Origin of the sequence: Mycobacterium deserti, from assembly GCF_025345615.1 — a bacterium.
GTDB classification, from domain to species: Bacteria; Actinomycetota; Actinomycetes; order Mycobacteriales; family Mycobacteriaceae; genus Mycobacterium; species Mycobacterium deserti.
Map to the genome: position 1 here is coordinate 1,008,997 of NZ_JAODWD010000001.1, position 56,268 is coordinate 1,065,264.

The 56,268-nt window shown below is 65.0% G+C and carries 56 protein-coding genes and 1 pseudogene (2 of these 57 cut by a window edge); 23 read left to right on the top strand and 34 right to left on the bottom strand.

Translation table 11 applies throughout. The annotated features are described in order from the left end of the window. The 4 genes from N4S67_RS05105 to N4S67_RS05120 form a co-directional block, all read right to left on the bottom strand. A protein-coding gene (locus N4S67_RS05105) for a hypothetical protein (RefSeq protein WP_260991809.1) crosses the window boundary here: on the bottom strand, positions 1-171 show its beginning. It extends 1,122 nt beyond the left edge of the window; the window shows 171 of its 1,293 coding nt (coding positions 1-171); the start codon lies at positions 169-171; its stop codon lies off the left edge, out of view. A gap of 238 nt (positions 172-409) precedes the next feature. Next, positions 410-1,612, bottom strand: a complete 1,203-nt coding sequence (locus tag N4S67_RS05110) for a cytochrome P450 (protein WP_260991810.1) — start codon at positions 1,610-1,612, stop codon at positions 410-412. A gap of 3 nt (positions 1,613-1,615) precedes the next feature. Next, the gene (locus tag N4S67_RS05115) at positions 1,616-2,341 is read right to left on the bottom strand and encodes an acetoacetate decarboxylase family protein (protein ID WP_260991811.1); all 726 of its coding nucleotides are present in this window, start codon (positions 2,339-2,341) and stop codon (positions 1,616-1,618) included. A 52-nt stretch (positions 2,342-2,393) separates the two neighbouring features. Then, positions 2,394-3,425 carry an LLM class F420-dependent oxidoreductase gene (locus N4S67_RS05120; RefSeq protein WP_260991812.1) on the bottom strand — a complete coding sequence of 344 codons (1,032 nt, stop codon included), beginning with the start codon at positions 3,423-3,425 and terminating at the stop codon, positions 2,394-2,396. A gap of 58 nt (positions 3,426-3,483) precedes the next feature. Here N4S67_RS05120 and N4S67_RS05125 point away from each other — a divergent pair, with 58 nt between their 5' ends. Genes N4S67_RS05125 through N4S67_RS05145 form a run of 5 tightly spaced genes read left to right on the top strand, consistent with a single transcriptional unit; the run spans position 3,484 to position 8,002 of the window. Beyond that, complete coding sequence (locus N4S67_RS05125; RefSeq protein ID WP_260991813.1) at positions 3,484-4,488, top strand: Zn-ribbon domain-containing OB-fold protein; 1,005 nt, start codon at positions 3,484-3,486, stop codon at positions 4,486-4,488. Positions 4,489-4,498: 10 nt separating this feature from the next. Continuing rightward, positions 4,499-5,554, top strand: a complete 1,056-nt coding sequence (locus tag N4S67_RS05130) for a thiolase domain-containing protein (RefSeq protein ID WP_260991814.1) — start codon at positions 4,499-4,501, stop codon at positions 5,552-5,554. A gap of 2 nt (positions 5,555-5,556) precedes the next feature. Then, positions 5,557-6,726 (top strand): thiolase domain-containing protein, encoded by a 1,170-nt coding sequence (locus tag N4S67_RS05135; protein ID WP_260991815.1) that lies wholly within the window; start codon positions 5,557-5,559, stop codon positions 6,724-6,726. Continuing rightward, on the top strand, positions 6,723-7,601 hold the full coding sequence (locus N4S67_RS05140) for a TIGR03619 family F420-dependent LLM class oxidoreductase (RefSeq protein ID WP_260991816.1): 879 nt from the start codon (positions 6,723-6,725) through the stop codon (positions 7,599-7,601). Before N4S67_RS05135 ends, N4S67_RS05140 begins: the two co-directional genes overlap by 4 nt. After that, positions 7,598-8,002 carry a nuclear transport factor 2 family protein gene (locus N4S67_RS05145; protein ID WP_260991817.1) on the top strand — a complete coding sequence of 135 codons (405 nt, stop codon included), beginning with the start codon at positions 7,598-7,600 and terminating at the stop codon, positions 8,000-8,002. Before N4S67_RS05140 ends, N4S67_RS05145 begins: the two co-directional genes overlap by 4 nt. On the opposite strand, the gene N4S67_RS05150 is transcribed toward N4S67_RS05145, so the two are convergent. After that, complete coding sequence (locus N4S67_RS05150) at positions 7,999-8,991, bottom strand: MOSC domain-containing protein (RefSeq protein WP_260991818.1); 993 nt, start codon at positions 8,989-8,991, stop codon at positions 7,999-8,001. The genes N4S67_RS05145 and N4S67_RS05150 overlap by 4 nt on opposite strands. Positions 8,992-9,006: 15 nt before the next feature. Beyond that, complete coding sequence (locus tag N4S67_RS05155; protein WP_260991819.1) at positions 9,007-9,534, bottom strand: gamma carbonic anhydrase family protein; 528 nt, start codon at positions 9,532-9,534, stop codon at positions 9,007-9,009. 99 nt (positions 9,535-9,633) lie between these two features. Here N4S67_RS05155 and N4S67_RS05160 point away from each other — a divergent pair, with 99 nt between their 5' ends. Genes N4S67_RS05160 through N4S67_RS05170 form a run of 3 tightly spaced genes read left to right on the top strand, consistent with a single transcriptional unit; the run spans position 9,634 to position 11,883 of the window. Beyond that, the gene (locus tag N4S67_RS05160; RefSeq protein WP_260991820.1) at positions 9,634-10,788 is read left to right on the top strand and encodes a 3-ketosteroid-9-alpha-hydroxylase subunit A; all 1,155 of its coding nucleotides are present in this window, start codon (positions 9,634-9,636) and stop codon (positions 10,786-10,788) included. Continuing rightward, entirely contained in the window at positions 10,785-11,237 is a 453-nt protein-coding gene (locus N4S67_RS05165) for a hypothetical protein (RefSeq protein ID WP_260991821.1), read from the top strand. The genes N4S67_RS05160 and N4S67_RS05165 overlap by 4 nt, the downstream gene beginning before the upstream one ends. Before the next feature lie 10 nt (positions 11,238-11,247). Next, positions 11,248-11,883, top strand: a complete 636-nt coding sequence (locus tag N4S67_RS05170) for a sensor domain-containing protein (protein ID WP_260991822.1) — start codon at positions 11,248-11,250, stop codon at positions 11,881-11,883. 3 nt (positions 11,884-11,886) lie between these two features. Here the strand turns inward: N4S67_RS05170 and N4S67_RS05175 are convergent, their stop codons facing one another. Genes N4S67_RS05175 through N4S67_RS05185 form a run of 3 tightly spaced genes read right to left on the bottom strand, consistent with a single transcriptional unit; the run spans position 11,887 to position 14,944 of the window. Then, entirely contained in the window at positions 11,887-13,032 is a 1,146-nt protein-coding gene (locus N4S67_RS05175; protein WP_260991823.1) for a sulfotransferase family protein, read from the bottom strand. Then, a complete protein-coding gene (locus tag N4S67_RS05180; protein WP_260991824.1) occupies positions 13,032-13,814 on the bottom strand; it encodes an SDR family oxidoreductase in 783 nt (260 codons plus the stop codon). Before N4S67_RS05180 ends, N4S67_RS05175 begins: the two co-directional genes overlap by 1 nt. 2 nt (positions 13,815-13,816) lie before the next feature. Beyond that, complete coding sequence (locus N4S67_RS05185) at positions 13,817-14,944, bottom strand: hypothetical protein (protein WP_260991825.1); 1,128 nt, start codon at positions 14,942-14,944, stop codon at positions 13,817-13,819. Between the two features lie 84 nt (positions 14,945-15,028). Between N4S67_RS05185 and N4S67_RS05190 the strand changes: the two genes are divergently transcribed. Then, positions 15,029-15,931, top strand: a complete 903-nt coding sequence (locus N4S67_RS05190) for an IclR family transcriptional regulator (RefSeq protein WP_260991826.1) — start codon at positions 15,029-15,031, stop codon at positions 15,929-15,931. A gap of 127 nt (positions 15,932-16,058) precedes the next feature. On the opposite strand, the gene N4S67_RS05195 is transcribed toward N4S67_RS05190, so the two are convergent. The 5 genes from N4S67_RS05195 to N4S67_RS05215 form a co-directional block, all read right to left on the bottom strand. After that, positions 16,059-16,463 (bottom strand): heme-binding protein, encoded by a 405-nt coding sequence (locus N4S67_RS05195; protein WP_260991827.1) that lies wholly within the window; start codon positions 16,461-16,463, stop codon positions 16,059-16,061. A gap of 83 nt (positions 16,464-16,546) precedes the next feature. After that, positions 16,547-18,631 carry a RecQ family ATP-dependent DNA helicase gene (locus tag N4S67_RS05200; protein ID WP_260992064.1) on the bottom strand — a complete coding sequence of 695 codons (2,085 nt, stop codon included), beginning with the start codon at positions 18,629-18,631 and terminating at the stop codon, positions 16,547-16,549. A gap of 7 nt (positions 18,632-18,638) precedes the next feature. Continuing rightward, positions 18,639-19,697, bottom strand: a complete 1,059-nt coding sequence (gene dmpG / locus N4S67_RS05205; RefSeq protein ID WP_260991828.1) for a 4-hydroxy-2-oxovalerate aldolase — start codon at positions 19,695-19,697, stop codon at positions 18,639-18,641. Then, positions 19,694-20,647 carry an acetaldehyde dehydrogenase (acetylating) gene (locus tag N4S67_RS05210; RefSeq protein WP_260991829.1) on the bottom strand — a complete coding sequence of 318 codons (954 nt, stop codon included), beginning with the start codon at positions 20,645-20,647 and terminating at the stop codon, positions 19,694-19,696. Before N4S67_RS05210 ends, dmpG begins: the two co-directional genes overlap by 4 nt. 13 nt (positions 20,648-20,660) lie before the next feature. Continuing rightward, positions 20,661-21,446 (bottom strand): 2-keto-4-pentenoate hydratase, encoded by a 786-nt coding sequence (locus tag N4S67_RS05215; protein WP_260991830.1) that lies wholly within the window; start codon positions 21,444-21,446, stop codon positions 20,661-20,663. 83 nt (positions 21,447-21,529) lie between these two features. Here N4S67_RS05215 and kstD point away from each other — a divergent pair, with 83 nt between their 5' ends. Together kstD and N4S67_RS05225 are read left to right on the top strand one after the other, a co-directional pair. Then, positions 21,530-23,242 (top strand): 3-oxosteroid 1-dehydrogenase, encoded by a 1,713-nt coding sequence (gene kstD, locus N4S67_RS05220; RefSeq protein ID WP_260991831.1) that lies wholly within the window; start codon positions 21,530-21,532, stop codon positions 23,240-23,242. Continuing rightward, positions 23,242-24,102, top strand: coding sequence for a MaoC family dehydratase (locus tag N4S67_RS05225; protein WP_260991832.1), 861 nt, complete (start codon positions 23,242-23,244; stop codon positions 24,100-24,102). Before kstD ends, N4S67_RS05225 begins: the two co-directional genes overlap by 1 nt. Here N4S67_RS05225 and N4S67_RS05230 read toward each other — a convergent pair. After that, complete coding sequence (locus tag N4S67_RS05230) at positions 24,099-24,395, bottom strand: hypothetical protein (protein WP_260991833.1); 297 nt, start codon at positions 24,393-24,395, stop codon at positions 24,099-24,101. The two genes, N4S67_RS05225 and N4S67_RS05230, sit on opposite strands and share 4 nt — an antisense overlap. A gap of 769 nt (positions 24,396-25,164) precedes the next feature. Here N4S67_RS05230 and N4S67_RS05235 point away from each other — a divergent pair. From N4S67_RS05235 to N4S67_RS05245, 3 genes are all read left to right on the top strand, one after another. After that, positions 25,165-27,294: a sensor histidine kinase gene (locus N4S67_RS05235; RefSeq protein WP_260991834.1), complete on the top strand. Its 2,130-nt coding sequence runs from the start codon at positions 25,165-25,167 to the stop codon at positions 27,292-27,294. After that, complete coding sequence (locus N4S67_RS05240; RefSeq protein ID WP_313959927.1) at positions 27,254-27,919, top strand: DNA-binding response regulator; 666 nt, start codon at positions 27,254-27,256, stop codon at positions 27,917-27,919. Before N4S67_RS05235 ends, N4S67_RS05240 begins: the two co-directional genes overlap by 41 nt. Positions 27,920-28,094: 175 nt before the next feature. Further along, positions 28,095-28,976, top strand: a complete 882-nt coding sequence (locus tag N4S67_RS05245; RefSeq protein ID WP_260991836.1) for an MPT63 family protein — start codon at positions 28,095-28,097, stop codon at positions 28,974-28,976. A 22-nt stretch (positions 28,977-28,998) separates the two neighbouring features. Here N4S67_RS05245 and N4S67_RS05250 read toward each other — a convergent pair whose 3' ends face one another. The 3 genes from N4S67_RS05250 to N4S67_RS05260 form a co-directional block, all read right to left on the bottom strand. Continuing rightward, entirely contained in the window at positions 28,999-29,817 is an 819-nt protein-coding gene (locus N4S67_RS05250) for a hypothetical protein (RefSeq protein ID WP_260991837.1), read from the bottom strand. Between the two features lie 375 nt (positions 29,818-30,192). Next, complete coding sequence (locus N4S67_RS05255) at positions 30,193-30,603, bottom strand: hypothetical protein (RefSeq protein ID WP_260991838.1); 411 nt, start codon at positions 30,601-30,603, stop codon at positions 30,193-30,195. 897 nt (positions 30,604-31,500) lie between these two features. Then, positions 31,501-32,484: a hypothetical protein gene (locus N4S67_RS05260; protein ID WP_260991839.1), complete on the bottom strand. Its 984-nt coding sequence runs from the start codon at positions 32,482-32,484 to the stop codon at positions 31,501-31,503. A gap of 1,984 nt (positions 32,485-34,468) precedes the next feature. Between N4S67_RS05260 and N4S67_RS05265 the strand changes: the two genes are divergently transcribed. Then, positions 34,469-35,230 carry a DUF4389 domain-containing protein gene (locus N4S67_RS05265; protein WP_260992065.1) on the top strand — a complete coding sequence of 254 codons (762 nt, stop codon included), beginning with the start codon at positions 34,469-34,471 and terminating at the stop codon, positions 35,228-35,230. 66 nt (positions 35,231-35,296) lie between these two features. Here N4S67_RS05265 and N4S67_RS05270 read toward each other — a convergent pair whose 3' ends face one another. Genes N4S67_RS05270 through N4S67_RS05295 form a run of 6 tightly spaced genes read right to left on the bottom strand, consistent with a single transcriptional unit; the run spans position 35,297 to position 41,253 of the window. Further along, complete coding sequence (locus N4S67_RS05270; RefSeq protein WP_260991840.1) at positions 35,297-36,463, bottom strand: lipid-transfer protein; 1,167 nt, start codon at positions 36,461-36,463, stop codon at positions 35,297-35,299. Further along, positions 36,463-36,867, bottom strand: a complete 405-nt coding sequence (locus N4S67_RS05275) for a MaoC family dehydratase (protein ID WP_260991841.1) — start codon at positions 36,865-36,867, stop codon at positions 36,463-36,465. Before N4S67_RS05275 ends, N4S67_RS05270 begins: the two co-directional genes overlap by 1 nt. Next, the gene (locus tag N4S67_RS05280; protein ID WP_260991842.1) at positions 36,864-37,823 is read right to left on the bottom strand and encodes a bifunctional MaoC family dehydratase N-terminal/OB-fold nucleic acid binding domain-containing protein; all 960 of its coding nucleotides are present in this window, start codon (positions 37,821-37,823) and stop codon (positions 36,864-36,866) included. Before N4S67_RS05280 ends, N4S67_RS05275 begins: the two co-directional genes overlap by 4 nt. Continuing rightward, positions 37,820-38,983 (bottom strand): acyl-CoA dehydrogenase FadE29, encoded by a 1,164-nt coding sequence (fadE29, locus tag N4S67_RS05285; protein WP_260991843.1) that lies wholly within the window; start codon positions 38,981-38,983, stop codon positions 37,820-37,822. Before fadE29 ends, N4S67_RS05280 begins: the two co-directional genes overlap by 4 nt. Beyond that, positions 38,984-39,982 (bottom strand): acyl-CoA dehydrogenase family protein, encoded by a 999-nt coding sequence (locus N4S67_RS05290; protein ID WP_260991844.1) that lies wholly within the window; start codon positions 39,980-39,982, stop codon positions 38,984-38,986. Positions 39,983-40,002: 20 nt separating this feature from the next. Beyond that, complete coding sequence (locus tag N4S67_RS05295; RefSeq protein WP_260991845.1) at positions 40,003-41,253, bottom strand: cytochrome P450; 1,251 nt, start codon at positions 41,251-41,253, stop codon at positions 40,003-40,005. A gap of 120 nt (positions 41,254-41,373) precedes the next feature. On the opposite strand from N4S67_RS05295, the gene N4S67_RS05300 reads away from it, so the two are divergent. From N4S67_RS05300 to N4S67_RS05325, 6 genes are all read left to right on the top strand, one after another. Beyond that, a complete protein-coding gene (locus N4S67_RS05300) occupies positions 41,374-42,537 on the top strand; it encodes a steroid 3-ketoacyl-CoA thiolase (protein ID WP_260991846.1) in 1,164 nt (387 codons plus the stop codon). Further along, positions 42,537-42,911, top strand: coding sequence for a nuclear transport factor 2 family protein (locus N4S67_RS05305; protein WP_260991847.1), 375 nt, complete (start codon positions 42,537-42,539; stop codon positions 42,909-42,911). Before N4S67_RS05300 ends, N4S67_RS05305 begins: the two co-directional genes overlap by 1 nt. A gap of 9 nt (positions 42,912-42,920) precedes the next feature. Next, positions 42,921-43,376: a nitroreductase family deazaflavin-dependent oxidoreductase gene (locus N4S67_RS05310; protein ID WP_260991848.1), complete on the top strand. Its 456-nt coding sequence runs from the start codon at positions 42,921-42,923 to the stop codon at positions 43,374-43,376. Positions 43,377-43,420: 44 nt separating this feature from the next. Then, complete coding sequence (locus tag N4S67_RS05315) at positions 43,421-44,092, top strand: mycothiol-dependent nitroreductase Rv2466c family protein (RefSeq protein ID WP_260992066.1); 672 nt, start codon at positions 43,421-43,423, stop codon at positions 44,090-44,092. Positions 44,093-44,126: 34 nt separating this feature from the next. After that, positions 44,127-44,573, top strand: coding sequence for a nitroreductase family deazaflavin-dependent oxidoreductase (locus N4S67_RS05320; RefSeq protein WP_260991849.1), 447 nt, complete (start codon positions 44,127-44,129; stop codon positions 44,571-44,573). 64 nt (positions 44,574-44,637) lie between these two features. Beyond that, positions 44,638-45,468: a FadR/GntR family transcriptional regulator gene (locus N4S67_RS05325; protein WP_260991850.1), complete on the top strand. Its 831-nt coding sequence runs from the start codon at positions 44,638-44,640 to the stop codon at positions 45,466-45,468. Here N4S67_RS05325 and N4S67_RS05330 read toward each other — a convergent pair. From N4S67_RS05330 to N4S67_RS05360, 6 genes and pseudogenes are all read right to left on the bottom strand, one after another. Then, a complete protein-coding gene (locus N4S67_RS05330) occupies positions 45,454-46,452 on the bottom strand; it encodes an alpha-ketoacid dehydrogenase subunit beta (protein ID WP_260991851.1) in 999 nt (332 codons plus the stop codon). The genes N4S67_RS05325 and N4S67_RS05330 overlap by 15 nt on opposite strands. Next, positions 46,452-47,458, bottom strand: a pseudogene (locus N4S67_RS05340) (thiamine pyrophosphate-dependent dehydrogenase E1 component subunit alpha). The gene N4S67_RS05330 and the pseudogene N4S67_RS05340 overlap by 1 nt, the downstream one beginning before the upstream one ends. A gap of 3 nt (positions 47,459-47,461) precedes the next feature. Beyond that, on the bottom strand, positions 47,462-47,902 hold the full coding sequence (locus N4S67_RS05345; RefSeq protein ID WP_260991853.1) for a hypothetical protein: 441 nt from the start codon (positions 47,900-47,902) through the stop codon (positions 47,462-47,464). A gap of 9 nt (positions 47,903-47,911) precedes the next feature. Continuing rightward, positions 47,912-48,151, bottom strand: a complete 240-nt coding sequence (locus tag N4S67_RS05350; protein ID WP_260991854.1) for a biotin/lipoyl-containing protein — start codon at positions 48,149-48,151, stop codon at positions 47,912-47,914. Between the two features lie 16 nt (positions 48,152-48,167). Beyond that, positions 48,168-49,010 carry a fumarylacetoacetate hydrolase family protein gene (locus N4S67_RS05355; RefSeq protein WP_260991855.1) on the bottom strand — a complete coding sequence of 281 codons (843 nt, stop codon included), beginning with the start codon at positions 49,008-49,010 and terminating at the stop codon, positions 48,168-48,170. After that, positions 49,007-49,891 carry a BKACE family enzyme gene (locus tag N4S67_RS05360; RefSeq protein ID WP_260991856.1) on the bottom strand — a complete coding sequence of 295 codons (885 nt, stop codon included), beginning with the start codon at positions 49,889-49,891 and terminating at the stop codon, positions 49,007-49,009. Before N4S67_RS05360 ends, N4S67_RS05355 begins: the two co-directional genes overlap by 4 nt. Before the next feature lie 100 nt (positions 49,892-49,991). Between N4S67_RS05360 and N4S67_RS05365 the strand changes: the two genes are divergently transcribed. Both N4S67_RS05365 and N4S67_RS05370 read left to right on the top strand, forming a co-directional pair. Then, a complete protein-coding gene (locus N4S67_RS05365) occupies positions 49,992-51,266 on the top strand; it encodes an alpha/beta hydrolase family protein (protein ID WP_260991857.1) in 1,275 nt (424 codons plus the stop codon). A 1-nt stretch (position 51,267) separates the two neighbouring features. Beyond that, positions 51,268-52,776, top strand: coding sequence for an AMP-binding protein (locus N4S67_RS05370; protein ID WP_260991858.1), 1,509 nt, complete (start codon positions 51,268-51,270; stop codon positions 52,774-52,776). Between the two features lie 2 nt (positions 52,777-52,778). Here N4S67_RS05370 and N4S67_RS05375 read toward each other — a convergent pair whose 3' ends face one another. The 4 genes in view from N4S67_RS05375 to N4S67_RS05390 are tightly spaced (at most 11 nt apart) and all read right to left on the bottom strand, a layout consistent with a single transcriptional unit that may run on beyond the window. Further along, positions 52,779-53,786, bottom strand: coding sequence for an LLM class F420-dependent oxidoreductase (locus N4S67_RS05375; RefSeq protein ID WP_260992068.1), 1,008 nt, complete (start codon positions 53,784-53,786; stop codon positions 52,779-52,781). 11 nt (positions 53,787-53,797) lie between these two features. Continuing rightward, complete coding sequence (locus tag N4S67_RS05380; RefSeq protein WP_260991859.1) at positions 53,798-54,934, bottom strand: FAD-dependent monooxygenase; 1,137 nt, start codon at positions 54,932-54,934, stop codon at positions 53,798-53,800. Between the two features lie 10 nt (positions 54,935-54,944). Next, entirely contained in the window at positions 54,945-55,727 is a 783-nt protein-coding gene (locus N4S67_RS05385; protein WP_260991860.1) for an EthD domain-containing protein, read from the bottom strand. Further along, a protein-coding gene (locus tag N4S67_RS05390; protein WP_260991861.1) for a 2-oxo acid dehydrogenase subunit E2 crosses the window boundary here: on the bottom strand, positions 55,724-56,268 show its 3' portion. 64 nt of this gene lie beyond the right edge of the window; 545 of the gene's 609 nt are visible here — the last part of the coding sequence; the start codon falls outside the window, past its right edge; it ends in the stop codon at positions 55,724-55,726. Before N4S67_RS05390 ends, N4S67_RS05385 begins: the two co-directional genes overlap by 4 nt.

Sequence of the window (56,268 nt, forward strand, 5' to 3'; positions counted from 1 at the left end):
CCGCAAAAAAGCTGTCGCGGTGGTGTCGGTAGTCATGGCACCGAAGACCAGCCCACCGATGAGCGCCCCGGCGCAGAGGCCGATGACCGTGCCGATGATCAGCCTCACCGTCACGAAGCGGGTTTCGAGTGACGAGATCGTCGCAGTCGCGGACGCGGGCACTTTCGACATGTCGATAGACACTCTGCGGCCCTCCGTCCTGCACCTGGTGAGTCAACAGTAGATGGGCCGGACCGTTTGCCGCGCCAGACTCTCTACATCCGGTGCGCATCGCCCGCGCGGCCTTCAATCGGCGCACCAGCAATCGGCAACGCCTTCGGCGGCGCCGCTATCGTCTACGAGTCGGGTTTGCCAGGAGCGGACGGTGGGCGTGGCCCAACGCAGTGACGCTCACGCTCGCAAAGGTGCGCTAGGCCAAGGGCGTGCTTGGGGTGAAGACGACCGGCATCTGTTCGAGACCGGAGACGAAGTTCGCCGGCCGCAGCGGCAGCGCCGCGTCGGAGGCCAGCCGGAGATCCGGCAGCCGCTGCAGCAAGCGCGTCTGCATGATCGAAAGCTCCAATCGCGCAAGCTGATTGCCCAGACAGAAGTGGGTTCCGAAGCCGAACGCGAGGTGGTTGTTCGGATAGCGCTCGATGTTGAACGACTCCGGGTCGTCGAATACCTTCTCGTCGAAGTTCGCCGACTCGAACAGCAGGATCATCTTCTCGCCCTCTTTGAGGGCGGTGCCGTGAAACTCGGTGTCCGCGGTGATGGTGCGCGCCATGTTCTTCACCGGCGCCGTCCACCGCAGCATCTCCTCGATTGCGTTGGGCAGCAACGTGAGATCCTCGGTCAGCCGCCGGTGCTGGTCGGGATGGAGCAACAACTGCCTCGTGCCGCCGGACAACGTGTGACGGGTGGTCTCGTCGCCACCGATCAACAGCAGCAGCACCTCGGTGACGATCTGGTGGTCCTCCAGCTTGGAGCCCTCGACCTCCGCGTGCACCAGCACGCTCACCAGATCGTCGGTCGGCTCGGACTTGCGCACCTCGATCATGCCCATCATGTACTGGCTGTAGGCCGCGAACGCGTCCATCGTCAGCTGGAACTGCTCGGGGTCCGCGGTGCTGCTCAACGCGCCTACCAGGTCGTCGGACCATTTCAGGAACATCTCGCGTTCCTCGGGGCGCACGCCGAGCATGTCGCCGATGACCGCCATCGGAAGCGGGGCGGCCAGATCCCAGACGAAGTCGCACTCGCCGCGCTCGCACACGTTGTCGATCAACGTGTCACACAGCGAAGTGATCGAGCCCTCAAGGTCTTTCACCCGCTTACGGGTGAAGCCGGAGTTGACGAGCTTGCGCCGCAACAGATGTTGCGGGTCGTCCATCTCGATCATCATCTCGACGCCCGGTTGATCCGGCCGGATCCCGCCCGCATTGGAGAACAGCTCGGGATTGCGTTCGGCTTCGATCACGGCGGCGTACGTGGCGGCCGCGGCCAGGCCGTTGCGGTCGCGAAAGACGGGTTCGTTATCCCGCATCCACTTGTAGATCGGCCGCGAGTCGCCCGCGTAGAACGCGCCGTCGGTGAGGTCGACATCCGGTTTCGTCGACGTCGTCGCTGTCATCGATCAAACCTCCTGCGCGTCTGCGAAAGACATCTCGACGTTGCCAGCCGAACTGGAGACCAACGCGCGTTTGGGGAAGCCTAGCGATGCGAGTTCTTTGGCGTAGGGGTGTTCGCCCAAGCGCACCCGCGCACCGCCGGGGCGGTAGCGCACATCGGACAGCGTCATCTCGCCGAGGGTCTCACGGCGCACCCCGTCCCGGTAGGAATAGGTTGGGTGCGCCTGCGGCTTCGAGGTGAACGCCGCGGGCACCGAAAGGCCGGACTTGAAGTCCATGCCGACCACGAACTGGCCGTCGATGTTCAAGTCAAACGAGTACGTGTTGCCGTCGCGAATTATGAAGTCGGCCATCACTTTTGGGTAGCCCCAGATCTTGGTGCCCGCCTCGAGCGTGAACGCCTGATCCACCGGCAGATGGTGGATGAACGCGCCCGCCGACTGCAGCGCGCGCAGGCTCCAGCTGCCCGGGGCGCGGTCGACCCCTGGCGGGTTCACCATCACGTTGGTCCCGTACTCCCAGTACTGACCGAGGTCGCCGTCCTCGTAGCGCATCAACATCAGCACGACGATCGCGCGCCCCGGCAGGTAGCGGCACACCTGGAAGCCGCTGTAGTCGATCATCTTCTGAGCGGCGTCGGCGTCGACCGAGAACATCGCCATGTGTTGGTGCGCCTTGCGGATTTTCACCGGCATCGTCAAGACGGTGCCGGCGATGGTGTGCTGCGTCATCGCGCCAATCTAGAACGCGGTGTAGACAACTAGCAAGAAGTGTCTACTTCTCCTACACGAGCGCGGCGAGCTCACGGATCTGCTCGGTGGATCGCGCGCCCACCACCATCATCGTCACCCCGGCTGCCTCCCAGGCCTTGATCTGCTCCTGGACGAAACCGAGGTCGCCGACGATCGCGGAGTCGTCGACCAACTCGTCGGGAATGACCTTGGCGGCCTCGTCCTTGCGGTCGCTGCGGAACAGCCGCGTGACGTCGTCGACGACCTCGGCGTAGCCCATCCGGCGGTAGACGTCGGCATGGAAATTGGTGTCCTCCGCGCCCATGCCACCCATGTAGAGCGCCAGGTGCGGCTTCATCAACTCCATGATCTCCGCGCGGTCATCGGTGACGACGACCTGCGCCGTCGCGCAGATCTCGAAGTCCTCGCGGCTGCGGCGTGCGCCGGGGCGGGCGAAGCCTTCGTCGAGCCATTCGTTGTACATGTTCGCGATGCGCGGCGAGTAGAAGATCGGCAGCCAGCCGTCGCAGATCTCGGCCGCCAGCGCGACGTTCTTCGGGCCCTCGGCACCAAGCATCACGGGGATGTCGGCGCGCAGCGGATGCGTGATCGGCTTGAGGTTCTTGCCGAGCCCTGTGGTGCCCTCGCCGCTCAACGGGAGGGGATAGTGCGGCCCGTCGCTGTGCACGGGGGCTTCCCGAGCCCACACCTGCCGAAGGATGTCGACGTATTCGCGGGTCCGGGCCAGCGGCTTCGGGAACTTCTGCCCGTACCACCCCTCGACGACCTGCGGGCCGGAGACGCCGAGCCCGAGGATGTGCCGCCCGCCCGAGAGGTGATCGAGCGTGAGGGCTGCCATTGCGCACGCGGTCGGCGTGCGGGCCGATAGTTGGATCACCGACGTGCCGAGGCGCATCCGCGTCGTCTCCCGGCCCCACCACGCCAGCGGGGTGTAGGCGTCCGACCCCCACGCCTCGGCGGTGAACACAGTGTCGAAGCCGGCCTCCTCGGCCGCGGCGACCAGTTCGGCGTGGTTCTCCGGTGGCTGCGCCCCCCAATAGCCGAGCTGCAATCCGAGCTTCATGAGACCGCCTCCACACCCGTCCTTGAATCCATTCTTAGAACCTGTTCTACTCGATGCCGTGACCACGAGCCAAAGCAGCCCGGTGCAGATCGACGCGCATGAGCCGCCTCTTTCGGCGCCGCTGAAGCTGTCTTTCGACTACACCCGTTCAGTCGGACCACTCCTGTCCCAGTTCTTCACCGCCCTGCGCGAGCGACGCATCGTCGGAGTGCGCGGTTCGGACGGGCTGGTCTACGTGCCACCTGCCGAATTCGATCCAGTCACCTATGAACGATTGACCGAGATCGTACCGGTGGCCGGCGTCGGGACCGTGTTGTCGTGGACCTGGCAGCAGACGCCGCTGGAGGGTCAGCCGCTGGACCGGCCGTTCGCCTGGGCGCTGATCAAGCTCGACGGCGCCGACACCCCGCTTCTGCATGCCGTCGACGCCGATTCGAAGGACGCGATCAGCAGCGGTACCCGGGTACACGCGCACTGGGTCGACGAGCCCGTCGGCGCGATCACCGACATCGCCTACTTCTCCCTGGGCGAGGAGGCCGAACCCGAGGGTGAGGCCGACGACCGCGATCCGGTGACTGTGCAGGTGACGCCGAGCAGCATCGAAATCCAGCACACCGCCTCGTTTCCCGAGAGCACCTTCCTTCGAGCGCTCGAGGAGGGCAAGCTGCTGGGCGCGCGCTCGAAGAAGGACCGCAACGGAGCGCCGGGCAAGGTGTACTTCCCGCCGAAGGAGGCGGACCCCGCGACCGGACTGGAACTCGACGAGTTCATCGAACTGCCGGACAAGGGCACCGTGACGACGTTCGCGGTCATCAACATCCCGTTTGCCGGACAACGCATCAAGCCGCCCTACGTCGCGGCCTACGTGCTGCTCGACGGCGCCGACATTCCGTTCCTGCACCTGGTCACCGAGATCGAGGCGGCCGAGGTCCGGATGGGCATGCGCGTCGAGGCGGTGTGGCGGCCCCGCGAGGAGTGGGGCCTCGGCATCGACAACATCGACCACTTCCGGCCGACGGGTGAGCCCGACGCCGAGTACGACTCCTACAAGCACCACCTGTAAAGGGCGGGACATGACTGATATCGCAGTCGTCGGGTTCGCGCACGCGCCACACGTGCGTCGCACCGACGGAACCACCAACGGCGTCGAGATGTTGATGCCCTGCTTCCACCAGCTGTACGACGAACTCGGACTGCAGCAAACCGACATCGGGTTCTGGTGTTCGGGCTCTTCTGATTACCTTGCCGGCCGGGCGTTCTCGTTCATCTCGGCGATCGACTCGATCGGTGCGGTGCCGCCGATCAACGAGTCACACGTCGAAATGGACGCGGCGTGGGCGCTGTACGAGGCATACATCAAGCTGTTGACCGGTGAGGTCGACACCGCGCTGGTGTACGGCTTCGGCAAGTCGAGCGCGGGCGTACTGCGCCGCGTGCTGTCACTGCAGACCGATCCCTACACCGTCGCACCGTTGTGGCCGGACGCTGTGTCCATGGCGGGCCTACAGGCCCGCTTCGGATTGGACTCCGGGAAGTGGACCGCCGAGCAGATGGCGCAGGTGGCGTTGGACTCGTTCGCCGTCGCCCAGCGCACCGACAGCGAGAAGCCGGCGAAAAGCATCGACGAGCTGTTGGAGCGGCCCTTCTTCGCCGATCCGCTGCGTCGGCACGACATTGCGCCGATCACCGACGGCGCGTCGGCGATCGTGCTCGCGGCCGGGGACCGCGCGCGTGAGCTCCGCGAGAATCCCGCTTGGATCACCGGTTTCGAGCACCGCGTCGAGACGCCGGTGCTCGGCGCACGCGACCTGACCACCTCCCCGTCCACCGCCGCGTCGGCGCAGGCGGCGACCGGCGGCGACGCCGGGTCGATCGAGGTGGCCGAGATCTACGCCCCGTTCACCCATCAGCACCTGATCCTCACCGAGGCAATCGGTCTGGGCGAGGGGACCAAGGTCAACCCGTCGGGTGGCGCGCTGGCGGCCAACCCGATGTTCTCGGCGGGCCTCGAGCGCATCGGCTTCGCCGCGCAGCACATCTGGAACGGCTCGGCGCAGCGGGTGCTGGCCCACGCCACGAGCGGCCCTGCGCTGCAACAGAATCTGGTCGCTGTTCTGGAAGGGAAATAAAGATGGCGGGCCAACTCGCAGCGGTGCTGGGCACCGGGCAGACGAAGTACGTCGCCAAGCGCCAGGACGTATCGATGAACGGCCTGGTGCGCGAGGCCATCGACAAGGCGCTGGCCGATGCCGGGGCGACGATGGACGACATCGACGCCGTCGTGGTCGGCAAGGCGCCGGACTTCTTCGAGGGCGTGATGATGCCCGAGTTGTTCATGGTCGACGCGGTCGGCGCGACGAACAAGCCGCTGATCCGTGTGCACACCGCGGGTTCGGTCGGCGGATCGACCGGTGTGGTCGCCGCAAGCCTGGTGCAGTCCGGCAAGTACCGCCGCGTGCTCGCGATGGCGTGGGAGAAGCAGTCGGAGTCGAACGCCATGTGGGCGTTGAGCATTCCGGTGCCGTTCACCAAGCCCGTTGGCGCAGGCGCGGGCGGCTACTTCGCACCGCACATCCGCGCCTACATCCGCCGCTCCGGAGCGCCCGATCACATCGGCGCCATGGTCGCGGTCAAGGACCGGCTCAACGGCGCCAAGAACCCGCTGTCCCACCTGCATCAGCCCGACATCACCTTGGAGAAGGTGATGGCCTCGCAGATGTTGTGGGACCCGATCCGATTCGACGAGACCTGCCCGTCCTCCGACGGTGCGTGCGCGATAGTGATCGGCAACGAAGAGATCGCCCATAAGCGTGTCGCCGAGGGCAGCCCGGTCGCGTGGATCCACGCGACGGCGCTGCGCACCGAACCCCTCGCCTATTCGGGCCGCGACCAGGTCAACCCGCAGGCCGGCCGTGACGCCGCCAAGGCGCTGTGGAAGTCGGCCGGGATCTCCAGTCCGATCGACGAGATCGACGCAGCCGAGGTCTATGTGCCGTTCTCCTGGTTCGAGCCGATGTGGCTGGAGAACCTGGGCTTCGCGCCGGAGGGCGAAGGCTGGAAGCTCACCGAGGCGGGCGAGACCGCGATCGGCGGGCGCATCCCGCTGAACCCCTCCGGCGGCGTGCTGTCCAGCAATCCGATCGGCGCGTCGGGCATGATCCGGTTCGCCGAGGCGGCGATTCAGGTGATGGGCAAGGCCGGTGACCACCAGGTGCAGGGCGCCCGCAAGGCGCTGGGCCACGCGTACGGCGGCGGTTCGCAGTACTACTCCATGTGGGTCGTCGGAGCAGACAAGCCGTGAAGTACACGTGCAGCGTCGCGATGGGTCCGGTCGAGGAACTCATTGATATCGCCAAGACCGCAGAGGAAGTCGGGTTCGACTCGATCGCGCTTCCGGACTCGCTGTTTTACATGGAGAAGCAGTCGGCGGACTATCCGTACACCCCCGACGGGTCGCGGATGTGGAACGCGGACACGCCATGGGTCGACCCGCTGATCGCCGCGGGCGCAATGGGCGCGGTGACGACGACGCTGCAGTTCTACACCAACGTGATGAAGCTGGGTTCGCGAAACCCGTTGCTACTCGCCCGCCAGGTCGGCTCCGTGGCCAACCTCACCGGCAACCGGTTCGGTTTCGGCGTCGGAATCGGCTGGGCACCTGAGGAGTTCGAGTGGTGCGGCCAGCCATACGCCAAGCGTGGCAAGCGCGTCGACGAGATGATCGATGTGCTCAAGCTCGTCCTCGGCGGCGGCATGGTCGAATTCCACGGCGAGTTCTACGATTTCGACAAGCTGCAGATGAGTCCCGCCCCGAGCAAACCGGTGCCGTTCTATGTCGGCGGGCACACCGACGTCGCCTTGAAGCGTGCGGCCCGCGTCGGTGACGGGTGGACCAGCGCGATGATGACCGGCGACCAGCTGGCCGAAACCATCGTCAAGCTCAAGGCGCTGCTCGCCGAATACGGCCGCGCCGACGTGCCGTTCGAGTATCAGGCCGTGTGTATCGACAAGTTCGGCGTCGACGGGCACCGTGAACTCGCCGAAGCAGGTGTCACCGACAACATCGTCATCCCGTGGATGTTCGACGGGCTGGGATTCGATGCGCCCCTGAACAAGAAGAAAGACTCGCTGAAGCGCTTCGCCGATACGTACATCCACTCGGGCTGGCAGGAATGAGCGAGTCGCCGGTACATCTGGCCGGCAGGCGATCGCGCGAGGCGGCCGTCGCGCACGACAAACAGGCCTGGCTGGACAACTTCAGTGACGACGCGATCGTCGAGGATCCGATAGGGCCGTCGCACTTCGATCCCGAAGGGACCGGTCATCGCGGCAAGGAAGCCATCGCGAGGTTCTACGACATGGCGATCGCGCCGAGCGAGCTGACGTTCAACTTCGAGAAGACCTATCAATGCGGCAACGAGGAGGCCAACGTCGGCCACATCGTGATCCGCGCCGCCGGATACGAGGTCACCGCCGAGGGCGTATTCACCTACCGAGTCAACGACGAGGGCAAGATCGAGGCGTTGCGCGCTTACTGGGAACTCGACAAGGCGACCGCCAGCGCCCGAAAGGTCTAGCGCGGCAGTCGATCTGCGGTGGCGGTAGCCAAGCCCAAAGCCAACCGCTTCGCGCGCCTGGTCGCGTTGTCGAGCAGTCTCCGCGGACGCGACGCGACGATCGCCTCGACGGCGACCTGGTCACCCACGCGGACGAGACCAGCGCGCCCGACAGTGCAGTAGACACCCAGACAGCGCTGCGCGCGGGCAGCCACGGCCCGGGTGATCCCGCGGTCGACCTCGAGTCCCGGCTGCGCACGACTGGGCACCACGCAGCGGACCGTCTGTGAGATGACGCGAAGATCAACGTCGCCGAGCGTGGTCTTCGCGCCTACCCACTGCGTCTCGGGCAGTTCCCCGTCCGGATCATCGAGCGCGATCGAAACATTGGGTCGGAACCGCCGCACATCGAGTTCATGACCGACTTCTGCGCCGATGGTCGCCAAGCTGGTCGTCGTCATCACATGGACCGGCGCGAGATCGACGAACATTCCGGGCGGAGTCGAATAACGGCCCAGGGTAAGGAGATCAGCCATCGGGAACAACGCGAAGTCGGGCGGTTGCTCCCCTTCCGCGACACCGAAGTCCGCGCGCATCTGTGCGGTAGCCACGGCAGCTTTCTGGCTCTGCAGGCGCATGCGGTGCAGGCTGGTGTCGTCGGCGGGCGGCAGGGCGGTCAGCCGAACATCGCGGCCGGCCAGTTCGGACAGTTTCGCGTGCACGCCGTCGTCTGTGCTCGTCAGCACCGTGCCGTCGGGGAAGGTGATCTCGACCTCGGGTGCGTTGCCGGGTCCGGCATCGGGCGGCACGGGCGCGACATAGCGAGCCGTTGCCTTCAGCAGCGCGGGGACCCGTCGCGCCGACGCTGTGATGTCTTGTTCGAGATCGCGAACCGCCCACAGTCGGTCGCCGAGCACACCACGCGGACCGATGTCGGTCTGGTCCACCGAGACACCGCCCAGCGATTTGACCGGATAGCGCCAGAGCTCCGCCACCTGACCGACCTTCATCGGGCCACGGTACCGCTAATCGACCGGTTCGAGACCGCTCATGTACCGACGGGCCAGATCCTGGTATGCGGCGGGATTGCTGTCGACCCAGATCTGCGCACCGGTGCCCGCGATCGGACCGCGGACCTTGGCGGGGGACCCGGTCACCACGACCTCGTCGGGAATCTTGGTGCCGCCGACAACCAGGGAGTGCGCGGCGATCAGGCTGCGGGCCCCGATGACCGCGCCGTCGAGGACCGTGCAGTGGTTGGCCAGCACGGCCTGTTGACCGATGTGTACGCCGTGCACCACACACCCATGCGCGACCGTCGCACCAGGCCCGACATCGACAGGAATGCCCGGCGGCGCGTGCAGAACACTGCAGTCCTGGACGTTGGCGCCCTCCCGGACGATGATCGGAGCGAAGTCGGCTCGCAGTACCGCGTTGAACCACACTGACGCGCCCGCCTCGACGTGCACGTCCCCGACCAGCGTCGCAGTGGGTGCGACGAACGCGCCGGGGTCGACCGTCGGTGCTCGGCCCTCGAAGGAGTACAGCGGCATCGTCTAGATATACCGCAGGTAGAAAGCGTTTGGATTGCGCGGCGGGCGGGAAAAACTGTAACGTGTTCTAGTTAGAGAGCACAGACTTGGAGGCTTCACGTGAGCACCGACGCAAGCGTTCGCGAGATCGACACCGGCGCCCTGCCCGACCGGTATGCACGCGGTTGGCACTGCCTCGGCCCGGTGAGCGGGTTTCGAGACGGCAAGCCACACGGCATCGAGATCTTCGGCACCATGCTGGTGGTCTTCGCCGATTCGAACGGCGACATCAAGGTGCTCGACGGCTACTGCCGGCACATGGGCGGCAACCTCGCCCAGGGCACGATCAAGGGCGACGAGGTGGCCTGCCCGTTCCACGACTGGCGCTGGGGCGGCGACGGCAAGTGCAAGTTGGTGCCATACGCCAAGCGCACACCGCGGCTGGCCCGAACCCGCGCCTGGCACACCGACGTGCGCGGCGGCCTGTTGTTCGTCTGGCAGGACCACGAGGGCAACCCCCCGCAGCCCGAGGTCAGGATTCCCGACATCCCGCAGGTCGAGAGCGACGAGTGGACCGACTGGAAGTGGAACTCGATTCTGATCGAGAACGCCAACTGCCGGGAGATCATCGACAACGTCACCGACATGGCGCACTTCTTCTACATCCACTACGGCCTGCCGACGTACTTCAAGAACGTGTTCGAGGGCCATATCGCCAGCCAGTACCTGCACAACGTGGGCCGTCCCGACATCAACGACATGGGCACGACCTACGGGGAGGCGCACCTCGATTCCGAGGCGTCCTACTTCGGTCCGTCGTTCATGATCAACTGGCTGCACAACAACTACGGCGGATACAAGGCCGAGTCGATCCTGATCAACTGTCACTACCCCGTCACCCAGAACTCGTTCGTGCTGCAGTGGGGTGTCATCGTCGAAAAGCCCAAGGGACTCGACGAGGAGATGACTGAGAAGCTGGCCAACACGTTCACCGAGGGTGTCAGCAAGGGCTTCCTTCAGGACGTCGAGATCTGGCGGCACAAGACGCGCATCGACAACCCACTGCTGGTCGAAGAGGACGGCGCGGTCTACCAGATGCGCCGGTGGTATCAGCAGTTCTATGTCGACGTCGCCGACGTGACCCCCGACATGACCGACCGCTTCGAGATCGAAGTCGACACCACGGCTGCCAACGAGAAATGGCATGTCGAGGTCGAAGAGAACCTCAAGCGGCAGGCCGAAGACAAGGAGAAGGCGGAACACGCCTCGTCATGAGCTCGCGCGAGGAAGCACCAGATGTCGACCGGCTGGCCCGGGCGATGCTGATGCTGCACGGCGCGCACGATGACGACGACCACGACCACACCGATACCAGCGCCGGGACTTCTTCCAAGGCGCCGGCGTTCAGTGCCGAACGCGCGGCGGCGCTTCGCGAGGCGACCCAGCGCGACCGTGAGCGCTATCTGACGTCCGGTCTGGTGTCGGTCGATTGCCGGTTCTGTCACGTCGCGGTCGACGTCAAGAAGCTCGGACCCGGGCACACTGCGGTGCAGTGGAACGGTGAGGCGACCGCGCGGTGCGCGTACTTCGCCGAGGTCAGGCAGTCCGGCGGCGAGCCCGCTCGCAGCAGGTCCTGCCCCAAGCTGGCTGACAGCATCAAACACGCAGTGGCCGAAGGGTGTCTGGAAGAAGCGTCGACCGCCCCCTCCCCCGGCGACGGGTAATCTTCTCAGTGTGAAGTCGCGGGCATGGGCGCTCCTGCTCGTTGTCATTCTCGCGGGCTGCACCCGGGTAATCGATACGCCGCGGCCCAAAGCCGAGGCGCCGGTCGCTCCCATCACGGCAGGCCAGGTCGGTGAGCTACTCAGCCCCGAGGCCATAGGCGGGGAGGGCAACTTGTTCTCCACCGTCGAACCGCTGGAATGCGCCGGGGTGGCCCGGGAGGTGGACCCGCCGTTCATCGACGACCACCGTCCGGCGGCCACCGATGGCGGGCACTGGACCGTCGAGCAACCCGAGACCTACATCGAGGAGATGGTCGGCGTCTTTCGCGCCGACTTCGACCCGAGGAAAGCCCTGGCGCACACCAGAACCGGCATCGAGTCCTGCCGGGGCAAGCCCTTCACCGTCACGACCATGCGCGGGCGCGAGTACGAATTCCAGCTTCAGCCGCCGATGGAATCCGGGTCGCCGGACATCGTGCTCTGGTCGTTCCGAGCCGTCGACTGGGCCTGCGACAGTGCGTTCGTCGCTGCCCACAACGCGGCCGTCGAGATCTCCACGTGCGGTCCCACCGGAGGCTATGACGTGCTCTCGTTGGCGCGGGACGCGTCGAAACGCATTGCGGCGTTGGCTAATACGACGGCGTGACCGTCACAGGCCTTTGAAGCGCTCCTTGACCTGCTCGTCGGTCAGGCCGTAATCGGCCAACGAGTAGGTGTGCTTCGGAGCCCGCGGCCCCTGCTTGCTCTGCTCGTGGGTCTCCGCCATGGCGCGTCGTGCCGCGTCGGTCATCTCGATGCCGAAGTGCCGGTACACGTCCTCGACCGCTGCGATCGGGTCCTCGATGAGCGCGAAGTAGTCCATGTCGTAGAACTGCGCCTGGTCGTGCTTGGCGCGTTCCTCGGTGAACAGCCTCAGGCCCCGCGACCACGTCTCCAGGGCGTCATCGCCGATCACTCTGCCCTCGAAGCTGTTCGACCAACCCTCGGTGGTGTGCTGCGCCAGAGAACACATCGACGCCATGATGGTTTCCGCTGGGCGGTGGCACTGGATCACCAACGCGTCGGGATAGGTCGTGAACAGTGCGTCGAGCGCGAACAGATGGCTCGGGTTCTTGAGCACCCACCGTTTGTCGGGCTCGTTGAGGCCGATCAATTGGAGATTGCGGCGGTGGCGCTGGTATGGCTTGGTCCAGTCCTGTGCGGCGAGCCACTGCGAATAGGTGGGGATGTGGGCCAACGTCTCATATGACACCGAGTGCAGCGACTGGCGCAGCAGTTGCCAGCACTCCTCGACTTCGTCGGCGGTCATATAGTGCAGACCTGTATAGTCCGGATTCTCCTCGTGCGCCTTGGTGAACTGCGCGTCGAGCTGCTGGAAAACCGGGTTCTGCGACCATGTTTCGCGCGGCGGACGCGGTTGCGGGAACTCCGCGAGCCACAGCTCGAGACCTTGGTGCCGCGGGTCGGCGGCTAGCAACCGGTGGATGGCCGTGGTTCCGGTGCGCGGCAACCCGGTGACGAAGATCGGCTTCTCGATGGAGACGTCGGCGTGCTCGGGATACTGTTTGAACGCCGCCTCACTGACCAGCCGGGCCACCAACGCGTTACGCACGAAGAAGCGCTGCATCTTGCTGCCGAACTCCGTCAGGTCGGCGTCGCGGCGATACGCCTCGAGCAGCATGGCGAGTGCCTCGCGGTAGTTGTCGTCGTCGGTGCCGAAATCATCGAGCCCACAGGCCTTGGTCGCCGACGCGTGTAGGTCGTCGACGGTGCCCACGTCGGTCCTGGGTGCCATCAGGCCTTGTACTCCCCGCAGTTGACGTCGAGGGCCTGGCCGGTGATGCCACTGGACAGATCGCTGGCCATGAACAGGATGGCCGAGGCGACCTCGTCCTCGGTGGGCAGCCGCTTGAGATCACTGTTGACGGCGGCTGCCTTGTAGATCTCGTCGACGGAGGTGCCGTACTTGCCGGCCTGGTGCTCGAAATACCTCTTCAACGTTCCGCCCCAGATGTAGCCGGGCAGAACGGAGTTCACCCGGATGCCCTGCTCGCCGAGTTCGGTCGCCAACGTCTGGGACATGGCCAGCAGTGCGGACTTCGCCATCTTGTATGCACCGTATTTGGCCTGCGAGTGGCGCACGACCATTGAGTTGACGTTGACGACGGATCCTTTGGACTCGGCCAGCGCGGGCGTGAAACTCTGAACCATGCGCAGCGCGCCGAACACGGTCAATTCGATGGCGTCGCGCATGTGCTCGAAGGTGGTGTTGGCGAACGGCTTCATCGACGGCACCCGAAATGCGTTGTTGATCAATACGTCGACCTTGCCGTAGGCGTTGAGCGTCTCCTCGACGAGGTTGTTCACCTGCGCTTCGTCGGTGATGTCAGTGCCAACGGTCACCGTGCGCCTGCCGATGTCGGTGATCTGCTTGGCGACGTCCTCCAGCCGTTCGACGGTCCTGGCGGCCAGCACCAGGTCGGCGCCGGCCTCGGCGCAGCGCCGCGCCAGCGTCGTGCCCAGCGCTGGACCGACGCCGCTGATGACGACGACCTTGCCTGCTAGTAATTCGGCCATGGTCAGCCCACCATTCTGTTCTGAATCTGCTGGTTTCGCAGCGCGATCCGCGCTCGCCAATCCTCGTCCGAGATCTTGTTCGACTCGTAGTACGGCAGCGCCGTCGCGACCTTGTCGATGTCGACGATCTCGACGGTCGGGCCGTCGGCCTCGGTCAACTCCCGCGATAACCGCTGCCATCGAAACTGCAGATAGCCCTTGGCGTGGCCGAGCGTCTCGCACCAGTTCGTCACGCCGGGGTTGGCATCGGATACGACAATGCGGATCTTGTCGTCCGGATCAGCCTGTGCCTGGGTGCCGTTGAGCGAGGTCTGGTGGTTGATGTAGTCCAGCGAGATGTACCAGAGACTGCCCAGTTGAAACCCGAGGTACGGAGCGTCGGTGACCGGCAGGGTGATCACCATCGCCTGGTCCGGCGTCAGGTCGAAATGCCCGACCGACGAGTACTGGGTGGCCAGCCCGCCGGGAGTCAGGCGAGGCGCCACCATCGTGTTGACGGGCAGATTGTTGTAGAACCACTGCGGGAACTGCAGCCACGTCTTGACGCGCTGGACGAGTTGCTTGCCCGCGACGGCGTAACGCTTCTCGATGAGTTTTTTCGTCACCGGGGGCGGTGCGGTGCCTGCGGTGTCTGTTCTCGAGACGCTGATATAGCCTCGCTGCGCTGACCAGTCGTTGTACACCTCACGAATCAGCAACTGCGACGGCGTGTTTGGGGTGACTCGCCACTCGAACGTTCCGTCCGGGGCGATCTCGAGTTCGCGGTCGTCGAACGCGGCCTGGCTGACCGGGACATTGTCATCGGTGTACTCCCCACCGAGCATCTGGAAAGACAGGTCGGTGGTGGTGCCCCGCTTGCCCGTGACGACGTACTCATGACCCGGCTGCACGCGGGTGCCGAAGTAAAGGGTGTCAGGGTTGTCCAGACCCATCTTGGTGAACGGCCCGGTGCCCGACTGCAGGAACGGGTGCTCGCGGTCGTAGTCGAACGCCAGGTGCGTGCACGCCGCGATGCAGCCGGCGAGATATTGCAAGCCTTCGAGTAGATCAGCTTCGGATTCGATGAACGGCGCGGCGGCAACGAGGTTCTCCGCCTCGGCGATGGCCTCGGTCAACGGTTGCGAGTACACGCCTTGAAACTAGAACGTGTTCTACCGGTAGTCAATATACCGACCGCGGAGGTACAAATATGGAACGAATAGTAGTCTGTCCACATGGAGTCGTCCAGCCGCGCCTCGCCGCCCACCGACCGCGTCGTACGCATTCTCGACTTTCTGGCGGCGCACCCCGCCGAGCGCTTCGGCGTCTCCGAGTTGGCCCGCCGCCTTGGTTTGAGCAAGCCGACCTGCCTGGGCATCGTTACTGCTCTTGCCGACGCCGGGTACCTCGTTCGCGACGCCGGCGACAAGACCTATCGGTTGGGCCCCTCGCTGATCACCCTGGGACACAAGGCACAGGAATCGATGCGGGTGAGCCCGGCGGTCCGCGAGCAGTTGCGCCGACTGTCCGACCGGTTCGGTGCCACCGCGGCGCTCTCCGGCGTCATCGACGATCGCATCACGTTGTTGGACCTCGTCGCGCCCGCAGGCGCGCGTCCAGGCGTCGAGGTCGGCCAGAGCTACCCCTTCGCACCGCCGGTCGGCTTGATGTTCGTGCTGTGGGACGACGAAGCGAAACGCAACTGGCTCGCGAAGGAGCCGACGCTGCCACTGCGCACTGAGACGGGGCGACTCAACCGGGTGATCGGCAGGTGTCGCGACGACGGCTACCTCGTGGAACGCCTGACACCGGGCGGGCGGCGACTTTACGCGCTCATGGCGGGCATGACGAGCGACCTGCCCGACGAACTGCGGGCGCTGCTGGGGGAGTTGGTGTCCGACATCGGTGAGCGCGTCTACCTGCGTGAGGACAACTCGCACGGGCGGAAACGCCATGACATCAGTGTGATCTCTGCGCCGGTGTACGACCACGACCGGCGCCAGGTGATGGTCGCATCAATTCATATCGGAAAGTCGTTGACGGACAGCGAAATCGTCGATCGAGCACGGGCACTCGTGACGACCGCCGATGCCGTGACCACACAACTCGGTGGCGTCAAACCCAGCTGGCAAACGTGACGCGGCGACGCATTTCCCGATTGACGTGTCTGCATCCTGAAACGCTCAGGGACGTCACGCAATTGATTTCCACACAACAGTCGCCCTGCCTCACGGCAGGGCGACTGTTTGTCTTTGCGGTCGGGGGCTAGACGTCGATCAGTGCCGTTGAGATCGGAGTCGGCGTCACATCGATGCCGCATTGGCTCGACAGATCGGCTGCCGGCTGGTTGATGGCCGTCAGCTCGGACTCGACCTGCGGATTCTCCGCGAAATAGGTGCGGAAGGCCTCCGTGGCCTGCTCCTGCGGCTGCGTGGCGATCTCGGTCAGCGCCTCGTTGGCCACAGGGTTCGAAGCCAGGTAGGTGCTGGTCGACGCCGACACCGTGCTCGAGGTGCTGGCGATCGCGCTGAGACTGCAATCTGATTCCGCACCGGGCCCAGGCTGCGCATTTGCAGCTGGCGCGACCATCGCTGCGGAACCCAACGCAAGCAGGCCGCCGGCGAACATGCCGTACAGGCCGCGTCGCACGGTCGTTGCGGACATCTTCATCAAATCACTCCTTTGGTCTGCGACTCGTTTGGTCGCTCCGCAATGCGTAACCGATGCGCGGTCCGGCCTAAACAATTGGCTGCTCAGCTGGTCGTCGCCACGGTAAACGGCAGCACGGCCGAGGCGCCCGCGGCGCGGACGACCCGCGCTGCCATGGTCAAAGTCCACCCGCTGTCGGAGAGGTCGTCGACCAGCAGAACCGGCCCGTCTACCGCGGCCACGACGTCGGTACCGGGCGCAACCCACGCCCCGTTCAGCGCCGCCACCCGGTAGGCGGAGTTCGCTGCCGCCACCGGCCGACGATCGGGCGCGTACCGCAGGGTTCCGAGGTCGGTCAGCCTTCCGAGCCGGGCCAACGATCTGGCGAGCGACGAGATCAACAGCGGATGAGTGTTCGAATCCAGCGCCATCACCGCGCTCGGCCGCGATGTCCAGTCCCACGACGCCAACACCTTCACCGCGGCCTGCACGACGTCGTCGGGCACCTCGCGGTCGGTTTCGGAGAGCAGTTGCCGTAGGCGCACGCCCCAGCCAAGATCGGTCAGCCGGCCGATTGCGCGACCTGGAGCCGGCCCGTCGCCGATCTTTCCGCTGAGGTCCAGACCGAGCTTGCTCAGTCCCGAGGGCCACTGCTTGCGCGGCGTGAGTTCCACCCCGGGACGCATCAGCCGTTGCCTGGTGTCCTCCGCGGCGCTTTCGTCGACGTCGACGCTGACGTGCACCCCGGTGCAGTTGTCGCAGCGGCCGCACCGCTCATCGTCGCGCAGCGACGGGTCGTCGAGTTGGGCACGTAGGAACGCCATCCGACATGTGTCGGTGGCCTGATAGTCGAGCATGGCCTGCTGTTCGCGCCTGCGCGCATCGTCGAGCCTGCGGTAGCGCGGTTCGTCGTAATGCCACGGCTCGCCCGTCGCGATCCAACCGCCCTTGACCCGACGTACCGCGCCGTCGACATCGAGCACCTTCAGCACCATCTCCAAACGGGACCGCCCGAGGTCGACAAGTGGCTCCAGCGCAGGTGTCGACTGCGGGCGGTCGGGTTCGAGTGCATGAATCACGTTGCGCACCATGGATTCCGACGGAAACGCCACTGAGGCGAAGTAGCGCCAGACATCCTGATCCTCCCTACCGGGCAGAAGGATGACTTCGGCGCTCGCCGTGGATCGCCCGGCACGGCCGACCTGCTGGTAGTAGGCGATCGGCGAAGAGGGGGCGCCGAGGTGCACGACGAAGCCGAGGTCGGGTTTGTCGAAACCCATTCCCAGCGCCGACGTGGCGATCAGGGCCTTGACCCGGTTGGCGAGAAGGTCCGCCTCGAGCTGTTCGCGTTCCGCGGCTTCGGTGGACCCGGTGTAGGAAGCCACCTCGTGCCCCTGCTCGCGGAGCAGCGATGCGACGTCGTGCGCCTGCGCGACGGTCAGCGTGTAGACGATTCCGGAACCGGGAAGCGAATCGATATGTGCGACAAGCCAAGCCGCTCGCTGGGCCGGATTGCCCGCCCGGACCACCGACAGCCGCAGCGACTCGCGGTCCAGCCCGCCGCGCAACACCAACGTGTCCTGTCCCCCGACACCGAGCTGTGTCGCGACATCCTCGACCACCCGGTCGTTGGCGGTCGCGGTGGTGGCCAGCACGGGGACGTCGGCGCCGAGCTCACCGATCAGGGTGCGGATCCGCCGGTAGTCGGGCCGGAAGTCGTGGCCCCAATCCGATACGCAGTGCGCCTCATCCACCACCACGAGGCCGGCGTCCTTGGCCAACGCGGGCAACACCTGATCGCGAAAGTCGGGGTTGTTCAACCGTTCCGGGCTGACCAACAGTACGTCGAGTTCCCCACCACGCACGCGCTCGTGGATCTCACCCCAATCGGCCACATTGCTCGAGTTGATCGTGGCGGCGTGGACTCCCGCCCGTTCGGCGGCATCCACCTGGTTACGCATCAGCGCAAGCAGCGGCGAGACGATCACCGTGGCACCGCGCCCCGCGCCGCGGAGCAGTTTGGCGGCGATGAAGTAGACCGCCGACTTGCCCCATCCCGTGCGCTGCACGACCAGTGCTCGCCGTCGATGGACCACCAGAGCCTCGATGGCCGTCCACTGGTCGTCGCGCAACTGGGCCGTCGGGCCGGCCAGTTGCTCGAGAATCGCCTGCGCGTCGTCGCGGGTCAGGAAGGCACTACTTAGCCGCAGCCGCTTCTTGTTCGCGCTTGATCTCCAGGGCGATGTCGATCAGTTGGTCTTCCTGGCCGCCGATGAGCTTGCGCTGGCCCGCGCGGTGCAGCAGTTTGTGGGCGGGTACGCCATAGCGCTCGGACTGGCGGATGGCGTGTTTGAGGAAGCTCGAGTACACCCCGGAATAGCCCATGATCAGCGCGTTGCGGTCCAGCAGACACTCCGCGGGCATCGCGGGTGCGACGACCTCCTCGGCCGCGTCGGCGATGTCGAAGAAGTCGATGCCGGTCTTGACGCCGATCTTGTCGAACACCCCGATCAGCGCTTCGACCGGCGCGTTGCCTGCACCCGCGCCGAAGCGGCGGCACGAGCCGTCGATCTGCTTGGCCCCGGCCCGAACCGCCTCGATCGAATTGGCGACGCCGAGTCCCAGGTTCTCGTGGCCGTGGAAGCCGACTTGGGCGTCGTCGCCGAGTTCGGCAACCAGCGCAGAGACACGGTCGGCGACGCCTTCGAGCACCAGTGCACCCGCGGAGTCGACGACGTAGACGCACTGGCAGCCGGCGTCGGCCATGATGCGCGCCTGGGCGGCCAGCTTCTCCGGCGGAATCGTGTGGCTCATCATCAAAAAGCCCACGGTCTCCAAACCAAGTTCGCGGGCCAGCCCGAAGTGCTGGATGGAGACGTCGGCTTCGGTGCAGTGCGTCGCGATGCGGCAGATCGAGCCACCGTTGTTCTGCGCTTCCTTGATGTCCTCCTTGGTGCCGACGCCGGGCAACATCAAAAAGGCGATCTTGGACTCGTTGGCGGTCTCGGCGGCGAGCTTGATCAACTCCTGCTCGGGAGTCTTGGAAAACCCGTAGTTGAAGCTGGACCCGCCCAGCCCGTCGCCGTGGGTGACCTCGATGACCGGCACCCCGGCGGCATCCAGCGCGGCCACGATGGCCTGGACTTCGTCTTTGGTGAACTGGTGGCGCTTGTGGTGCGAACCGTCGCGCAGCGACGTGTCGGTCATCCGCACGTCCCAGATGGGATTGAAGTAGATCTCGTCGGTGACGCTCATGCCTGGCCTCCTGTCGATGCGGAGAGGCTCGCGCCAGCCATTTTCCTGGCGATCTCCTCGCCCACTTTGGCCGCTGCTGCGGTCATGATGTCCAGATTTCCAGCGTAGGGCGGCAGGTAGTCGCCCGCACCCTCCACTTCGACGAACGTGGTGACCACGGCCTGTCCGCCGGAGTTCATCGACGGATCGTCGAACTGCGGTTCGTTGAGCAACCGGTAGCCGGGAACATAGGTCTGCACCTCGGCGACCACGTCGCGGATCGACGCCGCAATCGCCTCCCGGTCGGCGTCTTCGGGGATCGCGCAGAAGATGGTGTCGCGCATGATCATCGGCGGGTCGGCCGGATTGAGAATGATGATGGCCTTGCCCCGTTTGGCACCGCCGATGTTCTGCACCCCCGCAGCCGTGGTCTTGGTGAACTCGTCGATGTTGGCCCGGGTGCCGGGCCCGGCCGACGCCGAGGACACCGACGCGACGATCTCGCCGTAGGGCACTCCGCCCTTGTCTGCCAACGCACGACTGACCGCGTACACGATCGGAATGGTGGCCTGCCCGCCGCAGGTCACCATGTTGACGTTCGGCGCGTCCAGATGCTCACCCAGATTCGCCGGCGGAATCACCCCCGGCCCTACCGCCGCCGGGGTCAGGTCGATGGCCCGGATGCCCGCCTCGGCGTACTTGGGTGCCGCATCGCGGTGCACGTAGGCACTGGTGGCCTCGAACACCATGTCGGGTTTCTCGCTCTGCGCCAGAAGCCAATCGACACCCTCGGCAGACGTCTCCAGACCGAGCTTGCGCGCGCGGGCCAGCCCTTCACTCTCGGGGTCGATACCGATCATCCACCGCGGCTCCAGCCACTCGCTGCGAAGCAGCTTGTACAACAGATCTGTACTGATGTTGCCCGACCCCACGATGGCGACCGAAGCCTTGCTAGATGAACTCAGTGGCATGTCGTTAATCCTTCTATTCGAAGCTCAGCCGTACTGAACCTAGCCCGCTGAAGTCGGCGACGAAATTACTGCCCGGAGGTGCATCTATCGCACGTGTGCACGAGCCGGGAAGGACGATGTCACCGGCTTTGAGACGAACGCCGAAACTCTCGACCTTGCGGGCCAACCAGGCGACCGCGGTCACCGGATTGCCGAGCACCGCATCGCTTCGACCCTTGGCCACGACCTCGCCGTTGTTGGTCAGCACCGCGTCGATGGCCTTGATATCGATGTCCTTCGGCGACACTCGAGCCTCGCCCAACACCCAGCCGGCCGACGAAGCGTTGTCGGCGATGGTGTCGCAGAGCTTGATCTTCCAGTCTTTGATGCGGGTGTCGATCAACTCGATCGACGGTGCGAAGGCGGCCGTCGCCGCCAGCACGTCGTCCTCGGTGCACCCGGCGCCGGGCAGGTCGTCGGCGAGGATGAACCCGACCTCGACCTCGACACGCGGATACAGGTAGTTGGCCGACTGCACCGGCTTGTCCTCGTGGACAGCCATCTCGTCGAGCAGATGCCCGTAGTCGGGTTCGTCGACGTTCATCATCTTCTGCATGGCCTCGGACGACAGGCCGACTTTGTGGCCGATCACCCGCGCACCCTCGGCGACCCGCTGACGAATGTTGATCAGCTGGATCTCGTAGGCGTCAACCACGTCGATGTCCGGGTGCCCGTCGGTCAACGGCGTGATGGGCACTCGGCTGCGTTCGGCTTCGGCGAGGTCGGCAGCCAACTGTTCGCGCACTTCGACGCTGAGCATTTACTAGGTCCCTTCATGGCCCGATCGGGATCGGTGACCGGCACAGTTGTTCTGCGGCGGGGCAATTCTATAACGTGTTCTACATGACGGGTCAGGAGTACGACGTCGTCGTGGTGGGAAGCGGCGCCGCCGGCATGGTCGCCGCCCTCACCGCGGCCCACCAGGGACTATCAACAGTAGTCGTCGAGAAGGCTCCGCACTATGGCGGTTCGACTGCCCGGTCGGGCGGCGGCGTGTGGATTCCGAACAACGAGGTCCTCAAACGTGACGGGGTCTCCGACACTCCCGAGGCAGCGCGCACGTACCTGCACACGATCATCGGCGACGTCGTCGAACCGGAGCGCATCGACACTTACCTCGACCGCGGGCCCGAGATGCTGTCGTTCGTCCTGAAGGCTTCGCCGCTGAAGATGTGCTGGGTTCCGGGATATTCGGATTACTACCCGGAGACACCGGGCGGACGGCCCGCCGGCCGGTCGATCGAGCCGAAGCCCTTCGACGCCAAGAAGCTGGGTGCGGACCTACCCGGCCTAGAACCGCCATATGGCAAGGTGCCGCTGAACATGGTGGTGATGCAGCAGGACTACGTCCGGCTGAACCAGATGAAACGTCACCCGCGCGGACTGTTGCGCAGCGTCAAGGTGGGCGTGCGCACGGTGTGGGCCAACGTCACCCGCAAGAACCTCGTCGGCATGGGCCGCGCGCTGATCGCGCCGCTGCGCATCGGCCTGCAGAAAGCCGGCGTGCCGGTCAGACTGAACACTGCGCTGACCGACCTCTACGTCGAAGACGGCGTCGTGCGCGGCATCTATGTCCGCGATACCAGCTCCCCCGAAAGCTCTGAGCCGCAACTTATTCGGGCGCGTCGCGCGGTGATCCTCGGCAGCGGCGGCTTCGAGCACAACGAACAGATGCGGGTCAAGTACCAGCGCGCACCGATCACCACCGAATGGACGGTCGGCGCCAAGGCCAACACGGGCGACGGCATCCTCGCTGCCGAGAAACTCGGCGCCGCACTCGACGTCATGGAGGACGCATGGTGGGGTCCGACGGTCCCACTGGTCGACGCGCCGTGGTTCGCGTTGTCCGAACGTAACTCGCCCGGGTCGATCATCGTCAACATGTCCGGCAAGCGGTTCATGAACGAGTCGATGCCCTACGTCGAGGCATGCCACCACATGTACGGCGGGCAGTACGGACAGGGGCCGGGGCCGGGCGAGAACATCCCCGCGTGGCTGGTATTCGACCAGCAGTATCGCGACCGCTACATCTTCGCGGGTCTGCAACCGGGACAGCGTATTCCCAAGAAATGGCTGGAATCCGGCGTCATCGTTACAGCACCGACTCTCGAGGAACTGGCCCAGAAGACGGGGCTTCCGGTGGATGCGTTCAAGGCCACCGTCGAACGGTTCAACGAGTTTGCGCGGTCCGGCGTCGATCAGGACTTCCACCGCGGCGAGAGCGCCTACGACCGCTACTACGGCGATCCGACCAACAAACCGAATCCCAATCTCGGCGAGATCAGCCACGGCCCGTACTACGCGGCCAAGATGGTGCCGGGTGACCTCGGCACCAAGGGCGGCATCCGCACCGACGTGAACGGCCGCGCGCTGCGCGACGACGGATCGGTGATCGAGGGGCTCTACGCCGCCGGCAATGTCAGCGCGCCGGTGATGGGGCACACCTACCCGGGCCCGGGCGGGACCATCGGCCCGGCCATGACATTCGGCTACCTGGCAGCGCTGCACATCGCCGGAGCCGCGCGTCCCGGGACATCGGACTCGGGGAAGAACTGATGCCGATCAATCTCGACGAGGCGCTCGGCGCGGAGCTTCCCCCCGCCGAGTTCTCTTGGACCAGCAGCGATATCCAGCTCTATCACCTCGGGCTCGGCGCGGGTTCGGATCCGATGAGCGAGCGCGAGTTGCGCTACCTGACCGACGGCAGCCCGCAGGTGCTTCCGACGTTCGGCAACGTCGCACAGAGCTTTCACCTGACCGAACCGCCTTCTGTGCAGTTCCCCGGCATCGACATCGAGCTGTCCAGGGTGCTGCACGCCAGCGAGGCCGTGTCGGTGCCGGGACCGATCCCGCCGTCCGGCACTGGACGCGCGGTCACCCGGTTCACCGACATCTGGGACAAGGGCAAGGCCGCGGTGATCTGGTCGGAGACGACCGTCACCGCCCTCGACGGGACCCCGCTGTGGACACAGAAGCGGTCGATTTTTGCTCGCGGCGAAGGAGGATTCGGTGGAGAGCGCGGCCCGTCGACCTCCTCCGAGCCGCCGCAACGGGCCCCGGATTACGAGCTGTCCATACCGGTCTCACCGCAGCAAGCGCTGCTGTACCGCATGTGCGGAGACCGAAACCCCCTGCACTCCGACCCCGAATTCGCCTCGGCTGCAGGCTTTCCAAAGCCGATCCTGCATGGGTTGTGCACCTACGGCATGACGTGCAAGGCGATGGTAGACACACTGCTCGACGGCGACGCCGCGCGCGTCGGGAGCTACGGCGCCCGGTTCGCAGGAATCGTGTTCCCCGGCGAAACCTTGAAAGCCAGTATTTGGAAAGAGGGCGAGGGCTTCCTCGCGGTGGTCACGGCGCCCGAGCGAGAAGACGCCGTCGCGCTCGCCGGTGTCGAACTGGTCCCGGCCTAGCAGACATCGAACGGCGTGATGCCGGTGAAGTTGGGCGGAAGTCCCGACCCCACCTGCATACCGCCTTCCCGGCCATCGCGGCGTTCACCATTGGCCGACGCTTGCCGCGCCTGCACGACCGCAGGCCAGTAGGCCGCGGCAATGTCTGCCCACCCGATCGGCCGGCTGCCCGTGGGCTTCCGAGGGACACTGCTCGCGCGGGCGGCCGCGTCGCGCGCATCCGATTCGGTATCCGGGGCTGTTTGGCGCGTCGGAGTGAACCGCGAACCACGGCGGCGCAGATAGACCGTCATCCTGTCCCCCTCCCCGAGACGTTGCGCTGTAGTCGACCGGTGATGCGCGCGACGTTATCAATTGCAACTACTTATCACAAGCAAAGTTTAGAGCCTTGAGAAAACCATAAGATTGTGCAGATTAGCCCTCGTGCGCACCGCAAACTCTACTATTGGTCTTGGCTGCTCAGAAGGCATCGCTCCGAGCCACACCGCATGTCCACTGAACGGTGGACGCTTTCACACTTGTGTAGTGTAGTAGCAGTTTCAGCAACGCCCCTCAACTGCGCCTAGGGCTCGCTTCAGCCCCTTGCGCAAAAGGGAACTCCTCGTGCGACTCAGCTAATTCGAGAGCTGTTGATAATTCTGCGCGATTCTTATATTCGGGGGGCGAGGGCGCCCTTCGCCGCTCGTGCGTCGAAGAACGCCGGATCGCAGCCGAGTGACCCGACGCCGTCAGGACGACAAACAGCGCTGGTTCGAAACACGCCCTCATCTGGGTGAATAACCGGACTCAGCAAACCATACCCCGTAGAATGGCCGCATCCGGTGTGTCGGTCGACCAGTCGACGATGGCAGCTTCCACATGAGCGACTATCCGAATAACGAAGATGAAGTGCGACCTCCGCGTCGCTCGGATTCACCTGGCATGGCCGGGAGCACCTTCGGGCCGGTTCCCACCCTCGGGCCCAGAGCAAACCGGTTGGCGCTGCTCTGCAGACACGCGACGAACGCCCTGGCGGCCGGCATCGGCCTAACAGCTCCGACGTCGCGGGCAACGACGACAGGCATGGTGTTACTCGCCGCGCTGGCCGGGTGGGCGCTCTACCGACTGGCAACCCGATCGCTTCGAAGTGTCTTCACCGTCATCGACTGCATGTTCGTGGTCGCGGTGTGCGCGGCAGCACCGGTAATGAGCGCGGAGGTCGCGGCCTTCCCCCTCGCGAACGTTCAAACAGCGGTGCTCAGTGCAACCGTCATCGGTTTTGCCGTCGCACTGCCCGTCGTCGCTTCCGTTCCCATGGCCGCACTCATGCTGGGCGCCTACGGGTGGGGTATGGCAGCGGTCGTCGGCTGGAAGAACGTTCCCACCTCGATATCGCTGCACTATGTGTCGCTGGCGGCGGTGATGGGCGTCCTACTTCGGCTGACGCTCCTTCGCGTCGAGGCCGCAGCCAAGCGCGCGCGCGACGACTACCTGGCGGCCGATGACTTGCGCGCACGCGTTGCCGCGGCCACGCGCCAATACGAAGTCGAACAGTTCGCCTTGCTTCACGACACCGCCGCGTCGACGCTTCTCCTGGTCGCCGACGGTACGGCGATCCCACCGAGCAAGCTCGCCGCTCAGGCCCAGAGCGCCCTCGCGGTCCTCGACGGCCACCGGTCGGCCCCGTCCGGACACCTGATCGATGTGGTTGCCTCGGTGCGCGAAATCGCCCGCGGGGCAAGGACGCCGGTCCAATTCCGGGGTTCTTCCGAGCTGTGGCTGGATGGCGAGGTTTGCCGCGCAGTCCAAGCGGCAGCCAGAGAAGTCCTCAACAATGTCGACCGCCACGCCGACGCCACCCGCGTGTGGGTCGACTTCTCTGATCACCGACTTGCGATCACCGACGACGGCAGGGGGCTCGGCCCGCACTGGCGCGTGGGTCGGGGCATCTTTGACTCGATCGTCGGACGGATGAACAGAGTCGGCGGCAATGCCGCCATCAGATCGGATCCCGGAGGCGGAACAACGGTAGAACTCGTATGGCCGCACACGCTTCACCACACGCTCGCGCCGGACGCCGTCACGGATGCAGACCGGCTCGTCGCCCGAGTCCGGCGAGGCTACGGTCTGGCGTTGGTCGGCTGGGCACTGCTCGTGACGGCGCTGTCCGTGCCTGCTCTGGGAACCAACGGGCACACAATGACTCAGCTCGCTCTCGTCCTCGCCGCCGTCATGGGATGCCTCGCCGCGCTGCCGCTCTTGTACGGTCGCTTCGGCGCGCTGCGCTGGCTCGGAATCGGGCTGTTGATCGGTACTGCCGTCCTGCAGCCCGTGTTGTTGCCGGCAGAGGCGGTCTGCACGTCCGCACAATGGTCTCTGTGGGTGGCGGGCTGGGGCTTGCCCGCTCTGCTGCTCGGATTGCGCCTGGCCGTTGCATTTTCAATTCTCGCCGCGTTCTGCGCGGGCGCCTGCGCATCAACCATGATTCGCGCGTCGTCCGACGCCACGGTGGGCGAGCTGGGCCTTTTATACGCATCACTCGGTGTACTGCTGGTCGCAACTCAGTTCGCAGACAGGATATTCGCCGATGCCGTCGCGCAAACACACGCCCGCACGCAGGCCCACCTCGATCTGCTGGCCCGGCAGCGGGCCGCCGCCGCAGCGCACGGCGACTTCAGAAGGCGCATCATCGAAGTCCGCCGACGCGTCGAACCACTGCTCGAGGAACTGAGTCGTGGAGCGCCCATCGACGAGAGGCTGCGAAGGTCAGCGCGGATGGAGTCGCAACGCATCAGAACGTTTCTTGATCTGCGCTCGCCGCGCGAACACGACCTGGTGCGCGCCTTGCGACCGGCCATGGACGCCGCAATCCAACGCAACGTCGATATCACAGTGCATGTTCAATCGGGCGTGCCTGATCTCGACGGCGCGGCCATCGAATCGCTTGCCGCACAGATCGCAGGCATCGTCGAAAAATGCACATCGACGGCCCGGGTCGTGTTGACCTGTGCGGACGAGGAAGTCATGGTCAGCGTTGTCTGTCGCGGCTTTATCGGCGACGTCTGCGCGGGCACAACGGACGGTCGATTGGAGGTCGTGAAGCGCGACGACACAACGTGGATCACCATTCGGCGAGACATTCCACCGACATCTCATGATGGATCCTTCGACGATGCATGCGACGCAACGCATTTCAGTAGCACTAATCGATGACCACGAAGTAATTCACGCGGGTATCGCGGTCTGGCTGAGGCAGGCCGACGGATACATCGGACTCGTGGGCTGCTACGTGTCAATCGAGGATTACCTGCGCGAGCACCCGCCCGGCTCCCACGGTGTCGACGTCGTGGTCGTCGACCTCGAGTTGAGCAGCAGGCATCTCGACTTCGACCATCTCGACGCCTTGGTGGGAGTCGGTCCGCGCATAGTTGTGTTCTCGCACATAGAAACGGACGAAATCATCCTCAGGTGCCTCGACCTCGGCGCTGCTAGCTATGTGGCCAAGTCCGAAGGCAGGAACCACTTGGCCAACGCCATTGTGGCCGCCCGGTCGGATGTGCCGTATGTGGCACCACGGATGGCCGGTGCGATGGTCCGAGACCGCAGAGTCGGCCGTCCCAGCCTTCCGCCGCGCGAACGGGAAGTTCTGATCGCATGGTTTCAAGCTGACAGCAAGGAACTCGTGGCCGACAAACTGCGCATTGCTCCGTCCACCGTCGCAACGCATCTGCAACGCGTCCGTGCCAAGTACGCGGCAGTGGGGCGCCCCGCGAAGACCAAGGCCGCGCTGGTGGCGCGTGCCCTGCAGGACGGCATCATCAACGTCGACGATCTATAGCGGCGCCGCCGCGGCAATGAAGTCGGCCGAATGATTATTGCGTGATGACCAATTGCGCAGTTCACGGCGACGAGTCGACCGGTTCCCGGAAATTGGCGTCCAACAGCGTCGTTACTTCCTGATAACTTCCTTAGGGAAAGAACCATCGACTCGGGAGTGCACCACCTTGAAGAAGATGAGCAAGATGACGGGGGCTGCGACTTTCGCTGCTGCTGGCGCGATCGGATTGATGGGCGCCCCGCTGGCGGCCGCGGAAGCCGGTGCCGCGGGGGTGACCACCCAGAACATCGGGTCCGCCGGAAAGCTGGTTGACGGGAACGTCATTCAGGAGTGGACGGTCAGCGACCTCAAGCCCAGTTCGGACGTCATTCCGCACCCGGTCAGCGGAACCTTGTGGGAAGCCACGGCCACCGATCAGGCGGTCCAGGGCAGTGTCACCCCGATTGTGTCGAACTTCAATGCCCGCGCTGAGAACGGCCAGACGTACCGGGTCCTATTCGGTGCCGCCACTCCGCAGGGCGTCAACCCGGCCACCATCGCGCAGGGTGCCAAGACCACCGGCAAGGTCTACTTCGACGTCACCGGAGAAAAACCCGACAGCATCGTATACAACGCCGGTGGCAGGGATCTTCTCGTGTGGGAGCAGGCGGCCCCTTCGGCGTCGCAGTCCTCTCCCGCTAGGTCCTACCCGTCGACCCGATACCCGGCTCAAAGCCCGGCGAGCGCTGCACCCGCGGAGACTCCTGCGGCCGCAGAAGCCGCACCTGAGGCGCCGGGCGCGCCTCCCGCGGCGGACGGCACCGAGCTTCCGCTTCCCGCGGGCAGCCAGGGCACGCCACTTCCCGCGGGCAGCCAGGGCACGCCACTTCCGGCGGGCAGCCAGGGCACGCCACTTCCCGCGGGCAGCCAGGGCACCCCGCTTCCCCCGGGTGCGCCGGGTGAAGTTCCGGCAAGCACCGAAGGCACACCGCTGCCTGCAGGCACCAGCCAGGGCACGCCTCTTCCCGAGGGCGGCGAGCAGGTGCAGACGCCGTCGACGTACCTGCCGACGCCCTGAGATAGTTCGGCAGGCTGAGCTGTTACGAGTGGGATGCCCACCAGGCGTACAGCTCCGGGAAGGTCGGTCCCGACGGACCTGCGCGGGCCACGGTGACCACCAGTCGGGCGTCATCGGTCCAGGCCACCGTTGGGCGACCTTCCTGCAGGCCGCAGAACAGCGTGCCTGCCACCTTCTGTGGCGTGGCGTTGCGGCGCCATGGCCCCGGTGACTGAATGTTGCCCGGGCAGTTGACGCGTTGCGCACCCTGCATGACGTCGTTGAGCGCGGCATCGAGTGCGGCCTTATCCGGAGCCAGTGCGAACGTCGCCGATTCAGGACCGCCCGTGTCGGTATTCGCGTCGCAATCCACCTGTGCGACAGCATCGTTGGACACATCAGCGGGTTCACACGCGTCGGGCGAGTAGCCCAGAGGCAGCATCCGAAGAAGTCGTTGTTCGTCAGCATTCGGGGTTGGTGGGCCCTGCGGCGTGGACGTCTCGGGACCGGCGCTGAGCGCTTCGCGATCGTCGGACGAACGCAGGAACAGGAACGCCACGCCCGCGACGACGGCCAGGGCCACGATCGCGCCGGCCACGTAGTAGAGGACTTTCGGATCGCGTTGTCGTTGCTTCGGGCGCGGGCTCACCGTCAACGGCGTATCGAAGCGACCGGCCCACGTGTTCGGGCCCGGATCCGGCCCCCAGTCGTCGGCGGGCCCCGCGCCCCAGCCCGGTGCGGCGGTCGACGCCGGCGTCTGCACGGGCAACGGACCGGTGTCCGCCTCGTCGGGATCGAGCCCGTAGACGTCGTCCTCCGACACAGATGTCTCCGGCCGATCCGGAGGCGGTGCAGAACTCACGCCATCTGAGAGTAGTCGGCGACGCGCACGATCGTGCGCATGTGTTCGACGAACTCACCCCACTACGGGTGAACCCGCCGCGGGAGTGGTGGAGGCAGAATTGCATCGCCGGGCCGGCCGTCCCTCTGCGCCGCTGGAGGAGAAGCAGCGATTCAAACAGATCCGCGGCAGGGTCACGTTGACGATGTTGCGGGACACAAGTCCCAGCCGAGCCGCAGAAGACGTCCGATTCAGACCATCCAGAAGTTGAGGCCGACACTTGCGCTGGTCCCTGTGAGCCGTTGCGCCGCAACAGTTCTTGCCGACAGTCACGGCAGCCGGCGATGAACGCGCGCCGGCACTCGCTGGCGTGGAATTGGTTGCAGCATCGCGGCTTCAACCGGTGCGGCTTGTGGCCCGCCGGTGTAGCGCGCCCCGGATCCACGACCGTGCCGAGGGACAATGCAGCATGTGTTGATAGATGCGGTGGTGCAGCTCGGGCGCCTCGGCGGTGAATTGGGCGGCGGACCGTTCACTGCCGTCGGCGCTGAGCGATAGCGCGTCGGTGATGACGAGCGACACCGGCAAAACCTCTCCGCAGCCGCCGGGGCACGCGACAGTCAGCATTCCCGGCGGTTCGAGTGCATCGATCGATTCCGGCTGAACCAGCGGATTTGCCGGTTGGCACCGGCCCCGCGCAGCGTGGATCAAGGCGTCCACTTTTGCCGACGACAGAAGCAGCCGCGGCTGTCCGACCCAGCCGCAGGAGCAGATTGCGTACGCCCTGTGGCGCGGCTCGATTGCCACGACGATGTCTTGACCGCCTCGAGAATCCCCCACTGCCTTGATTCACCGCCCCTCGGTGGAGGCCATTCTTTGACGCCTCCACGCCCCCCGACTCGGCTATGTGACGCCGGTCACATAAGGTTATGGTTTGCTGGTTCTGCTGTCAAGCGACCCATCCTCGTATTCAATCTCACTTTGAGATTGGCCCTGATCGTGTTTGTGCCGCTGTTGGATTGCGCATGCTCGCATGTCGCCGTTGCCGCGACATCAGGCATCGCGCAGCCTGGAGATGCGAGGCATCTGCAACTCATTTACGTTGTCCAACTCTATATTTAAGGCTTGCAAGGCGGTCGCTCCGTGTCGGACCACCGGGCTGCGAGCATTACCGGAACGATGCACCGATACTGGGTCTGATACGGCTGCCCGTCCACCCATCTCGGGCCAAATTCGACAGCTCGAGCGACCGCTGAGGGTATCGGCCTCAGTGAGGCGAGCATTGCTAGAAAATCTCCCCAGGGCCGTAATGTCCCCTTCAGCTGGGGCGCCTAACGAGGCGAGCAGCGATAGTAGCGGTCATCAAATCGGTCAAACCTGGCCCCGCGGCTCCGAGAGTAATTACTTCCTCGTGATGGGCGTCTGCCAGGGATGCGGAGGTCCGCCCGCAGGGTGCTTCGCTACCCGCACGCGTCACCAGTGGGTTGGCGTCGAGTGCCGAAATGGTGTGAATCTTGTTATGTGCGAACACACTTGACGTAGAGCCGGCACTGACGCTAGCGAGGCGCAATACTTTCACGGCCGCAATATTCGTCATCGACCGACCGCCAAGTGGGCTGCAAAGCCTCTGGCCACAGGGAACCGATTGGGACGAAGCGACGTCCGGGGTCACCGGTCGCCGCTTCGGCCCAACGCTCCTTTCGATTATGGGGAGTTACCGGGACCACCAAAGATGAAGTCCAAGAAACCGGGGTTCGAGTTGCCCGGACCACCGAAAATCGCATCCAACAGACCAGGGCTCGAGTTACCCGGACCGCCAAAGAAGAAGTCCAACAACCCAGGATTCGAGTTACCCGGACCACCGAAAATCGCATCCAACAGACCAGGGCTCGAGTTACCCGGACCACCAAAGATGAAGTCCAACAACCCAGGATTCGAGTTACCCGGACCACCGAAAATCGCATCCAACAGACCAGGGCTCGAGTTACCCGGACCACCAAAGATGAAGTCCAACAACCCAGGATTGGAGTTGCCCGGACCACCAAAGATGAAGTCCAACAACCCAGGATTGGAGTTGCCCGGACCACCAAAGATGAAGTCCAACAACCCAGGATTGGAGTTGCCCGGACCACCAAAGATGAAGTCCAACAACCCAGGATTGGAGTTGCCCGGACCACCAAAGATGAAGTCCAACAACCCAGGATTGGAGTTACCGGGACCACCAAAGATGAAGTCCAACAACCCAGGGTTCGAGTTACCCGGACCACCGAAAATCGCATCCAACAGACCAGGATTCGAGTTACCCGGACCACCAAAGATGAAGTCCAACAACCCAGGATTCGAGTTACCCGGACCACCGAAAATCGCATCCAACAGACCAGGATTCGAGTTACCCGGACCACCAAAGATGAAGTCCAACAACCCAGGATTCGAGTTACCCGGACCACCGAAAATCGCATCCAACAGACCAGGGTTCGAGTTACCCGGACCACCAAAGATGAAGTCCAACAGACCAGGGTTCGAGTTACCGGGACCGCCGAAGACTCCATCTAACAGACCAGGGTTCGAGTTACCCGGACCACCAAAGAAGAAGTCCAACAACCCAGGATTCGAGTTACCCGGACCACCGAAAATCGCATCCAACAGACCAGGGTTCGAGTTCCCCGGACCACCAAAGATGAAGTCCAACAACCCAGGATTCGAATTACCCGGACCACCGAACACCAGGCTTAGCAAGCCACCGAATAGGCCGCCGACCGGATCTTGTCCACCGGATGAATTGGTGTCAACGGGTGGGCCCGTGACTTCCGGCGGAGGACCTTGACCGTCCGGTTGACCTACACCATCTGGTGGACTCTGCCCGTCTGGCGGACCCTGCCCGTCCGGCGGACCCTGCCCGTCCGGTTGACCCACACCATCTGGTGGACCTACACCATCTGGCGGACCATTGCCATCGGGTGGACCCACACCATCCGCCGGACCCACACCATCCGCCGGACCCTGCCCGTCTGGCGGACCCTGCCCGGCCGGGGGGCCCACACCTTCAGAGGTATCGACAGCCTCAGGCGGGCCAACATCCTCTGGGGTGCCAACGTCCTCGGGGGGGCCAACATCCTCGGGGGGGCCGGGATTCTCGGGGGGACCCTGATCCTCCCGGGGACCCGGGTTACTCGACGGACCCTCACCTGCCGGCGGGCCGCCCCCTGCATCAACCGGTTTCCCGTTGACACTTACCTTTGGCCCAGTGTCCTTGGGCGTTCCGGCGCCTGCATTTGAGTTGTCCGAACCTGGCTTGTCGGCAGCCTCGCTACCAGGGGTGTCGCCAGTATCCTGGGCGCTCCCCGATTCTTCGCCGTCGACCGTGGTTAGGAAGATGGCCGGCGCAGTATCCGGGACATTGACCGTTATGCCAACGAAGAAAGCCAGGACGACCGCTAGGAACGCAGTACTTGCCTGCTGAAGCAGTGATAGCGACGGCCCGCGGCGCCGACGCCTATGCCGGGCTGCACCCCTCGGAAAGCCTGACGATGAATGTGCGTGAAATTTCGAGTCGGGCATGTGCCCTCCTTCTGTTCCGGGAAAGCAACAGGCTTCACCCAAGACAAACAAATAGCTGGCGTTCGCAGAATGTGAATGCCAGTAAGTCACCGACTTGTCGTCGCTTCAATGACGTATCGCTAGCTGTCGTCGCGCTGGCTACTCCCCAAAGCTCTGCAAATCAGGCAGGCCCGCCAGCACTGCCGACGCTGGGTCGGTATTCCCGGCCCCGGCGGACCGCGAGGGGAATCAGACGGAACCTTCAGGCGCCGCCTCGCTCGAGGGCGCGGCCGAGCAGCAGTCCGATCCCCGGCAGATATCGGGCGCGACAGGCCAAGTGGCGTCCGCACGCTAGTCCGGCGTGAGCGATTCCCCCTGCAATGCTTCCCCATCGAGCCACCCCTCACTCGAGACGACAAGCGAGGAACGCGAGTCTCCCAAGTAGATGGGCCGACTCTAAGACTTTGCTAGATTGCCTGTCAAGCACCACTTGGGCCCATCTGGCGAACATCTGACAGGAGCTGCCGAAACTCGGTCAGGCACTTGTGCAGTTTGCGGCTTCCTAACGAAGCGTATCGCGATGGTTCTCACGACGAAGACCCTTTTCGACGCCTCCGTTACTATTTTGTGCTCGATCAGTGCAGCTCACAGCTGTCTTTTCGTTCACAAAATTTCTGTCTCAGACGGGCCGCGAATCGACGTTGGTGTCAACAAGATCGTTACGTATCGGATTTGCGTGATGATGCAAGCACTTGCCGGTTGTGTCGCCTTGCTGACTGGTCCAGCAAGTCAACGGTGCTTCACGGATCATGTCGTTGTTGATTGCTGAAAACTACAATCAGCGCAATCTGTTGGACCTACTCTTGAAGCGCGGCCATGCCAAGTGGCGCAAGGAGACGTGGTCGAAGAGAAGACTCGTGCTGCCGCACTCCGGCACGGGCGACGCTTCGCATCGGGCAAGACGTTCAGGGAGGGGGCAGTCGACTTGCAACCTTTTGCGCTTCCCCAGCGAGTATGCGGGCCACCCCCACCCGGCGGTGTCGAGCCCGGCATCGCGTAACGGAGTATCACCCCAAGCCCGAGAGTCTCCAAGTCATCAACGTTGATCACGCAATACGGAGCGAAAGGCAAGCATGTGGCTCACTCAGAGGGTAGCTCCGCTTACCCAGTACGAATACAAGGCGATTTCGACGAGTCAGTATCCCGATGGCTATGGCTGCTGAAATGGTTTCTCGCAATTCCTCATTACATAGCTCTTTTGTTTCTTAACTTCGCATTCGTGCTCGTGACCGTGGTGGCAGGCTTTGCGATTCTGATCACGGGCCGCTACCCGAGGCCGTTGTTCAACTTCAACGTCGGGGTCATGCGCTGGTCATGGCGGGTCCGCTTCTACGCGTACTCGACGCTGGGCACCGACTCCTACCCACCGTTCACTCTTGGTGAGACGAACTACAAGGCGGACCTGGCGGTCGAGTATCCCGAGCGATTGTCACGGGGACTAGTGCTCGTCAAGTGGTGGCTACTGGCACTACCTCACTTGCTCATCGTTTCGGCGATGCTTTCCGGCGGCGTCCGCATGCTGAACCTCGGCAACGGCCGCATTGTCGTCGTGCCCCTACTAACGCTTCTTGTCCTTGTCGCGGCTATGGGTCTGTTGTTCACGGGCCGGTATCCGCGCGGTCTGTTCGATTTTGTGGTCGGCATCAACAGATGGATGTATCGCGTTAGGGCGTACGCGGCGTTGATGACCGATGACTATCCCCCGTTCCGTCTCGATCAGGGTCCGCGGGAGAAGTGCCAAGCCCCAGCGGCCACCGTCGAGGTGCAGGAGGCGCCGGCGGCGACGTCGGACTCAACGGAGGCGACACGAGACGAGCCGGCGGCAGCGCAGCATTAAACCAACGAGCCGCCTTAGTGCGTCGATGAACCGCTCTTAGAGGCGGGATTGGTCGTGTGAGGCCGACTAACCGAGAATCAAACCTGACGTCGGCACGCCGGTACCGGCGGTGACGAGTACGTGCTCGACGTCGGGGACGGGATTGACCGACGTTCCGCGCAGCTGTCGGACGCCCTCGGCGATGCCGTTCATGCCGTGGATGTAAGCCTCGCCCAGCTGGCCGCCGTGGGTGTTGATCGGGAGGCGGCCGCCGACTTCAATAGCGCCGTCCTTGACGAAGTCCTTGGCATCACCCGGTTCGCAGAAACCGAGCTCCTCCAACTGGATCAAGGTGAACGGGGTGAAATGGTCGTACAGGATCGCGATTTGGATGTCAGTCGGCTTCAGCCCCGACTGCTCCCACAGCTGCCTGCCGACCAAACCCATCTCCGGCAATCCGAGCTCTGGCCGGTAATAACTGGTCATCGAATACTGATCAGGGCTCGACCCCTGTGATGCAGCGGCGATGACCGCGGGCCGATGCCTGAGGTCCTTGGCTCGCTCGGCCGAGGTGATGACCAGCGCGACCCCACCGTCGGTCTCCTGGCAGCAGTCAAGCAGCCGAAGCGGTTCGGCGATCCACCGCGAATTCTGGTGATCTTCAATGGTGATCGGCTTCTCGTAGAAGTACGCCTTCGGGTTCTTGGCGGCGTGCTTCCGGTCGGCGACCGACACCGCACCGAAATCCTTACTCGTCGCGCCGGACAAATGCATATAGCGCCGGGCGATCATCGCCACCTGCGCCGCGGGCGTGGAAAGCCCGTGCGGATAGGAGAACGAGTTGTCCACGCCGGTGGCGTCGGCATTCTCCACCAACCGCATCTGTACCTGGCCGAACCGCATTCCCGAGCGTTCGTTGAACGCGCGGTATGCCACAACGCAATCCGCGACACCCGTGGCGACTGCGATGGCCGCCTGCTGGACCGTGGCACAGGCAGCGCCCCCGCCATGGTGAATCTTGGAGAAGAACTTCAGCTCGCCGATCCCGGTGGCCCGCGCGATGGCCACCTCGGTGTTGGAGTCCATTGTGAACGTGACCATGCCGTCGACGTCGGCCGGTGTCAGGCCCGCATCCTCGAGTGCGTCGAGAACAGCCTCGGACGCCAGCCGAAGCTCACTGCGGCCGGAGTTCTTCGAGAAGTCGGTGGCGCCGATGCCGACGATGGCGGCCTTCCCGGACAGCTCTCCCGGCATCAGGCATTCCCTCCGAACGTCAATGTCGCAGTGGCGATCACGTGATCACCGAGACTGTTGCTGCCGGTGATTTTCAAGGAGATCAGGTCATTCTCGACAGCGGTGACCTCGCCGGAGAACGTGACCGTGTCGTAGGCGTACCACGGCACGCCGAGCCGCAACGAGATTGACTTGATGATCGCGTTCGGTCCGGCCCAGTCGGTGATGTAGCGCTGCACCAGCCCGGTGTCGGTGAGAATGTTGACGAAGATGTCCTTGGACCCTTTGGCCTGCGCCTTGTCCCGGTCGTGGTGGACGTCCTGGTAGTCACGGGTGGCGATCGCCGTCGACACGATGAACGTCGGATCGCCGTACAGCGCGAGTTCGGGCAGTTTGGTGCCGACGTCTACCGCTGGCGCGCTCATGCGTCCGGCTCCCACGCATAGAGAGTCCACGCGGGCCCGGAATCGGTGTCCGGAAAGTCGATATACGTTGCGCGGACGGGCATCCCGACCTCCACCTTCTCGGGGTCGGCATTGCGGAGCTCACCGAGCATCCGCACACCTTCTTCGAGTTCGACCAATGCGATGACGAACGGCAACGTGCGGCCGGGCACCTTCGGGGCGTGGTGCACCACGTAGCTGAAGACCGTGCCCTTTCCGGATGCGACGGCGTAATCGGTCTCGGTGTCCTTGTCCTGCCAGAGCGCGGGCACGGGCGGATGCACCAGTGTGCCGTCGCCGCGCTTCTGGATTCGCAACTCGTGGGCGTTGACACCATCCCAGAAGAATTTCGTGTCCCGCGACGACGCCGGTCGCATCATCGACTCGGCATCGAGGTCCTCGGGCACCGTCGCACCTGCCGCGTTCTCAGCGGGCTTGAATTTCATGATGCGCCACATCATCTCGGCGACGTCCTCGTCGCCCACCTGCCAGGTGATTTTCTGGGTGATGAAGAATCCCTCACCCAACGCGGTGTTCTTGGGGCCGATCACGTCGGTCAGTTCGGCCGCGACACTGACCTCCTCGCCGACCCGCAGGTAGCGGTGATAGGTCTGCTCGCAGTTTGTCGCGACGACGCCGATGTAGCCAGCGCCATCGAACAAGTCCATGATCTTGCCCAACGGATCGTCGTCGGGCCGGTTACCGCCAAGCCCCATCATCGTCCAGACCTGGATCATGGCCGGGGGTGCAACGGCGCCGGGGTGGCCCGCCGCTCTCGCCGCCGCATCGTCGACGTAGATGGGGTTCTGGTCGCCCATCGCGTCGAGCCAGTGGTCGATCATCGGCTGGTTGACCGGATGCCTGCCGACGCGCGGCTTGCTCTTGCCCTCGGCCTTTACCCGCTCGGCCGCCTTCTGAATGTCCTCGACAGCACTCACCTGGGCACCCTCGGCACCTTGAGGCCCGAAGCCGCGATCATCTCCCGCATCACCTCGTTGACACCTCCGCCGAACGTGATCACCAAGTTGCGTTTGGTCTGCGAGTCCAGCCAGTCCAACAGTTCCGCGGTGTCCGGATCCGCTGGGTTGCCGTATTTTCCGACGATCTCCTCGGCGAGCCGGCCCGCGTACTGAATCCGTTCGGTGCCGAAGACCTTCGTGGCTGCCGCATCCGCGACGTCGATGGTTTCGCCCGAGGCAGCGACCTGCCAATTGAGCAGCTCATTGATCCGCCACATCGCCTTGAGTTCACCGAGGGAGCGCTTGACGTCGTCGTGGTCGATCGGGATATCGCCGTTGCCACCGGGTTTCGACGCCCATGCGTGGACGCGGTCGTAGAGCGCGGCAAATCGTCCCGCGGGCCCAAGCATCACGCGCTCGTTGTTGAGCTGGGTGGTGATCAGCCGCCAGCCGCCGTTCTCCTCGCCGACGAGCATGTCGGCGGGGACCCGGACATCGTTGTAGTACGTGGCATTTGTGTGATGCGCGCCGTCGGACAGGATGATCGGCGTCCATGAGTAACCGGGATCTTTGGTGTCGACGATCAGAATCGAGATGCCCTTGTGCTTGACGGCCTGCGGATCGGTCCGGCAGGCCAGCCACACGTAGTCGGCGTCGTGACCGCCTGTTGTCCACATCTTTTGGCCGTTGACGATGTACTCGTCGCCCTGTTTGACGGCTGCGGTGCGCAGCGACGCCAGGTCGGTACCCGCCTCGGGTTCGGAGTAGCCGATGGCGAAGTGAATGTCGCCCGACAGGATTCCGGGCAGGAACTTCTTCTTCTGCGTCTCGCTGCCGTACTGCTGCAGCGTGGGTCCCACGGTCTGCAGCGTCACTGCCGGCAGCGGGACATCCGCGCGGTGGGCCTCGTTGACGAAGATCGACTGCTCGATCGGCCCGTATCCGAGACCGCCGAACTCCTTTGGCCAGCCGACACCCAGCTTGCCGTCCGAGCCCATCCGTTTGATCACCGCACGGTACGCCTCGCCGTGGCGGTTCTTCTCCATCTCCTCGGCCTCTTCGGACGAGATGAGAGTCGAGAAGTACTGCCGCAGTTCGGCTTGCAGCTGCTTCTGCTCGGGTGTCAGTTCGATGAACATCTACGCTCCCACCAGCTCGAGACGGTGCGCCCGCCCACCGACGAGGCGGGTGAGGTCTTTGATCGTCGAGTAGTACCGGTCCATCGGGTAGGCGATGTCCATTCCCATACCGCCGTGCAGGTGATGACACAGTTGCATCACCGGTGGCGCCTGCGAGGCGAGCCAATACCCGAGGACGTCGATGTCTTCGTCTGCGTCGCGCCCCTCGGCCAACCGCCACGCCACCGAATTGGACGCCAGAGTCAGTGTGCGCGAGGCGATGTAGATCTCCGCTAGTTGGGCGGCGACCGTCTGGAAGGTCGACAGCGGTTTGCCGAACTGCTCTCGGTTGGCGACGTAGTCGGCGGTGAGGCGCAGCGCGCCCGCCACCAGACCGGACGCGAAGGCGCCGATCGCGGTCAGCACCAACTGATTCACGCGCCGTGGATCCGCACCGTCGAGGACTCCGTCCACCTCGGCGTCGGAGAACGTGACGGAGTACTCGTCACCGTGGTTGGACGTGGGCGTCTTTGTCAGCTGCACCCCGGCGGCGGTCGGGGACACCACGACGACAGCGTCGCCCGCCGTCACGATCAACCAATCCGCCTGTTCTGCATAGGGAACGGCGACCTTTGTGCCGTTGAGTTTGCCGCCGGCGAGACTGGTCGCCGGCCGATCGGGTAGCGGCGCGCCGGGCTCGTTGAGCGCAGCGGTCAACACCGCCCCCTTGGCGACTCCGGCGAGATAGCGGTCCTGCTGCTCGTCGGACGCCAGGTCGAGCAGGGGCAGCAGCCCAAGTCCGAGAGTGGCGAGCGCGGGACTGACGGTGCCATGCCTGCCGATCTCGGTGAGCGCCGTCGTCAGCTCGAGCAGACCGACACCGTCGCCGCCGAGGCGCTCGGGCACCGCCAGCGCCGTCACACCACCTGAGACCAACGCGTCCCACGTGTTGTCCCGGTCCAGGACCGAGGTGACCACATCGGCGACAGCCTGCTGTTCCGGGCTAGGACTGAAATCCACCCGACTCCTCCTTGGTTCGCTCAGCCTGCGGCCGAATTGGTGCCTGTGTAGTCCACCTGCCAGTGCTTGATGCCGTTGAGCCAACCCGACCGTAGCCGCTCGGGTTCACCGATCGGCCGCAGATCCGGCATGTGATCGGCGACGGCGTTGAAGATCAAGTTGATGGTCATCCGCGCCAGGTTGGCGCCGATGCAGTAGTGCGCGCCGGTGCCGCCGAAGCCGACGTGCGGGTTCGGGTCACGCAGGATGTCGAAGCTGTGCGGGTCGGTGAAGACCTCTTCGTCGAAGTTGGCCGACCGGTAGGACATCACCGCACGCTGGCCCTTCTTGATCGTCACGCCACCCAACTCGACATCCTCGAGCGCCGTGCGCTGGAACGCCGAAACCGGTGTGGCCCAACGGATGATCTCGTCGGCGGTCGTCGCCGGGCGTTCCTTCTTGTACAGCTCCCACTGTTCCGGGTGCTGAGAGAACGCGATCATGCCGTGGGTGATCGAGTTGCGGGTGGTCTCATTGCCGGCGACGGCGAGCATGATGACGAAGAAGCCGAACTCGTCGTCGGAGAGCTTCTCCCCGTCGATGTCGGCCTCGATCAGGGTCGTGACAATGTCGTCGGTCGGGTTCTTACTCCGCGCCTCGGCCATCTGCATCGCGTACATGATGAGTTCCATCGACGACTGCGCCGGGTCGATGTGGGCGTACTCGGGATCCTCGCCGCCGGTCATCTCGTTGGACCACCGGAACAACTTGTCGCGGTCGTCCTGCGGCACTCCGAGCAGGCCGGCGATGGCCTGCAACGGCAGCTCGCACGACACCTGTTCGACGAAGTCGCCGCTGCCCTCGGCCGCCGCGGTCTTGGCGATGTTCTGCGCGCGCTGGGCGAGCTCATCCTCGAGCCGCCCGATTGCCCGCGGCGTGAAACCGCGGGAGATGATCTTGCGCAACCGGGTGTGGTGCGGCGCGTCCATGTTCAGCATCACGCTGCGCTGCAGTTCGATCTGCTCGAAGGCCATCTCCTTGGGCCACACCGGGATGGCGCCGTTCTGCCAGCTGGAGAAGACGTCGTTGCGCTTGGACACCTCTTTGACGTCAGCGTGTTTGGTCACCAACCAGTAACCCTTGTCGCCGAAGCCGCCGGTGCCGTCGGGCACGTCGACCCAGTGAACGGGCTCGGACTTGCGCAATTCGGCAAGCTCCTCGACGGGTAGCCCCGCGAGGTTGAGGTCGGGATCGAGTAAGTCCAGATCGGCGGGAATGTTGGGGGGTGCCATGGATGTGCGCTCCTCATTGCAACGTGTTCTAGTGCCAGTAAAACATGCCTTCTGCGCAGATGAAAGGCAGGTCAGCTTCCTCGCTTGTCAGAGTAATGAAACGTGTTCTAGCCTGACGGAATGGGTAACCCTGTCATCGTTGAGGCCACTCGCAGCCCCATCGGGAAGCGCAATGGTTGGCTGTCCGGACTGCACGCAACCGAGTTGCTCGGCGCGACACAGAAGGCACTCGTGGAGAAGGCCGGCATCGACGCCGGCGACGTCGAGCAGATCGTCGGCGGCTGCGTCACGCAGTACGGCGAGCAGTCCAACAACATCACCAGGGTGAGCTGGCTAGTGGCCGGGCTGCCCGAGCACGTCGGCGCGATGACGATCGACTGCCAATGCGGCAGCGGACAGCAGGCCAACGGTGTGGTCGCCGGTCTCATTGCCGCGGGCGCGATCGACGTCGGTATCGCCTGCGGCATCGAGGCGATGAGCCGCGTCGGCCTCGGCGCCAACGCCGGACCAGACCGCGGCATCCTGCGGCCGGCGTCGTGGGACATCGACCTGCCCGACCAGTTCACCGCCGCCGAGCGGATCGCCAAGCGGCGCGGTATCAGCCGCGAGGAAATCGACCAATTCGGCTTCGATTCGCAGCGCAAGGCCAAGCAGGCGTGGGCCGAGGGCCGGTTCGACCGCGAGATCAGCGGCATCGAGGCGCCGGTTCTCGACGAGCAGAAGCAGCCGACCAGCGAGCGACACGTGGTGACGCGTGACCAGGGCCTGCGCGACACGACAGTCGAAGGCCTCGCGTCGCTCAAGCCGGTGCTGGAAGACGGCATTCACACCGCGGGCACGTCGTCACAGATCTCCGACGGCGCAGCTGCAGTGCTGTGGATGGACGAGGACAAGGCGCGTGCGCTGGGATTGAAGCCACGGGCACGGATCGTCAGCCAGGCGCTCGTCGGCGCCGAGCCGTACTACCACCTCGACGGTCCGGTGCAGTCGACAGCCAAGGTGCTGGAGAAGGCCGGGATGAAGATGGGCGACATCGACATCACCGAGATCAACGAGGCTTTCGCATCGGTCGTGCTGTCGTGGGCGCGCGTGCACGAGCCCGATCTCGACACCGTGAACGTCAACGGCGGCGCGATCGCGCTGGGGCACCCGGTCGGCAGCACCGGCAGCCGCTTGATCACCACCGCGCTGCACGAGCTCGAACGCACCGACAAGAGCACCGCGCTGATCACCATGTGCGCGGGCGGTGCGCTGTCCACCGGAACGATCATCGAGCGGATCTGATGCCAGCGTCAGACGCCGAACGTATCGCCGCCGCGCAGGCGTACATCGATGCGCTGGTCAGTCATGACGCCGACAAGGTTCCGTTCGCACCCGGCTGCACCAGAATCGAGTTCGGCGTCAAGACCGGATTCTCCGGAAATCATCTGCGGCGCAGCCTGAATGGCGGTCCTCAGTACCGCGTGATCAGGGAGTCGACCGTACCGGAGTTCACTGTCGATGGGGACACCGTCCGGGCTCGCTTCGACCTGGTGACCAAGCCGTCGCTGGCCGGGCGGCGCGTCGGCGCCCACGTCGACGAGACGTTCCTCATTCCCGCCGCCGACGGCAGGATCCACCACATCAAGGCAGTCGTTCGGCCATTCCTGACGTCTTAGGATCACGCCATGCCCTCCTCAAAGCCCCGCTTCATGGACACCAAGTCCGCGGACTTCGTCATCAAGTGGATGTCGAAGATCAACACCTTCCTGTACCGGCGCAGCGACGGCGAAGGGTTCGGCAGCGACTTCCAGGGCATTCCGGTGGCGCTGCTGACCACGACGGGTCGCAAAAGCGGCCAGCCGCGGATCAGTCCGCTGTACTTCCACCGCGATGGTGACACCGTCGTCGTCGCGGCGTCCAAGGGCGGTAGCGACAAGCACCCGCAGTGGTACCTGAACCTCAAGGCCGATCCGAAGGTCAAGGTTCAGATCAAGAAGGAAGTGCTGGACCTGACCGCGCGCGACGCCACCGACGATGAACGCGCGAAGTACTGGCCGCGGTTGGTGGAGATGTACCCGACCTACGAGGACTATCAGTCCTGGACCGACCGGGTCATCCCGTTGGTGATCTGCGAGCCGTGAGCGATCTGCACTTCTACTTCGATCCGGTGTGTCCGTTCGCCTGGATGACGAGCAAGTGGGTGCGGCTGGTCGCGGATCAACGCGACTACGACGTGGACTGGCGGTTCATCTCGCTGCGGATGGTCAACTCCGACGTGGACTACGCCGCGCATTTCCCGCTCGGATACGAGGACGGCCACACCGCAGGCCTGCGCCTGCTGCGGGTCGCCGCGCGGGCGCGCGCAGAGCACGGCCCCAGCGCCGTCGGACGACTGTACGACGCGATCGGAACCCGACTGTTCGACACGCCCCGCACAGACGACCCGCTCTCGGCGGCCGAGCAAGCAGCGAGCCGCGTGGTCGAACCGCTGCTCGAGGATGCCGGGCTGCCGGCCGGCCTGGTCGAGGCCCTCGGTGACACCGGCCTCGACGACGTGATCCGCGCCGAGACCGAGGAGGCGCTGAACTTGACCGGCCGCGATGTCGGCACGCCGATCCTGCACTTCGCGCCGCCCGGTGGGACAGCCTTCTTCGGGCCGGTGATCAGTCGGCTGCCCGCTGCCGACGAGGCGGTGGCCCTGTGGGACCACGTCGTCGCGCTTGCCGCATTCCCCGGCTTTGCTGAGCTCAAGCGCAGCCTGCGCGAGCGGCCACAACTGGCCAGCTTCGGCGTCAACCCCGAGTCGCCTGGCGTCGAAGAAGACTGGCACGGCGGAAGTCGGCGCACCGAGAAATAGTTTGCGGGCGCCGTGGCGCGGCTAGACACCCGGCATGGCAGGCACCGTCCGCAACTCGAAACCGCTCGCGCTGGCGATGAAGTACTTCGCGCGGGGTCACATCTGGGCTTACGAGCACACCGACGGCCTCATCGGCCATCGACTGCTGTGGTTCCCGGCGGCCCTGGTGACGACGACGGGCCGCAAGAGCGGTAAACCGCGCACGACGCCGACGCTGTATCTGCGCGACGGTGACCGAGTCATCCTGCCGGCATCCTTCGGCGGGCGCGACTCCGATCCAGTCTGGTACCTCAACCTCAAAGAAGACCCGAAGGTGCACGTGCAGATTCGCGGTGAACACCTCGACTTGACGGCCCGTGACGCCGCGCCTGAGGAGCGAAAGCACTTGTGGCCAAAGCTGATCAAGATGTACCCGCCGTATCGGAACTATCGAGAGGCGACTGATCGGGTTATTCCGCTGGTCGTCTGTGAGCCGCGCTGAGACACGGTCTATAATCTGGTGACTTGGTGACTTCGGCTGCGCCGACTACCAGAGCGGAGAAGCGATGGCGGCTAGGCGCTCACCCCCGGTCGCCCTACCGACAGCGACCCGAGCGGTCAAGGCGGTCGACGGTGTCATCGACTCCTTGCGACAGGACATCGTTTCTCAGCGCTTGACGCAAGGTTCGCGGCTGCCGAACGAACGCGAGTTGGCCGCGCACTACGGCGTCAGCCAGCCGACCGTCCGGGAAGCGGTGCGGGCCCTTGCCGCCATCGGACTGGTCGAAGTGCGACACGGCAGTGGCGCCTATGTTCGGGGCGACAGCGATTATCTGGTCAACACCGCGCTGCAGATCCTGATGCAGATGAAGGACGTCGGGCTCCTCGAAGCGCTCGACGTGCGGACGGCGCTGGGACTCCAGTCCGCCGAGGCGGCCGCGGCCAAAGCCACCGAAGATGACCTCGACCGGCTCGAAGAGACGTACGACTTCCTGGAGTCCGTCACGAAGCTGCGCACCCACGACGCCCTGATCCAGAAGGTCGCCGGCTTCCAGATCGGAGTCTCACAAGCCGGTCACAACGAGCTGGCCACCGCGATCGAATCCGTACTGGTTTCGCTCATCATGCAGATGCAGTTCAAGGTGTTGCGTACCAGGGGAATTCGCTACTGGCAACAACGGACCACCGAATTTCAGCCGGATCGCCGCAGAATCCTCGACGCCCTACGCGCCCACCATCCGAGCCGCGCCCGCAAGGCTATGGCCGACTATCTGGACCACCAGCGCAGGTACTTCACCGACGACCCGGAGCTGGCCCAGCTGCGTCTGTCCGACCCGCGGGTGGCCCAGCTGTTCGGTGAGTTCACCGACGACGGTGCGGACTTATCGAGGAGCTGACCCGACACAGCCGTTGCGCAGCGCCAAATCGCGTGCTGCGCACACGATGTCGGCGGCGCTCGGATACAACGGCTTCTCCATGGCGGGACTGAACGGCGCATGGACGTCGGGTGCGGTGAGACGACGTACCGGGGCACACAAGGCGTCGTGCGCATGCTCGGCCACGACCGCGGCGATCTCGGCCGCGGCCCCACAGGTACGGGGCGCCGGGTCCACCACGAGCAAGTGCCCGGTCTTCTGCACCGAACGCACGATGGTGTCGGTGTCGAGTGGCGAGAGCGTGCGCGGATCGATGAGCTCCACCGAGATACCTTGTGCTGTCAGTTCTTCGGTCGCTTGCTTGGCCAGGTGGACCGCCCCCGCGATCGCCACCACCGTGACGTCGCCGCCCTCTCGGACGACATTCGCCACGCCGAGCGGTATCGAGTAGGGCTCGTCGGGCACCTCCTCCTTGCGCGCCCACAGGGTGGCATCTTCGAAAACCAGTACCGGATCGTTGCACGCGACGGCCGCCCGCAGAAGCCCCTTCGCCTCGTAGGGACTCGACGGCACGGCGATGTTCAGGCCGGGCACACCCATGAACATCGCATACGGCCGATCGGAATGGTGTGCAGCTGAGGATGCTCCGTACCACATGCTCGCCCTGAACACGACCGGGATGGTGGCTTGGCCGCCGAACATATAGCGGTTCTTCGCGGCCTGGTTCACCAACTGATCCATAGCCAGGTACATGAACGTCGCGTAGCTGTAGTCGACGATCGGCCGCAGTCCGGTCATCGCCGCGCCGATCGCCACCCCAGTGAAGCCGGCTTCGGAGATCGGCAGGTTCAGCACCCGCTGCAGGCCGAACTCATCGACGAAGCCCGGGGCCGTCCCATAGAGGTTGGCGCGAACATCTTCGCCCATCACGATCACCCGATCGTCCTCACGCAGGGCTTCGCGCTGCGCGGCGGCGATCGCCGCCAGATAGTTCATCCGCGCCATCAGCGCGCACCTCCTGAGATGAGAACGGCACGATCGGCGTAGACGTCGTCGAACGCCGCAGAGGGTTCGGGCATGGGACTGTTCAGCGCGAAGTCGACGCTGTCGGCGATCTCGGCAGTTACCACCTCGTCGAGAGCTGCGATGTCGTCATCACCGACGCCGGAAGCTCGAAGATGCTGCCGCGCAATCTCAAGCGGGTCCCGAGCCCGCCACGAGGCGATCTCGTCGGCGTCACGAGTCGCGCCGGCATACGCGTCGCGGAAGCGCAGACCTTCGGAGTGATCGCGGTAGCGGTAGGTCATCACTTCGATCAGCGTGCCGCCCTCCCCTGAGCGCGCCCGTCGCACCGCCTCGGCGACCACGTCGTGGACGACCGTGACGTCCTGACCGTCCTCGACCCGGATGCCGGGAAGCCCGAAACCCGCCGCCGCTCCGCGATCCGGGTCTGTCTGGTGACTTCGGCCAGCGGTGTCAGTGAGGCGTACTGGTTGTTCTCGCAGAGGAAGATCATCGGCAGGTCCCATACCGCCGCCATGTTCAGGCACTCGTAGAGCACCCCCTGGTTGGCCCCGCCGTCTCCGAAGAACGCCAGCGCCACCCGCTCGTTGCCGGTGATCTTCGCGGTGAGCGCCGCGCCGGTGGCGACCGGCACCCCGCCGGCGATGATCGCGCTCTCTCCCAGGGATCCCACGCTGAAGTCGGCCAGATGCATGGAACCGCCTTTGCCTCGGCAGACGCCGGTGGCGCGGCCGAGGAGCTCGGCCATCAGACCGCGCAGCGGCGCGTTCTTGCCGATCGGGTGGCCGTGTGACCTGTGATTGCCGGTGATGTAGTCACCGTCGTGCAGCGCCATGCACGACCCGACGATCTGCGCCTCCTGTCCGATGCTCAGGTGAATGGAGCCGGGCAGCTCTCCGCGCGCCGCCATGGCTTGCACGGTCTCCTCGAACAGCCGGATGCGCAGCATCCTTCGGTACATCTCGGTCAGCACACCAGCGTCTGCCATGTGTCATTCCCTTCCGGAATAAGGTTCGGCCGCTTCGGATCCCTCGGCGACGATGAAGTCCGGCCGCCCGCTGTAGACGGCGATGAAGCGCGACCCCTCGCTGCCGGAACGCATCGGGCCCCAGTACGCCCCGGCGTCCTCGAAGTGGAAGAAGCCGGGCAGGCACAGGCGCGGCTCGTCTTCGCCCACCAGCCAGGAACCTTCGAGTAGCAGATGGCACACCGCGCTGCTGTGCGCATGCCGCGGCACCAGGGTGTGCGGCGGGTGTTTGATGAGGTAGAACCAGGGGCCCCGGTCGTCGCCCGGCCGACCCAGATACTTACCGAGATTCCCGATCGAAGCGGATACCGCGTTGCCGAACCCGTAGAGTTCGGACACCGGAACCCATTCCAGTTCCTGCTCGTAGACGTCGAACGTCGACGGCTTGGCCGTGTTGTCGCGCATAGTGATTCGTTAGTCCGTCTCAATCACCGCGAGAACGCCGCGCACCTCGACTACCGCGCCGACGTCGGCCAGCACCTCGACAAGCGTTCCACTGGCCGGGGACTCCAGCGTTTCGTTGACCTTGGCCGTCTCGATCTCGACGAGTTCTTCACCTTCGGCGATCGGTTCTCCGACCTCCTTGAGCCAGAGGACGACTTCACCTTCTGTCATGCCCATTCCCCATTGCGGCAGCCGCACTTCCACGCGCACCGGTCACTTCCTTTCGCTAGACGACGACAGTTCGTTGGGTGCCGAGCCCGGTGATGCCGAGTTCGATGACGTCACCACGGTTCAGGTAGCTCCCGTCGGCGCGGCCGAGCGCCACACCCGCAGGAGTGCCGGTGTTGATCAGGTCACCGGGCTCGAGCACCATGAACTGCGACAGGTAGCGCACGATCGCGATGACGTCGTGCACCATGAACCGAGTCGACGAGGACTGCCGCTTCTCGCCGTTCACCGTCAGCCACAGCTCGAGGTCCTGCCAGTCGCCGACCTCGTCCGGAGTCGCCAGCACGGGACCGCACGGATTGAAGGTCGGGCACGACTTGCCCTTGACCCATTGCCCTTCGCGCTCCAGCTGGAATGCCCGCTCGCTGACGTCGTTCACTGCGACGAATCCCGCGATCGCCGCGGCGGCGGAGGCATCATCGCGTAGGTGGCTCGACCGGACGCCGATGACCACGCCGAGTTCGACCTCGTAATCCAACTTGGTTCCGCCGACCGGGGAGACGACCGGGTCGAAGGGGCCCGACATGCTGTTCGGCGCCTTCGTGAAGATGACCGGTTCGGTGGTGACCGTGCTGCCGGACTCTGCGGCGTGCTCAGCGTAATTGAGCCCTACACAGAGAATCTGGTGCGGCCTGGCGATGGGCGGGCCGATCCGGATCCCGTCCAGCGGTTGGCTCCGGTCGTAGTCGCTGAGCGTCCGCGCGAGCTCGGAAAGTCCGCCGCCGGCGAAGAACTCGCCGTCGTAATCGGTAAACCGATCCGAGACGTCGACGTAGCTGTCGTCACCGACCAGAACACCAGGGCGTTCCTCACCGGCGGGGCCGACGCGGACCAATCTCATTGTGCGGTCTCGCCGAAGACGATCCGACGAGCCGCCGCGACGTCGGCGACCGGCCTGCCGATGGTCTCCGCCATCTTGACGATGACCTCGACCAACTGCGCATTGCTCTTCGACAGCTCGCCGTCGGGCAGATACGGGTTGTCCTCCCAGCCGACCCGCACATGCCCGCCCATGCCGATGGCCATCGCGGCCAGTGCCCATTGCGTGGACGGATCCATCGTGGAGACGTTCCAATTCACGCCCGTCGGCAGGTGGTCCACGAGATAGGTGAGCGACTTCGGGGTGGGCGGCGTCCATGCGCCGCCGGGCCAACCGAGAAATAGTGTGGCCCAGATGGGTTCATTGAGCAGCTGCATGTCACGGATGAATTGCAAGTTCCAGAACGCTCCGGTGTAGAAGCACTCGATCTCCAGCTTCACGCCGTGCTCTGCCGCCGCTCGGCTGGCCTCCTCCAGCTCGTCGCGCGGGTGCAACGCGTACATCTCGTTGGCGGGCAGGCTCTCGTCCGGTCGGAAGTACTCGTCGTGGACGTTGAATGCGTAGGACATCATGTCGGGCTTCTGCTTCATCAGCCGGATCTTCTCCGGCAACCGCGCACTGGCAATGCCGTACTGGATGATCGGATCGGTCCCGACCGATCTGATCTTGTCGGTGAGGCGCTGCCAACCGTCGTGGTCGATGGTCGACAACCGCTTCCCGTCGGCACCCATCTCGTGCTCGAGGTAGTGGACGCCGTGGTGATGGCAGATCGTCGCCCCCGCGTTCACTGCATCGATGTACTGCTGACCGATGGTCTCGGTGTCCTCGATCGGCGGCATGTGCGGATTGCCCGGATAGGACATCGACGAGTCGCATGTGACGGTGATGATCAAGGGGTCCATCGCGGGTTCTCCGTTCCTAAAGACACCAAGTGACTTGGTGTATGTATAACACCCCGCCGCCGCCCTTGACACGCAAACTAGAGATTGTTTCTATTTTTCGGTGAGCTCCATCGACATGGCCAAGCGCCACTTCAGCCTCTTCACCGACCCATGGCTCGACTTCAACGTCATCCGCTACCTGGGCTACGCCTCCCAGGGGGGTGCCACCGTCGGCGAGGTGCTCGCCATCCTCGCCGACGTCGAGGACGGTGACGTCGAGAGCTGGCACAAGGCCTGGTCGTCGTTCGCTGACCGTCTCGTTGTCGAGGCGCAACGCCTTGCGGCGCAACCGGAGTCGATCATCGACGCGCGTCGGGCCTACCTGCGCGCGGCGAACTACTACCATGCGTCTGACCAATTCCTGCACGGCTTCGACGACCGCAGGGCAGGCGTGTATCAGAAGCTTCGCGCCGCGTTCGGCAAGGTATGCGAACTGGCTTCGCCGCCGGGCAGGCAGCTGGATTATGAATCCGACGGGGTTCGGATGCCGATGTACTTCCTGCCCGGGTCCTCAGAGCCGGAGAAGTACCCGACGGTGATCATGGTGGGTGGCGCCGATGTGGTGTGTGAGGAGAATTTCTTCTACGGCGCCGGTTCACTGCTGGACCGCGGGTACAACGTCGCGCTGATCGAGCTGCCCGGTCAGGTCGGCTCGCTCGCACTCAACGAGGTGTCGAAATACCGGGCCGACACCGAAGTGCCGTTCGCGGCGATGCTCGACGCACTGACCGCACTCGACGGAGTTGATCCCGACAACCTCTGGTGCGTGTGCTTCTCCGCGGGCGGATATTTCGGGCCGCGCGCGGCCGCCCACGACCACCGCGTGCGCGGGTGGGTGTTCGACGCTTCGCTGCACGAGCTCGCGGAGCTCCCCCGGTCCGTCGCGGGTGTCGGCGAAATGCTGGACGGCGGTGCCGATTACGCGACGGTCGACGCCCACATCGAGAGCCTGCGCCACCTGCCCGCGGTCGACTTCTCGTTCCACTGGTGGGGTAGGCGCGGCGGCGACTACACGGAACCGGTCGAGCGCTACAGCCAGATTATCGAGGACATGGCGGCTTTCACCGTGACGCCGGAGATGATCGCGAGGATCTCGGGTCCCGTGCTCCTGGTGTGCGGTACATCGGAACCGCCGGCATGGCGGCAGTTGACCCGGCGGATGTTCCAGCAACTCGCCGTGCCGGACAAAGAATTGGTCGAACTCGGTCCGGAAACCGGCGCCGACGCCCACACGTCGGTCTCCGCGCTCCCGGTCGCCGAGGCGGTGATCCTGCCCTGGCTGCACCGACACGCCGGGCCCGGAGCGCGTCCCACCTCGGGTCCCGGACGGCCCTGACATGCGGCTGATCGACTACCTCGACCGCGGTGCGCTCATCGCCGCCGATGCCGCGTGCGTCATCGACGGCGACCGCAGTCTCACCTACACCGAGGTGGCGACAGCATCGCACCGTATCGGGGGCGGCTTGCGTCGTCACGGTGTCGGCCTCGGCTCCAGAGTGGCTGTGCTGAGTCCTAATTCGGTAGGGGCCTTCCTGGCAGTCCTCGGCGTGCTCCGGTCGCGGGCGACGTGGATTCCGGCCAACGTCCGGGCGACCACCGACGAACTGGCCGAACAACTGCGAATCGCCGAGGCCACAGCGCTGTTCTACGACCCCGCACTGCGCGCCGTGGCCGCCGATCTCCAACGCGCCGTGCCCACACTTCGGTGGACCATCCCGCTCGACGACCTGCCGTACGACGACGAGCCGGTTCCCGATCCACCGGAATCGAGCACGCGCGAGGTCATTCTCGGATTCACGGGCGGTACCACCGGGCGACCCAAGGCGGTGGTCGCCAGCGCACGCAACGTGGTGGCGATGACGACAGCGCTGCTCGCCCACGTCGACATCGGCGACCCCGCTGTATATCTCGCTGCGGCGCCCCTGACCCACGCCGCGGGGATCCTCTGCTTTCCGGTCCTCGCGACCGGTGGCACGATCGTCATCCATCGCGGCGTCGACGTCGCAGAGATCCTCGACACCATCGAGCGCCAGCGGGTCACGTTCCTGTTCCTGCCGCCGACGGTGATCTACATGATGCTCGCCGCGCCGGGGGTCCGCGATCGCGACTACTCCTCTCTGCGCGCGTTCGTTTACGCCGCCGCGCCCATGGCGCCTGAGAAGGTGCGGCAGGCCATCGACGTGTTCGGCCCGTGCATGGTGCAGCTGTACGGGCAATCCGAGGCCGCGATGATCTGCACAGTGATGACCGCCGACGACCATCGCGAGGCGCTCACCCACGCACCGCACCGGCTCGAGTCCTGCGGCCGCCCTTCGGTGGTGGCTCGGGTGGCAGTGATGGATGACGACGGGAACCTGCTGCCCTCCGGCGCAGTCGGCGAGATCGTGGTGCGCGGCCCCCTGGTGATGGAGGGCTACCTAGGCGACCCGGACCCTTCCGTGCGCGCGCACGGCTGGCACCATACGGGCGACATCGGGCGTCTCGATGCCGACGGTTTCGTGTATCTGCTGGACCGCAAGAAGGACATGATCGTCACCGGCGGATTCAATGTCTTCTCCGCCGAGGTCGAAACGGCGGTGCTGACGCATCCGGCGGTCGCCCAGTGCGCCGTCGTCGGAACCCCCGATCCACACTGGGGTGAGGCGGTCACCGCGGTGATCGAGACGCTGCCGGGCGCTGACGTGACGCCCACCGAACTGATCGCGCACTGCAAGGCGTTGCTAAGTGGCGTCAAGTGCCCGAAACGGGTGGAGATCTGGCCGGAGCTACCGCGCAGTGCCGCGGGCAAGATCCTCAAGCGTCAAGTGCGGGAAACGTTCTGGCAGCAGGCTTCCCGCCGCATCTGAAACTACCCGCGAATCACGTCGGCGAGCGCCCGAAGGGTGGGCTCGTCACGCACACCCGCGATCAGCAGTGTGGTGATCGGCGAGTCACGCCACAGTGTCAGCCGGTCTTTGATCCGTTCGATCGGTCCCAACAGGGACGTGGCGTCGGCGAGTTCGTCGGGCACCGCGCGCACGGCCTCCTCCCGTCGGCCGGCCAGGAACAGTTCTTGTACCCGATGCGCCTCCTCGGCGTAGCCGAGTCGGCCGATGAGGTCGAGATGGAAGTTCTGCTCTCTGGCACCCATACCGCCCATGTACAACGTCAGCGGCATCTTCGCGATCTGCAGCGCCATATCCAGGTCGTCGGTCACCACCGTCGTCACCGGCGCCACGATGTCGAAATCGGGATGCCGGTCAGCCAGAGCGTCGCCGTAAACGGACTCGACCATGGACGGATCGAGAAAGAAGGGAATCCAGCCGTCGGCGATCTCCGCCGCCAGCGCGACATTCTTCGGTCCTTCGGCACCGAGATACACCGGGATCCGCGATCGCACCGGGTGCGCAATGGATTTCAGGGACTTGCCCAGGCCGGTTCCGCTGCGGCACGGCAGGGGGTAGTGGGGCCCGTCGTTCGTGACGGGCTGCTCACGTGACCAGACCTGGCGCATGACGTCGACGTACTCGCGGGTGCGGGCCAGCGGTCTGCCGAACGGCTGTCCGTACCAACCCTCCACCACCTGCGGTCCCGAGACACCGACGCCGAGAATCAGGCGCCCGCCTGACAGCCCGTCGAGCGTGAGCGCATGCATCGCCGTCGCGGTGGGTGTGCGTGCCGAGATCTGGGTGACCGCCGTTCCGAGCTTGATCTTCGACGTGCGGGCGCCGTACCAGGCCAGCGGCGTCAGAGCGTCCGAACCATATGCCTCGGCAGTGAAGACGGAGTCATATCCCAGGCGTTCGGCGGCCTGCACCGTCTCGGTGAGGTCCTCCACCGACTTCTGCCAATACCCGACTGTCAAGCCAAGATTCAGATCGTTGGTCATCACGTCACCTCATATCCTGCGGGTCGCGCGAAGCCGGCCACCATTGCCCGGCTGGGGGTCAAGCGCATCGCGGCGTCGCGCAGCCGCGACGAGATCGGTCCATTCATCGCCGCGAGGCGCCCGACGGAGCGGGCTTCGTCGATGACCACGCCTACCCGGGCACGGCGCTCGTCTGCATAGCGACGCAAGCCCGTGTGGGGGTCGTGCGACGATGCCAGCCGCAAAGCCAGCACGACCGCGTCCTCGACGGCCAGGCAGGCGCCCTGCGCGACGTGCGGCGCCATCGCGTGGGCGGCGTCTCCCAACAGCGCGATCCGCCCCGTGACCCAAGACGGCAGCCGCGGGAGGACGAACACGTCGCTGCGGCTGATTGCGTCCGCCGGGGTCGCCTCGATGATTCTGCCCAATGGCTCTGCCCAAGAACCGAACTCCTGCAGCAGGTCGTGCTTCATTTCGTCGCCACGGTCGGGCGCGCCCGCAGGCTGGAACCGGGCGGCGAACCAGTAGACCCGTCCCCGGCCCATCGGGCTCCATCCCGCCCGTGCGCCGCGCCCGAACGCGACGAACGATGTCGCAGGCACGTCGCCGACATCGACGATTCCCCGCCATACGGTCTGCCCGTCGTAGTGCGGGGACACCTGCGGGTGGAGCGTTTTGCGCACCACTGAGTTGATGCCGTCCGCGCCGACGAGGACATCAGCGCGTCTGCGTTTGCCGTCGGCGAACGTCGCCTCAACACCGTCGGCGTCCTGGTGCACGGCCACCACCTCACGCCCGAGGTGTAGCCCGACGGTGCCGAAGCGTTCGAGCAGGATGTCGGAGACGTCGTGACGGTGTACGCACACCGTCGGCAATCCGAAGCGCTCGACGAGCTCGCCGAGTGAGACCCGACTCAGGGTGCGCCCGGTCGCGGTGCGGAACTCGGTGTGCTCACAGGCGCCAGACGCAGCGAGGAGTTGGTCGAGCATGCCGTAGCGCCGGAACAGTTTGAGTGCGTTGGCCCACAGGGTCAGGCCTGCGCCGACGGGCCGCGGCTCTGGATATCGTTCACAGATCTCGACGTCGAAGCCGGCCTCTCGAAGCGCGATTCCGGCGAACAGGCCGCCGATGCCCGCGCCGACGACAAGGATTCTCACGCCCGTGGACCTAGTAGAGGATGCGTTCGACGGCGAACCAGCTCGGCGAGAGGGACCGGTCGGCGAAGGCGTCCTGTCCGGCCCGAAGCGCCTTCGCCGCATCACGACCGGCGGGCGTCGCCAACGCGCGAACCAAATCGTCTCGTAGCCAGACGAATTCGTCGAGCCCGTCGAAACCGTCGGGCTCGGTGCCGCGGACCGTCTTCGACAGGTGTTCGATCGTCGGGTCGTACACGTTGACGTTCTGCACATAGCGCGCGAGGCCGAGATCGGAGGCGACGGATTCGACGAGAGCGGCGTGCTCGGTGCGGTACACACGCTGTGCCTCCTGGCGGTCAGCCCCTGCGGGCACGTACCAGCCGGAGTAGAACTTCAGATACGGACCACCCGGCAGCGCGACCGTGCGACCCGGTCCGCGCTCAACAACGACGTGTTCGGTCGCGAACCAGGACGGGGAGCGCACGAGGTCGGTCATGTGTTTCTCGTCCACCCCAAGCTTGCGCATGGCCTGCTGCGCAGGCTCCGACGACAGCGTCTCGGCCGCGGTGGCGGCATTGAGCCAGTGCACGCCGACTTGGTCGTATCCCAAGGGTGTCTCGGCCCCGTCTCCCCAAAGGTCGTCGTGTAGCAGATAGTCCTCGACCGTGTACGCATGTTCCTTGTGAAGGAGGTCCAGCGCGCGGCGCACGCTCAGCGAGGTCGGCAGATGATGCTCGTCCCAGTACTTGTGCATCTCCCGCCTGCTTACGTGCGGCATCGGCCGGCACGCCGTCAGGAACTTGATCTGGTTCACGCGGTATTCCCTTCGATGTGGTCGACCAACTCGGTGAGAAAGCGTGCGGCGGGCACGCCGTCGGTGACGCGGTGGTCCACGGAAAGGCTGAACCACACGCGGTTCCGCTTGCTCAGCGCTCCCACTGCCAGGATCGCGGCCTGCGGAGGTATCACCAGCGCACGGAACCGCGGGATGCCGTGTCCGCCGAGGTTCGACACGGTGAACGTCGCGGAGTACAACTCCGTGGGGCGCAGCGTGCCTGCCCGCGCGGCGGCCACCAGTCGTCGGCGCTCGCCTCGGATCTCGGCTGGTGTGAGACGGTCTGCACCTCGGACGGCGGGCGCGAGGATGCCGTCCTCGACAGCGATGGCCACCCCGATGTTGATGTCCGCGTGCTCGTTGACGGTCTGAGTGGCCTCGTCGTAGGAGGCGTTGATCCTGCGGTGCCGCGCCAGGGTTCGGGCGACCGCGGTCACGACGATGTCTTCGACGCTGCACCCTGAATCCGCCGCCGTGGCCAGAGCATCCGCCATATCGGCGCGTGCTTCGAGCGTGAACT

What these genes read in the sequence shown, in the direction of transcription:
- N4S67_RS05110 (WP_260991810.1), bottom strand. Translation starts at nt 1,612, where the DNA reads ATGACAGCGACGACGTCGACGAAACCGGATGTCGACCTCACCGACGGC.
- N4S67_RS05115 (WP_260991811.1), bottom strand. Translation starts at nt 2,341, where the DNA reads ATGACGCAGCACACCATCGCCGGCACCGTCTTGACGATGCCGGTGAAA.
- N4S67_RS05120 (WP_260991812.1), bottom strand. Translation starts at nt 3,425, where the DNA reads ATGAAGCTCGGATTGCAGCTCGGCTATTGGGGGGCGCAGCCACCGGAG.
- N4S67_RS05130 (WP_260991814.1), top strand. Translation starts at nt 4,499, where the DNA reads ATGACTGATATCGCAGTCGTCGGGTTCGCGCACGCGCCACACGTGCGT.
- N4S67_RS05135 (WP_260991815.1), top strand. Translation starts at nt 5,557, where the DNA reads ATGGCGGGCCAACTCGCAGCGGTGCTGGGCACCGGGCAGACGAAGTAC.
- N4S67_RS05145 (WP_260991817.1), top strand. Translation starts at nt 7,598, where the DNA reads ATGAGCGAGTCGCCGGTACATCTGGCCGGCAGGCGATCGCGCGAGGCG.
- N4S67_RS05150 (WP_260991818.1), bottom strand. Translation starts at nt 8,991, where the DNA reads ATGAAGGTCGGTCAGGTGGCGGAGCTCTGGCGCTATCCGGTCAAATCG.
- N4S67_RS05155 (WP_260991819.1), bottom strand. Translation starts at nt 9,534, where the DNA reads ATGCCGCTGTACTCCTTCGAGGGCCGAGCACCGACGGTCGACCCCGGC.
- N4S67_RS05165 (WP_260991821.1), top strand. Translation starts at nt 10,785, where the DNA reads ATGAGCTCGCGCGAGGAAGCACCAGATGTCGACCGGCTGGCCCGGGCG.
- N4S67_RS05175 (WP_260991823.1), bottom strand. Translation starts at nt 13,032, where the DNA reads ATGGCACCCAGGACCGACGTGGGCACCGTCGACGACCTACACGCGTCG.
- N4S67_RS05180 (WP_260991824.1), bottom strand. Translation starts at nt 13,814, where the DNA reads ATGGCCGAATTACTAGCAGGCAAGGTCGTCGTCATCAGCGGCGTCGGT.
- N4S67_RS05190 (WP_260991826.1), top strand. Translation starts at nt 15,029, where the DNA reads ATGGAGTCGTCCAGCCGCGCCTCGCCGCCCACCGACCGCGTCGTACGC.
- N4S67_RS05195 (WP_260991827.1), bottom strand. Translation starts at nt 16,463, where the DNA reads ATGAAGATGTCCGCAACGACCGTGCGACGCGGCCTGTACGGCATGTTC.
- dmpG (WP_260991828.1), bottom strand. Translation starts at nt 19,697, where the DNA reads ATGAGCGTCACCGACGAGATCTACTTCAATCCCATCTGGGACGTGCGG.
- N4S67_RS05210 (WP_260991829.1), bottom strand. Translation starts at nt 20,647, where the DNA reads ATGCCACTGAGTTCATCTAGCAAGGCTTCGGTCGCCATCGTGGGGTCG.
- N4S67_RS05215 (WP_260991830.1), bottom strand. Translation starts at nt 21,446, where the DNA reads ATGCTCAGCGTCGAAGTGCGCGAACAGTTGGCTGCCGACCTCGCCGAA.
- kstD (WP_260991831.1), top strand. Translation starts at nt 21,530, where the DNA reads ATGACGGGTCAGGAGTACGACGTCGTCGTGGTGGGAAGCGGCGCCGCC.
- N4S67_RS05225 (WP_260991832.1), top strand. Translation starts at nt 23,242, where the DNA reads ATGCCGATCAATCTCGACGAGGCGCTCGGCGCGGAGCTTCCCCCCGCC.
- N4S67_RS05230 (WP_260991833.1), bottom strand. Translation starts at nt 24,395, where the DNA reads ATGACGGTCTATCTGCGCCGCCGTGGTTCGCGGTTCACTCCGACGCGC.
- N4S67_RS05235 (WP_260991834.1), top strand. Translation starts at nt 25,165, where the DNA reads ATGGTGTTACTCGCCGCGCTGGCCGGGTGGGCGCTCTACCGACTGGCA.
- N4S67_RS05240 (WP_313959927.1), top strand. Translation starts at nt 27,254, where the DNA reads ATGCATGCGACGCAACGCATTTCAGTAGCACTAATCGATGACCACGAA.
- N4S67_RS05245 (WP_260991836.1), top strand. Translation starts at nt 28,095, where the DNA reads ATGAGCAAGATGACGGGGGCTGCGACTTTCGCTGCTGCTGGCGCGATC.
- N4S67_RS05270 (WP_260991840.1), bottom strand. Translation starts at nt 36,463, where the DNA reads ATGCCGGGAGAGCTGTCCGGGAAGGCCGCCATCGTCGGCATCGGCGCC.
- N4S67_RS05275 (WP_260991841.1), bottom strand. Translation starts at nt 36,867, where the DNA reads ATGAGCGCGCCAGCGGTAGACGTCGGCACCAAACTGCCCGAACTCGCG.
- fadE29 (WP_260991843.1), bottom strand. Translation starts at nt 38,983, where the DNA reads ATGTTCATCGAACTGACACCCGAGCAGAAGCAGCTGCAAGCCGAACTG.
- N4S67_RS05295 (WP_260991845.1), bottom strand. Translation starts at nt 41,253, where the DNA reads ATGGCACCCCCCAACATTCCCGCCGATCTGGACTTACTCGATCCCGAC.
- N4S67_RS05300 (WP_260991846.1), top strand. Translation starts at nt 41,374, where the DNA reads ATGGGTAACCCTGTCATCGTTGAGGCCACTCGCAGCCCCATCGGGAAG.
- N4S67_RS05305 (WP_260991847.1), top strand. Translation starts at nt 42,537, where the DNA reads ATGCCAGCGTCAGACGCCGAACGTATCGCCGCCGCGCAGGCGTACATC.
- N4S67_RS05310 (WP_260991848.1), top strand. Translation starts at nt 42,921, where the DNA reads ATGCCCTCCTCAAAGCCCCGCTTCATGGACACCAAGTCCGCGGACTTC.
- N4S67_RS05315 (WP_260992066.1), top strand. Translation starts at nt 43,421, where the DNA reads ATGACGAGCAAGTGGGTGCGGCTGGTCGCGGATCAACGCGACTACGAC.
- N4S67_RS05320 (WP_260991849.1), top strand. Translation starts at nt 44,127, where the DNA reads ATGGCAGGCACCGTCCGCAACTCGAAACCGCTCGCGCTGGCGATGAAG.
- N4S67_RS05325 (WP_260991850.1), top strand. Translation starts at nt 44,638, where the DNA reads ATGGCGGCTAGGCGCTCACCCCCGGTCGCCCTACCGACAGCGACCCGA.
- N4S67_RS05330 (WP_260991851.1), bottom strand. Translation starts at nt 46,452, where the DNA reads ATGGCGCGGATGAACTATCTGGCGGCGATCGCCGCCGCGCAGCGCGAA.
- N4S67_RS05345 (WP_260991853.1), bottom strand. Translation starts at nt 47,902, where the DNA reads ATGCGCGACAACACGGCCAAGCCGTCGACGTTCGACGTCTACGAGCAG.
- N4S67_RS05355 (WP_260991855.1), bottom strand. Translation starts at nt 49,010, where the DNA reads ATGAGATTGGTCCGCGTCGGCCCCGCCGGTGAGGAACGCCCTGGTGTT.
- N4S67_RS05360 (WP_260991856.1), bottom strand. Translation starts at nt 49,891, where the DNA reads ATGGACCCCTTGATCATCACCGTCACATGCGACTCGTCGATGTCCTAT.
- N4S67_RS05370 (WP_260991858.1), top strand. Translation starts at nt 51,268, where the DNA reads ATGCGGCTGATCGACTACCTCGACCGCGGTGCGCTCATCGCCGCCGAT.